We start from the raw sequence: 57,244 nt of genomic DNA, 5'->3' as shown, positions 1-57,244 counted from the left end.
CTTGCCCATCGCCTCAATCCGCGCGAACGCCAGCTGCGCATTGTTGGGCAGCACGAAGGCTTCATCCAGCGTGTGCACTTCTTCCAGCATCTGGCGGATATCGGCACCGGCGACGAACGACGATGATCCCGCCCCGGTGAACACCACCGCGACCACATCGTCCTTGCGCGCCAGATGGTCGACCACGATCACCAGTTCGTCGATCGCGCGTTCGTTCAGCGCGTTGACCGGCGGGTTGGTGACGGTGACCGTGGCCACGCGCTGGCCTGCGCCCACGGTGTTGTACTGGATCAGGAAATAGCGATAGCGTTCGAACAGCGATTGTTCCTCTGACAAGCGCTGCTTGCGCTGCCAGTCATCGATCGCGCGTTTCAGTTCGGTCAGGCTGTCGGGATTGCGCAGCGTGGTCACATCGCCCACGTCGCCGCCTTCGACCAGCGCGCGCACCATGCGGCGCATATATTTGCCGCTGCGGGTTTCGGGGAATTGCGACACCTCGATAAAGTCGGCCGGCACCGCCACCGCGCCCTTTTCGGTGCGCACCAGATCGAACAGCCGCCGCCGGTCTTCATAGGTCAGCTTGCGCCCGGCCACCGGCACCACAAAGGCCAGCGGGGTCAGCCCCTTTTCGCGGTGCGGCGCACCCACCACCAGCACGTTGCCCACCGGCGAATCCGGATAGAGCGTCTTGTCGCGCAGCACTGCGCCCTCGATCTCTTCGGTGCCCATGCGGTGGCCGGATACGTTGATCACGTCATCGCTGCGGCCGTGCAGCGAAAACGACCCATCGTCATGCCGGATGGCGAAATCGCCCTGGGTATAGGCCCAGGTGCCCTGCCACCGTGTCCAGTACCCCGATTCCCAACGTCCCGCATCGCCGTGCCAGGCGGGCGCAACACTGCCATCGGCCACCTGGAAATTCGCCAGATCGCCCCAGATCGTGCGCGCCAGATAAGGATAGGGCGCAGCGATGACGATTTCGCCCTTTTCGCCCAGTTCGGCTGGTCGCCACGGCACGCCGCCGGCGTCGCCACGCGCAAAGGCGGCACCCTGCGCCGGCGCATCGGCATCTTCGACCCACACATCGCCCACGATCCACGGCAATGGATAGGTATGCGCGTCGGGCCGCAGCGGATAGGCGCGGTTGCCGTAAAAATGAGTCCAGGCGATGCCGCCGTGCTCGGTCGCCCAATAGCTGTTGATATAGTGCGGCGTGACATGGTCCATGCCAAACGCCTGCACCGATGGCGAGGTCGGTTCGGCACAGAATGTCGCGACCCGCAAGCACGTCATGTCGTACCGTTCGAGCTCGGCCAGGTTCGACGGGTCGGACATCACCGATTTCAGAAAGGTCACCCCGGCCTTGAAAATCGTCACCCGATGGCGTTCGATCATCGACGCAAAGCGCCCGGCGTGCGGGAACACCGGCGATCCTTCGGCAATCACCGTGGTCACCCGCGTGGTCAGTGCCGCCGAAATCTGATAGCTTTGCCCGGTGATCCAGCCCGGATCGGCCACCACAAAGATCGTATCGCCGGGCCGCGCGTCAAACGCCACCGCCATGGTATGGGCAATGCCCGCGGTATAGCCGCCGTGGACGTGCACGATCCCCTTGGGCTTTCCGGTCGAGCCCGAGGTGTAGATGAAAAACATCGGAAATTCGGCATCAACCGGCAGCGGCCGCGATGTGGCCCAGACCGCACGGACAAATTCGCCATCGGGCAGCGCCAGCAGCGCCGCTTCATCGGCCACCGCAAACCCGGCGGCGCGCGCATTGGCCAGGATCGTCGCCAGCGCCTGGTCAGTCAGTTCGTGGCTCCACCGGTCGCGTTCGGCGCGCCACACGATATCGGGCTGCGCGGTGTGCTGCACCACGATCACGGTATCAACCCGCGGCGGCAGCGTGACCAGCGCCGATGCAATCGCCAACCGGATGCGCGCGGCATCGCTCGTGGCGATGCGGCCCTCTGCCCCCAGCACGATCAGCGCGCGGCCAACCCCGCGCATGACATCGGAGCGTTCGACCGTGACTTCGCCTGCCAATGTTTCGGCAACGGTCGCACGGATCAGCGCGGCATCGGCATCGCCCAGCCCCAGATCGGTCGCATCCAGCACCGCCAGCGCGGTCGCCACCGGAACATAGTTGTCGAGCGCGGGATCGGTATAGGCGGTCTTGAACGCAGCAACTTGTGCGTTGCGATAACTGCCGTCCGACGTCACGATCACCCGCGCGCCGGCGTCGGCAATGCGGTCGGACAGCGTCTTGTCGCTGAACCCGCCGAACACGGCGGTATAGACCACGCCCAGCCGTTTTGCCGCCTCGGTCCAGAAGATCTGCGGCACGATGCTTGGCATATTCAGCGCGATGCGGTCGCCCGCCTTCAGCCCCAGCGCCTGCAATGCCACCGCACACTTCGCGCTTTCCAGCAGCAGCCGTTTGCGCGACACGGTAAAACAATCGACCGGCGCGCCGCGCCCGCCATCGGCCGCCATGTCCCAGCGGTCGCCTTCGAAAACCAGCGCCGCTTCATCGCCGTGGCCGGCCAGCACGTGGCGATCAACCTCGTTGAACGCGGCATTGGTGCGGCCACCGACAAACCAGCGCCAGTGCGGCGGGGTCGAACGGTCAAACGCCTGGGTCCACGGGGCAAAGCTGTCCGGCAGGTCAGCGGTCAGGCCGGCGCCGGTCTGCGCATCCCACCCGGTCCAGCGACCGTCGGCGCCGCGGGTGATCCACGCGCCTTGATCACCAAGGTCGGCCACAAACCAGTGAATCGTGCGCGCGGCAATGTCGCCGTGATAGACGCCGGGGTCGGCAATGACCGACGCGCGCACGGTTTCCCAGTCTTCGCGGGTCAAGACCGGATTGTATTGGGGATCGGCGTCAGAAGCAGACGTCTGCGCTTCAAGCATCACCGAATCACTCCCCCGTTTTATTTTCAAACCATTGAACCCTAACATCAGCCACTTGGCAATATTGCAATGCAGCACGCAGGTCAGCGTCCGGCCCATCGCGAGATGGCTGAGCGCAGGCGCCATATGCCGCTACGGCACGCGGGGTTTTGGCGAAGACCAATCTGTGGAATTGCCCTTTAGGGCAATCAGGGCGTCCGATTCAGCGCAGGGCGCGAATCAGGCGATAGTGGCTGACACCCCATTCGCGGCCGCCGGAATGCCCAAACAATCCCTCGGTGGCGAGGTAGAACAGCCGCCAGCGCCGCGCCCACAGTCTGGCCTTTGTGCCATAGACCTGCACCAGCAGCGCATCGATCTCGGCACGGTTGGCGTCAAACCGCGCCAGCCAGTCGCGCGCGGTGCGGGCATAGTGTTCCCCCGACCAGCGCCATTGCGCCTCAACCGCAAACAAGTCGGGAAATTGCGCGATCAGATCGTGGCTGGGCATGATCCCGCCGGTAAAGAAATGCTGCGCAATCCAGTCGGTCGGGTCGGTGGTGTCAAACCGATAGGGCTGGTTGCGGTGGGTGAACACATGGATGAACAAGCGGCCATCGGGTTCCAGCCAGCCATGCACCCGCGCCAGCAGCGCCCGCCAATTGGCCATGTGTTCAAACATTTCGACCGACACCACGCGGTCGAACCGCGCACCCGGATCAAACGTGTTCATGTCTGCGGTGATCACGGTCAGGTTGGTCAGCCCGCGCGCGCGCGCCGCCGCCATGATATGTGCACGCTGCCCGGTGGAATTGGACACCGCGGTGATCGTCGCACCCGGCAGGCGTTCGGCCATGAACAGGCTGAGCGATCCCCACCCGCAGCCCAGTTCCAGAATGCGCTGTCCATCGGCCAGATCGGCGTGCGCCATGGTTTCGGTCAGTGCCAGCACTTCGGCCTGATCCAGCGATTCGCCACCGGTTGGGTACAGACAGCTGGAATATTTGCGCCGCGCGCCCAGCGTCAGTTCGAAAAAGCGTGGCGGCAGTTCGTAATGCTGATCGTTGGCCGCATCGGTGTGTTGCGCAATGGGATAGCCATCCATCGCGCGCGCAAATGCGGCGGTCTGATCGGGCGCGCCGGCCAGGTCGCGCAACCGCGTGCCAACCAGATACGCAATCCCCGCGCGAATCACCATATCGGGCAAAGGCGTCGCCTCCACCGCGCGGATCGCGGCCGGAACCAACGGGGTGAGCAGGCTCATTTGCGGCGCACCGCCGCCTCTGGCAGCGGGGTCAGGCGCGGGATCGGCCAGAACGCGCGGATGCGCCGCTGGCTGTCGATAAAGGCGGCGCCCCGGCTGCGGCGCATATGCGCCTCCACCATCGGAATGCCCGACACATGTACCAGCAGCCAGTAGATCAACGCCGGGCCTGCCAGCGTGGCCCAGGCCCACAGCGTTGTACCCGCTGGTCCGATCGAGAAGCCGGGCCCGATCGCAATCACCGGCCAGGCCAGCCAGGCCAGCCATTCAAAGAAATAATTGGGGTGGCGCGACACGCTCCACAGCCCGACCTCGCACACTTTGCCGCGGTTTTCGGGGCGGGTGCGAAAGCCTGCCAGTTGCGCATCGGCGATTGCTTCGCCCACCACCGCCACCACCAGCAGCGCAAGCCCGGCCATATCGCTCCACTGGCCAAACGGCGCCGGATTGCGCGCGGCGGTGACCACCACCAGCGCCAGCACCAGCGCGGCCACCGCCTGGATTTCGGCAAACAGGAACAGCTGCCGATCGGCGTCATCACCCCACTTCTTGCGCAACATCAGATAGCGCGGATCATCATGCCCGCCGCGGCTGCGCCACCAGATATGCGTGCCCAGCCGCAGCCCCCAGGCCAGCGCCAGGCCTGCCACCAGCAGCTGCCGCAGCCCGGATGCCCCCGCACATGGCGCCAGCGCACCGGCGGCACCGGCCATTCCGGTGGCATAAGACCAGATCACGTCCATCATCCCCGATGCGCCCGGTCGGCGCGCCACGGCCCATGCCAGCGCCATCGCGGCAAACAGCCCAAAGGACAGGTACGCGGTCAGCACAAGAAATGTCATGGCATGCTCTACGTTGGAATCGGCAAGACGGATGCATCGCGCCGGTGCATCCGGCGGACCGCGCTGCACGTATAGGAATACGCGACACCGGTTGCAAACAGCCGAAAAGCTGATCACATGGGCTGTCGCAAAACTTGGGGAAGCGGACCAGATGCCTTTAGGTTCATCGCCTGCTGCTGTGCCCGATGGGGCCCGGCCACCGGGCTGCGTGCGCCGTATTGCGGTGATCGGCAGCGGCATTTCCGGCCTGTCGGCGGCCTGGCTGCTATGCCAGCAGCACGATGTCCAGGTGTTTGAGGCGGACAGCCGGATCGGCGGGCACAGCAACACCATGGTGGTCGACGGGCAGCCGGTCGACACCGGGTTCATCGTTTACAACCAGGCGACCTATCCCAACCTGACTGCGCTGTTTGCGCATCTGGGGGTGGCGACGCGTGCCACCGACATGGGCTTTGCGGTGTCGCTGGACCACGGCCGGCTGGAATATTCGGGCAGCGATCTGGGCGGGTTGTTCGCGCAGAAACGCAACCTGTTGCGCCCGCGCTTCTGGCGCATGCTGGCCGATCTGGTGCGGTTTTACCGCCGTGCGCCGCGCGATTTGCCCACCTTGGGCACACTGTCGCTGGGCGCCTATCTCGATCGGTTGCGCATGAGCGCGGCGTTTCGCGATGACCATCTCTATCCCATGGCGGCGGCGATCTGGTCGACGCCGGTGGCGCTGATCCCCGATCAGCCGGCCGCCGCGTTCATCCGTTTTTGCCAGAACCACGGGCTGCTGGAACTGGGCGCGCGCCCGGCGTGGCGCACGGTCGAAGGCGGCAGCCGCAGCTATGTCGATCGGCTGGCCGCGCCGCTGGCCGGGCGCATCCACATTGCCACCCCGGTGCGCCGCATCCGGCGGATCGCGGGCGGACATGGCGGGGTGGAGCTGACCACCGATCACGGTGTCACGCGCTTTGACGACGTGGTGATCGCCACGCATGCCGATCATGCGCTGGCGCTGCTGGCCGATGCCGATGCCGATGAAACCCGCGTGCTGTCGGCGTTTTCCTATCGCCGCAACCTGGCCGTGCTGCACAGCGATGCGGCGCTGATGCCGCAGCGGCGGCGGGTGTGGTCAGCGTGGAATTATGCCAGCAACGGGCGGTCAGGGAACCAGACGCTGTCGGTCGCCTACTGGATGAACCAGTTGCAGGGCTGGCTGCCCGAAAGCCTGCCGCTGTTCGTCACGCTGAACCCGCTGCGCGATCCCGATCCGGCGCTGACCCATGCGCGCGTGACCTATGACCACCCGGTGTTCGACCTCGCCGCCGATCGCGCGCAAGGCGAACTGTGGGGCCTGCAAGGCCGGCGCAGCACGTGGTTTTGCGGCGCGCATTTCGGCGCCGGTTTTCACGAAGACGGATTGCAATCCGGGCTGGCCGTGGCTGAGGCATTGGGCGGGGTCAGCCGTCCGTGGCAGGTGGCGGACGCATCGGGCCGCATACGCGTGACGCCAGCGGTTTCGCCGGTGGTTATCGACACAGAGGCCGCATGATGCAACGCGGCGAAACCGTCTCTGCGCTCTATATCGGCACGGTCATGCACCACCGGCTGCGGCCGCGCGTGCACCGGTTGCAATACCGGCTGTTTTCGCTGCTGATCGATCTTGACGACATCGATGCGCTGGCGGTGCGGCTGCGGCTGTTTTCGCGCGGGGCGTTCAACCTGTTCAGCTTTTACGACCGCGACCATGGCGATGGCTCTGCCCGCCCCCTGCGCGCGCAGGCAGAGGCGCTGCTGGCGCAGGCCGGGCTGGCGCATGGCGGGCCGATCCGCATCCTGGCCATGCCGCGCCTGCTGGGGTTCGCGTTCAACCCGCTGTCGGTGTGGTTTTGCCACGACCCCGCCGGCGCGCTGACCGCGATCCGCTATGAAGTGAACAACACCTTTGGCGAACGGCACAGCTATCTGCTGGCGGTCGAACCGGCAGCATCGCCGCAGCACGATGTGCAGCAAAGCGTGACCAAGCGCTTTCACGTGTCGCCGTTCCTGCCGATGGACATGCAGTATGCGTTTCGCGTCAACCCGCCTGGATCGGCGCTGTCGGTGGCGATCACCGCCAGCGATGCCAGTGGCCCGGTGCTGTTTGCGGTTCACCGCGCGACACGCCACGCGCTGACCGATGCCGCGCTGCTGCGCGTCGCGGTTACCCACCCGCTGCTGACCATCAAGGTCGTCGCCGGCATCGTGTGGGAAGCGGCGCTTCTGTGGATCAAACGCGTGCCTGTGCACCACCACCCCGGCACGGCGCCCGCCACGCCGGTAACCTTTTCACCCCCACGACCGGAGGTCCCGTGAGTTCAAGTTCATCCGCATCGTTTCCGACTGCCGCCAAGGCCGCGCGCCCGTGGCGGGCCGGCGCGGTATTGCGCGGCATGCGCCGGTTTCTGGCCGCGCTGCATATCGGCAGTATCAGCGTGGTGCTGCCCGACGGGCAGACCGTGCATCACGCCGGGACGGAGCCGGGCCCGCATGGCCAGATCACGCTGCACAACTGGCGCGCGCTGCGCCGGCTGCTGTGGCGCGGCGATCTGGGCTTTGCCGAGGGATATATTGCCGGCGATTGGTCGAGCAGCGATCTGGTGCGGCTGATTGCGGTCGGCGCGGCCAATCTTGACCGGCTGGACAATCTGATCGACGGTTCGGTGCCGGTGCGGCTGATGCGGCAGCTGGCACATGCCCTGCGCGGCAATTCGCTGCGGGGCAGCCGGCGCAACATCGCCGCGCATTATGACCTGGGCAATGCGTTCTACCGGCCCTGGCTGGACGACAGTATGACCTATTCATCGGCACTGGCGCTGATCCCGGGGCAGACGCTGGAATCCGCGCAGGCGCTGAAACTGGACCGGATTGCCGAACTGCTCGATCTGGCACCCGACCACCGCGTGCTGGAAATCGGCTGTGGCTGGGGCGGGCTGGCGGCACGGCTGGCGCGGGCCTGCACGCACGTCACCGGGGTCACGCTCAGCCACGAACAGCTGGGCTATGGCCAAAGCCACATCGCGCATGCCGGGCTGTCCAATCGCGTTGATCTGCGGTTGCAGGATTACCGGCTGGTCAGCGAAAGTTATGACCGGATCGTATCGATCGAAATGCTGGAAGCGGTGGGAGAGGCGTGGTGGCCAACCTATTTTCGCCAGATCCACGACCGGCTGAACCCCGGCGGCCGCGCCGTAGTGCAGGTGATCACCATCGCCGAACACCGGTTCCCGCACTACCGCGCCGCGCCCGATTTCATTCAGCATTACATTTTTCCGGGCGGTATGCTGCCGACGCGCACGATCCTGGCCGAACAGGCCAGCGCGGCGGGGCTGGTGCTGTCGCATCAGGAACAGTTTGGCCAGGGCTATGCCGCCACACTGGCCGAATGGCGGCGCCGGTTTGAAGCGGCGCACGACCAGATCAGCGCGCTGGGCTTTGACGCCAGCTTTCAACGGCTATGGGCGTACTACTTGTGCTATTGCGAGGCGGCGTTTTCGACCGGGCAGATCGATGTCGGCCTGTATGTGATGGAAAAGCCGCAATAAGCGGTTCCGGCGCGCGCGATCAACGCGCGCCGGTCCGGATCACTTTGCCGGGTGGCTGGCACGCCAGGCCTTGACCGCCGCCAGCGACTTGGTGACATGGCCTTCGGCGCTCAGCGCGCTGTAGACGAACACGATCTTGCCATCGGGCGCGATGACAAAGCTGGTGCGGTCTGACATCGAGATGATCGGCAATTTGACCTTATAGGCATCAATGATCGCGCTGCTGGCGACGCCCACGGCAAATTTGTTGCGGCATTCGGTCACCGAAAAGCGGCTGAGCTTGTCGATCGGATCGTGTGACAGGCCAATCACCGTGGCGCCCAGCGCGCTGAACTGCGCGGTGGCGTCGGAAAAGTCATGCGCCTCGATCGTGCAGCCGCTGGTGAACGCGGCGGGAAAGAAATACAGCACCACCGGGCCTTTTTTCAGCGCATCGGCCAGATGAAACGGGAACTGTTTGCCCGCGATCACCGCCGGCGTGCTGACCGCTGGCGCGGTGGCGCCCACCGCCAGCGCGGCCTGTGCCGGGGTGGCGGCAACGGTGACCGATGCCAGCGCGACCAGCGGCATGAAATGGTTGATGTTCAGACCCATGAAAACTCTCCTTGCGATTGCGCACATCGTCGCGTTTTCGCGATGAATGCAAGCTGTCCACGGGGGCCGATCACCCCGCCTGTTGCAGTTTCCCGGTCAGAATCACCGGGCCGGTGGGCAACCCGGTGGGCGATCCGCCCGCCGGTTCCAGCGACACTGCCAGCACCACGCCCGCTCGCAGGGCCTGCGCCGCCGACCCCGGCGCAACGCGCCAGCCAGGTCGGTCGCGCGCCAGCAGCCCCAGCGAACGCGGGCGACCATCAGCCGGGATCACCCACAATTCCACCGCACGCGCCGGATCGGCAATGCCGGAAACCACCGACGCCAGCCGGCCAGAACCGGGATCATAGGCGACCGAAACCACCCCCGCTGTGCCCGACAGCACCGCCACCAGCGGCGGCGCGGCAGCGGGCGCCACCACGTTTGGCACAGGCGGCGGCGCCGACCGCTGCCACACGGCAAAACCCATCACCAGCGCGGCCAGACTGGCCGCCAATGTTGCCGCCTGCCACACCCCGGCACGGGCCAGCCATCCGGTGGCGGGCGCATCGTCATTGGCGGGCAGTGCATCGGCAATTGCCGCCCACACCTGCGGCGGCGGCGCGGTTTCGGGCACGCTGGCGGTCAGCCCGGCGGCATAGGTCAGCCAGCGGTCATGCGCGCGGGCAAAATCCGGATCGCTGGCCAACCGCGCGGTCGCGCGCGCGGCATCGGCGGGATCGAGCAGACCCAGCGCGAGTTCGGCCGCCAGCAGATCGTCATCATCATGATCGGACCTGGTAGTCGTCATGCCAGGCACTCCCGCAGCCCGATCAGCGCGCGGCGGATACGGCTTTTGATGGTGCCCAGCGGGCGGGCGGTGCGTTCCGCCAGTTCGGCATAGCTGGCGCCGTCGAAAAAGGCCGTGCGGATCAGCCGGGCGTCGCCCGCATCCAGCCGGTCAAGACACTGGCCCAGCCGCCCGGCATCATCGCCGGCAATGGCCAGCGTTTCGGCATCGGGCGCAGGATCAGCCACGGCATCGGCCAGTTCGATCGGGTCGGTCAACCGCCGCCCGGTCCCGCGCAGGCGGTCCACCGCGCGGTTGCGCGCGAGCGTGATCAGCCAGGTCATCGCGCTGCCGCGCGCCGGATCAAACGTCGCGGCGCGGCGCCACACCGACAGATAGATATCCTGCAACACCTCTTCGGCTTCGTGCCGCAGGGGCAGAATGCGCAGGGTGACGCCGAACAGTTTGGCGCTGGTGCGATGATACAGCGCATCAAACGCCGCGCGGTCACCATCGGCCACGCGCATCAGCGCGCGATCAAGGCTGAACCCGGCGTCATCGCCTGCACCAAAACCGGCAGCCTGTGCCATGCGCACCCATCATCGACAGGGATATGTCGGACCGTTTGCTAAGCGCAAATGGCCGCCGGCACAAGCCAGCGCGGCAGTGGCACAACGTGTTGCACAATCGCGATAATATCCACCAGTGCCGGGTGCCGCACCAGCCGCAGCGCCACCAGCCACGCCACCCCGCCCACCACCGCCGCCAGCAACAGCACCGGCGCATCAACCGCATCCGGCGCCCGCCACAGCGCATAGACCAGCGCGAGCGGTGCCAGTGCCGCGATCGAAACACACGCGCTTTTGGCATAGACCATCAACAGCGCGCGGCGGTCAAACCGCACCACATCATCCATCAGCCGCGCATAGAGCAGCACCCATACAGCCGCATAGACCAGCCGCGACGCCGCTGCGCCGTTCAGCCCCCACTGGCACCCCGCCACCAGCAGCCCGACCGAGGCCACGGTGTCGATCACATTGCGCACCACCAGCCGCCCGGCGCGGCCCATCAGCACCGGCAGATCAAGATGCAGCGGCAGCGCGCACAGCACCACCTCCAGCAGGGCAACCATCGTCAGCACCGGCGCCACCCCGGCCCATGCCGGCCCATACAACACCCGCACGATTGGCCGCGCCGCCAGCGCCAGCCCGGCCATGCCCGGCCATAACAACGCGGTATAACCCGCCACCACGCGCAGATAGGCCGGCCCCAACGGTTCACCCCGGTCGCGGATACGCGCAAAGGCGGGAAAGAACACCTGGCCGACCGCGCCTGCGATCAACATGCGGAACTGGTCCGACAGACCGATGCCGCGGCTAAACAGCCCGACCGCGCCCAGCGGCAAAAACCGCCCGACCACCATATCGGGCATGCGCGCGCCCAGTGCGCCAACCACCGTGATCAGGCTGAGCCGCGATCCCGATCCCAGAATCGGCCCCAGCCCGTCAAACCGCAGCGGCCACGGCAACGTGGGGCGCAAGGTTTGCGCGATCACCCCGCGCGCGGCGGCGCCAGCCAGCGTGGCCCAGGCCAGCGACAGCGCGCCCCAGCCATGCCACGCCAGGCCGATCGCCACCCCCGCCTGCACCACCGCGCCGCCCAGATTGACCACGAAATGGCCGTGATAGCCCATGGTGCGGCTCATCACCGCCAGCGGCATCACCGCCAGCGGCGAAAACAGATAGCTGGCCGCGATGATCAGCATGATCGGCGCCAGCCCGGGCAGATGATACAACCGCGCCGCCGGTAGCGCCGCCAGCGCAATCGCGGTCGCCAGCGCCAGCGCGAACAGCAACGACACCGACCCGCAACGCGCCAGATCGGCGCGGTCGAGCGTGGGCAGCGCCGCGATATGCCGCGCCATCCCGAAATCCTGCACCACCGCGATGACCAGCGCAAACGCCAGCGCGATCGAATAGAGCCCGAGATCGGCGGGCCCGAGAAACCAGCGCGAGATGATCACCGAACTCGCAAACTGCACCGCAAAGCCCAGGTATTGCCCGGCCATCGCCCATACCGCCGCACCGCGCACGCTCATAGCTGCGGGTTCGGCCACCGCGCTGCCAGACCTGCTGTTGTCGGCGCTGCTGTCGCTGGTCATCGCAGGGCCATCACTGCGCCGATGCCCGCCACCGCAACCGCAGCGCGCGCCAGGCGCCAATTGCGGCGGAACTGGCCGCGCGCGCCGGCGCCGGATGGTGCGGGCGCAACCCTGCCGGGCAGGCCGCCGCCGCCGCATCCAGCGTCAGCGCACCCGCGCGCACGCTGGCATCGGCCATGCGCCACCACAGCCGGGCATATTCATCCATGATCAGCGCGCAGTCGGCCGCGCTGACACTGCGTGTGGCCATGAACCGGTCGTGCAACGTGCCCAGCACCTGGTTAAGCCGCAACAGCGTGGGCTGATCGGGCACCGGCACCCCGGCGGTGAAATGGATCAGCACCAGCCGTGCCGCGTCGTGCGCCGCCGGCCCGAACAGGGCGCCGTGTGCCTCGACCAGCACGGCGGTCGCACTGTCCTCCATCATCCGGGTATAGCGCTGCGACGCGCCACCGGGGTGGATGCGATAGGTTACCAGCGGCTGATCGATGCGCGCCAGCGTGCCGTGCGCGGCAAGGCGGTGATACAAATCGAAATCTTCGGCATAGCGGCGGTCGGTGCGTTCAAACACGTCAAGGCTGCGCGCCGCTTCGGCGCGCAGCATCACCGATGACCACACCAGCGGATTGCCCAATTGCAACCGCCAGTCGATCAGTGCGGGGGCGGTGTGCAGCGGCGCGCGCGGGGGGCGCACGGTGCCGGCCTCGATCAGGTCAACCGCGCTGGCCACCAGCACCGTGTCGGGATGGGTCTCAAGATAGGCCAGCTGCGTTGCAAACCGGTGCGGGTGGCACAGGTCATCCTGGTCCAGCCCGACAATGTAACGGCCGCGCGCCTGGGCAAACGCCAGGTTGCGCGCCACCACCGGCCCGCCGTTGACGGGCGCCGCAATCACCACCAGCCGCGGATCGGCCATCGCGCGCAGCCGTTGCAGCGTGTCGTCGGTCGATGCATCGTCGCACACGATCACTTCAAAATCGGCGCAAGTCTGGGCCAGCACGCTGGCAATGGTATCCTCGATCAGCCCCGCACCATTGTACGCGGCCATCACCACGCTGATGGCAGGGGCCGTGTGGGTGGTCATGCCGCCGCCTGTCGCCCCGGCGGCGCGGCATCCACTGCCGCCTCATCCACTAACGCGGCGCCGCTGATCTGGTCGACAATCATCTGCCCGACCGCGTTCTGCCACAACCACAGCCCGTTGGCATTGCCGCGAAAGCTGGCTTCGCCACCCAATGGCCCCCACGGCACAAACCCGGCGGCCAGCCCGATGCCGAACGCGCCATCCACCACCCCGCCGGCGGCGTCGCGCACGCGGCAATGGCGATCGACCATCGGCCCCGGTTTTGCCGCGTTGCAGGCCAGCGCGATCGGCGCGCCGGCAGCATCGAACAGCGGCAGCGCGTGCGGGCGGTATCCCGTCGCGCTGATCACCAGATCGGCCCGTGCCAGGCACGCGCGCGTGGCGGCGTGGTCATGCTGGTCCAGCCGGAACAGCGCCAGCCGCGGATCGGGCTCCCGCCCGCCAATCGCCAGCGCGCGCATCACCAGATCGCGCGATTCCAGCCGGAACCCGGCCAGGCGATAGACAAACCCGCTGACCGGGCAGATGTCATCATCGGTAAAATCGGTAAAGCCATCGGCCAGCGCCGCCGCACGCGACGGATAGAACGGGCGCAACGGGCGGCGGTGCAGCAGCGTGATCGCCCCTGCCCCCAATGGCAGCGCGGGCGATGCCTTTAGCAAGTGGACGACCGTGGCCATGGCGCTGGTCGATCCGCCGATGACCGCAATGCGCGGCGCGCGCACGTCAGCCAGTCGTGCCTGCACAGAATCCATCCCGCCGCTGCGCATCACCGCGTCGGCGGTAATCAGCCGGTCCCCCGCGAGATCACCCAGCGTCGCGCCGGCAATCGCCGCCTGCCGCACGGTTTCGGCACACATATGCCCGCCAGTGGCGATTACGATATGGCGCGACAGCAGATCGCGTTGTGATCCATCACTGGCAACCACCGTGGTCGCCCACAGGCCATCGGCGGTTTGCCGTGCCGACAGCGTTTCGTGGCCGCGCAGCACGGTGCCGCCGTGTTCGCCCACGATCGCGCCCAGCCGTTCGCCGGTAACCGCCAGCAATTCACCCGCTTCGATCAGCGGGGCGCCGGGCGCGCCGATATGCCGCGCCACGCCCAGCGCGGCGGGATGATCGACCAGCGCCGCCAGTTCTGCGGCGGGATTGTCGCGGATCGCGCTCAAAAAGGTTTCTGCCGTGGTATCCGACCGGATGGCATAGTTGCCCAGATTGCCCCGGCCCAGTGCGCGGTCACGCTCCACCATCACCAGCCCCGATCCGGCCAGCGCCGCCAGCGTGCCCTGCTTGGCCGCCGCGGTCAGCAGTGCGGTGCCGGCCGGGCCGCCACCGATGATCACTGCCGCATGCACGGTCTGGGCAGGCTTTGGCGTGGCAGCCGGGTTGCGCACAAGCGACTGACCGGCAACGGCCGCGCGCAGTTGCGCGGCGACATGACGGACATCTGCGTCGGTCATGGCATCGGTGATTGGCAGCGACAGGATGCGCGCGGTGACCGCATCGGCCACCGGGGTCGGTTCGATCAGCGCGGTGGCGCGAAAATACGGTTGCTGGCCCAGATGCGGGCTGAAATAATGCCCGGCGCCGATCCCGGCAGCGCCCAGCGCGGCGATCACGCCGGCGCGCTGCGAAGCAACCGCGGCGGGCAACAGCGCCGACCAGAACTGAAAACACTGCCGCCCGTCATCCACGGCCTGGCCCACAAATTCGGGCAGTTCGGCGCGGTAACACGCCGCCAGGTGCGCGCGGTGGCTGGCGATGCGGTCGATATCGGCCAGCTTGGCCCCCGCCAGCAGCCCGGCGACTTCGGACATCTTGGCATTCAGCCCCGGCATTTCGGCGCTGCGCGCATCGTCAAAACCGAAATTGGCCATGCGTCGCAACGCGGCGATCAGCGCCACGTCGCCGCTGTGCACCAGCCCGCCTTCGCCCGTGGCAAAGGTCTTGGTCGCATGCATGGAATAGACCACCGCCAGCCCCGCGCCTGCACCAAAATTCAGGCCATCGGCGGTTTGCGACCCCAACGACGCGGCGGCATCGACCACCACCGTGACATCGTGCCGCCGGGCCAGCCATTGGTAACGGTCAAGATCGATGCTGCGCCCGAACGTGGCATAGGGCACCAGCGCGGCGATCTGCCCACCGTGGCGGCGCAGCAGCGCCTCTTCAACCTGCGGGTCAGAAACCCAGGTTTCGGGATCGACATCGTGGATCAGCGGCACCAGCCCGGCCCACACTGCGGCCTGCGCAGTGGCGGCAAAGGTCAGCGCGGGCACCAGCGCATAATGCCCGCGACCGGCACGCGCACCGATGCCGTGGCGCAGCGCCAGCATCAGGCCGAGCGTGGCGTTCGACACCGCCAACGATGCGCCGCGCCCGCCAAACAGCCGATCCGTCGCGTCGCGTTCAAACGCGGTGACCACCGGGCCACCATTGCTGTAGATCGCGCGTTCCTCAATCCCGCGCAGGTCATCGCCCATCGTGCTCAGGCGCGGCGGGTTCGGCTGGATCAGGGGCAAAGGTCGCATCGGGGGATCACCGTCGGTTTGGATAGCAGGCGCAAGCTCTATCACGCCAACAGCCAAGGCCGCCGGGTGAACACGAACCCTTCAACACCCAAAACCGTTAGTATTTGGTGATTTTCGGGAAACAAACCGGTCGCTGTCCGGTTATGGCACAAACGACGTGCCAAGCGTTTACCCCGCCTCAAACAATCCCGGCTGGCGCACCGTCCCGCCGGCCCAGCGATCAGCGGTGCGATCCACCGCCAGTTCGCCGCCATAGGTCTGGCACAAGGCAAACGCGGCATCGGATTCGCCGTGCAGCCAGGTCGCCCAGGCCTCGCGCGCCACGATCACCGGCATGCGATCGTGGACATCGGCCATCTGCGGCGATGCCGCGACCATGACCATGGCATAGACATCGCCCCAGGTATCGCTGGGCCGCCACAGCCCGGCGACCGCGAACGGCGCATCGCCGGGCAGCGCATACCAGGTGCGCGTCATCGCCCGCGCTGTGCCTTCGGCCTCTGCCCAGGCGCTGACCGGGATCAGGCAGCGGCGAGTGGCAAAACTGGCGCGCCAGAACGCGCTGTGCAGCTTGTCTTCGCGCGCATTGGTGACCGATTTGGGCTTTAGCGGCTGACCCTGCCGGCCCTTCAGCACCAGCGGAAAGCCCCAGGTCATCGTGCGCGCAACCCCATCGGCCACCACCAGACCGGGATAGCCGGGATAGACCTCATCCCCGCGATTGCCGTCGATGCCGGCCACGACATCAAACAGCTGCGCAATGACCGCGGGGCCAGCGTGAAGGCGATAGAGATTGCACATCCTGAGTGACAGTATGCCATATCCTCGCCGGAAATCGAGCGAGCGTAGCTTGTTCATGTGAACACCAGGCCCATTGCTATCCGTGCTGACCAGGATGGTCGGAAACGCGCCTTTTCATTCAACAAAATCGCCATGCATTCCGTGCAAAGCGCAAGGCTGCCCACCCGTAACAGCCCAACAACAACCCATAAGGGCGGGGCTATTCCTGGCATCACAGGGTAGCCCGTAACGGCGAATGCACGCAACGACGCCTTACACAGTTGGCTGACTGGTTTGCGGTGCCACATTTTTCGAAACAGACTATACTTATACACCGGTTGTGTATGCCAATGTCGTTCGGTTGACTTTGACGCGCGGTGAACGTTAAGCATATCGCGCAGTGTTACGAATCGTGGAACAGACAGAAATGTGGGGGCGATTTTTCCGGGCACTTTGGGTGTGGTTCTGGTTGTTTGTGCTGACAGAGATCAGCATTTACCCGGCATTGGCCGATGCCTCACCGCAAGCCAGTCGTCACGCGCTGATCATTGCAAATTCCAATTATGATAACGTCACATGGTCACGATTGCCCAACACTTTGAACGACGCGAAACTTGTGAAAGCAGCTTTGTCTTCATCAGGTTTTGGAGATGTGGAACTTGATGTTGATTTGCCAGCAGTCGGAATGCGACGCGTCGTTCAGCGCTTTTACGAAAAGGCAAAACTTTCGAGCAATAATGAGATTTACCTCATTTATTACGCCGGTCACGGAATCCAGATAAATGGCGTGAATTACCTAGTGCCGATTGGCGCGGGCGACCCCAGAAATTTGGGAAAGACAATAACCGAAGAGGTGGAACGCACACTCGCCCGGGATATGGTTGTCGCCAACGATCTGCTGTTTGACCGTCCACAAATCGCCACGGATGAGCCTAACCCAACCGGGGGTGAGCGCGGCCTTGAACGATCCCGGGTTCTTCGCATCGCCAATATCATCGTGCTGGATGCGTGCCGCGAAAATCCATTTCAGCGATCACGCGGCTCTGTTACCCGCGGTCTTGCGGAAATTCAGGGTGGCCGCAACAGCCTGATTGCGTTTTCCGCTGCGGCTGGCGCCGTTGCCGATGACGGCCCCCCGTCCGAATCATCGCCCTATGCCAAAGTATTCGCGCACAATGTGCAGCAAAGCGGAATTCCCCTTGAGCTTCTGTTCAGCGCGATCAAATACGATTTGCTGGCTGCCACGCATGGCTCACAACGCGCGGAATATCGAAACAATCTGGATGAGCAGTACTGCTTGAGCACGTGCAAGGAAACTGCGTTACTGACACCTGCAAGATCACGAATTGCCCCTGCGCAAGTGAATTGTCGATTTTGCCTTCATATGATTCCCGTGGATACGCCTACCGGAAAATTCTGGGCGTCAGCCAATCCGATATCCATAGGCTTGTGGAAAAAATGTGTCGAAAATTTGCGATGCAATGCGATCAAATCTGATCTGGATTCGTATTCCGACAATGCACCTGCGATTTTTGTAAGCTGGAAAGATTCCATGACATTTGTTGAATGGCTGACTGATTCAACAGGCCACGAATACCTGCTTCCGACCAGCGCCCAATGGGATCGGCTTCACACCAAAGAGGAGCCACCACATTCCTACTCGCACAAAGATTTGGTGGGCGGCATGGCGCTGCCGGGCGATGGCGAACATATCGCAGCATTGGGTCTGATCGCGGAATGGACATCGACTTGCGACGGCTCTTCAGAAAACCAGGTATGCAATTCTTACGTTGTACGAGGAAAATCCTGGAGAAATGATCCAGGCGCGGCAGCTGATCGCGATGTATTTCCATTGAATGCAAAAGGTGATGCGATAGGCTTCAGAGTAATTACCGAAAAGGAACCCGCGAATGAATAAATACCTGCCGAAGCACCAACTATGCGCAGCCGTCGCCATGTTTCCACTGTTTTTGTGCGGGCTGAATGAAGCGAGAGCCGATGACATCGATTCTATCGCAACGTGGATGTGCAAAAATCTGAACGCCAAATTCAATCCGGTAGCAACGATACAACAATTCCCACTTGAGAAAATGCCTGAACCAATAGTCAAGCGCAAGGTGAGCGAAAAAATGACCAGCTTTGATTTGTCTGCAAAAGGTGATCGATACTCGGTAGAATATCACTATCAGTACTCTAACGAAAACGTATCAGAACACTATGGTTTTAATCTGAAAGTTTATGACCAAGGTGCGGATTCGAGCATTGATCGCGAAAAAGTTGCCAAGAGATGGCTGCGCCGATTTGGAAAAGTACAGCCAGGCGTTATCGGCTATTCGGTAGGGTCATCCAAAAAGATGCTGTATGGCGGTGAATCCGTGGCAAACTTTGGCGCGTGGACGAGCGGTTGGCCAACCTATTTGGCCGATTGGTTCAATGCCAAAGACATCAATGACTTTCATGACCTTTGCAAGGGCGCAGGCCTGGCGAACGAATGATCGGGCTGAGCCGCAAGAGGCCACGATGACTGCGGCCGGGTTGTTCAAGCCCGCCTTGCAGTGTAGTGCCGCATCATGGCCAAAATTGATCGAATGGAACGGCTCGATGCCCGCCGCATCGATATGGAGGCGGAATATACCGCCGCGCTGATCGAAGCGCTAAAGGTGACCGCAGCGGGCAAATGGGGCCTGTTCGACCACAAGCCCGACCGCGTTGCGAGGCTGGCGATCGCGCCGGTAATCGACCAACTGACTGACCTTGGCGATGCGATCGACGCCGCGCGCGCGCAACTGGATATGGAACCATTCGCGCTGCAACAGGAATTCCTGGCCGCGCGCGGCCCGGTCAGCCCGCAGGCGGTGGGCGAACCGAAACAGGCGCAGGCATGGCTGGCGCGGCTAACCGCCTAGCAGCAACCTCCCCTTTTTTCATCGCCCCGGGCTTGACCCGGGGCGACGATAAATCACGGATGCGCCCGCCCCGTCAGATCGCGATGCAGGCCAGTTTGATCTCCAGGTAGTCGTCCAGCCCCAGGTGCGATCCTTCGCGGCCCAGGCCGGATTCCTTGACCCCGCCAAACGGTGCGGCCTCAGTCGAAATCAGCCCGGTGTTGATGCCGACCATGCCGTATTCCAGCGATTCCATCAGCCGCCACTGGCGCGGCGCGCTGGCGGTATAGACATATGAGGCAAGGCCCGCGCGGGTGTCATTGGCCAGCCGCACGGCCTCCGCCTCGTCATGAAAGCGGATCAGGCCGGCCAGCGGCCCAAAGGTTTCTTCGCGCGCCAGCAACGCATCGGGCGCGACATCGACCAGCACGGTCGGCTGATAGAACCGGTCACCCGCCGGGTGCGGCGCGCCGCCGGTCAGCACGCGTGCGCCATGCGCCACGGCATCGGCCACGTGCGCGGCAATCTTCACCACCGCGCGGCCATCGATCAGCGGGCCCTGTTCGGTCGGACCGTCCAGCCCCGGCCCGACGCGATAGGTGGCCACCCGCGCCGCCAGTTTTTGCGCAAACGCGTCATAGACCGCATCGTGCACATAGATGCGGTTGGCGCAGACGCAGGTCTGCCCGGTGTTGCGGAATTTCGACACCAGCGCGCCTTCGACCGCGGCATCGACATCGGCGTCGTCAAACACGATGAACGGCGCGTTGCCGCCCAGTTCCAGGCTGACGCGTTTGACCGTGCCGGCGCATTGCGCTGCCAGCAGTTTGCCCACCGGGGTGGACCCGGTAAAGGTGAACTTGGACACGCGCGGATCGCCCGTCAGCACGCCGCCGATCGCCTTGGCATCGCCGGTTACCACGCTGAACACGCCGGCGGGCACGCCCGCCTCCGCCGCCAGCACCGCCAGCGCCAGCGCGGAAAATGGCGTCAGTTCCGACGGTTTGACCACGAACGTGCAGCCCACCGCCAGCGCCGGACCGGCCTTGCGCGTGATCATCGCCAGCGGGAAATTCCACGGCGTGATCGCGCCCACCACGCCCACCGGCTGGCGCGTGACCACCAGGCGGCGGTCGGCCATATGCGGGGTCAGCACTTCGCCGCGCACGCGCCGCGCCTCTTCGGCAAACCATTCGAGAAACGCGGCGGCATAGGCCACTTCGCCCTTGGCCTCGGCCAGCGGTTTGCCCTGTTCGGCGGTCATGATCAGCGCCAGATCATCGGCATGGGCATGCATCAGTTCGGACCAGCGGCGCAGGATCACCCCGCGTTCCTTGCCCGTCTTTGCGCGCCAGCCGGCAAAGGCGGCGTGGGCGGCGGTCACCGCGGCATCCGCCTCGGCCGCGCCCAGATCGGGCACATGGCCGATGACCGCACCGGTTGCCGGGTTATCCACCGCGATCGTGCGGGTGCCGGTCGCCCAGGTGCCACCGACAAACGCCGCTTCGCGCCACAGATCGGCACGGGCCAGTTCGGGGCGGGAGGGCTTTGTTACGCCAGCAATCGCATTCATGCGTCAACCTTTCGGGTCATCGGAATCGGCGTGGGGTCTCTACCATCGCCGCGCTTGCGTCAATATTCGCGCGGATTGCGCAAACAGATGTATGGAGTTTAGCGCGCGGCGGTTCGCCCCGACAGGGGCAACCCGCTCCATGGGTGGTGCATGGGATGCACCATCTGCGGGATCAATTGCCTCTTTCGCCGCGCGCGTTCCCGCTGCATGATCACATCAGAACGCCACGCCCCACGAAAGATCCCGACATGGCCACCATCGCCAAACTCGCCATTCGCTCATCCGACGAACTGATCGCCGCCGCCGGCGATGTCGACATGGCGCATTTCTGGATGCCGTTTACCAACAACCGCCATTTCAAGGCCAATCCGCGCATGTTCGCATCTGCGCGCGACATGCATTATGTCACCACCGATGGACAACGGCTGCTGGATGGCACCGCCGGGCTGTGGTGTGTGAACGCCGGGCATGGCCGCGCGCCGATCGCGGCGGCGATTGCAGAGGCGGCACAGACGCTCGATTTCGCGCCGACCTTTCAGCTGGCGCATCCGCTGGCGTTTCAGGCCGCCAGCGCGGTGGCCCGGCTGATGCCGGAAGGGCTGGACCGCGTATTTTTCACCAATTCCGGGTCGGAAAGCGCCGATACTGCGCTGAAAATCGCGCTCGCCTATCATCTGGCGCGCGGCGAAGGCACGCGGTTCCGGCTGATCGGGCGCCAGCGCGGCTATCACGGCACCAATTTCGGCGGGATGTCGGTCGGCGGGATCGGCGGCAACCGCCGCCGCCATGTCAGCCAGGTGTGGGGGGTCGATCATCTGGCCCATACCCATGGCGATGCCGTGCGGTTTCAGCGCGGGCAGCAGCCGTCGAACGGCAATCTGGCCGACGAGCTGGAAGAACTGGTGGCGCTGCACGGCCCCGAAACGATCGCGGCGGTGATTGTTGAACCGGTGGCCGGGTCAACCGGGGTGCTGGTGCCGCCGCAGGGCTATTTGCAGCGGTTGCGTGACATCACCCACAAATACGGCATCCTGCTGATCTTTGACGAGGTCATCACCGGGTTTGGCCGGCTGGGCACCGCCACCGCGGCGGAATATTTTGGCGTGACGCCCGATCTGATCACCATGGCCAAGGGCCTCACCAATGGCGCGGTGCCGATGGGCGCGGTCGCCGCCAGCCGTCACGTGCACGATACGGTGATCAACCAGTCGCCGGCGGGCATCGAATTCTTTCACGGCTATACCTATTCGGGCCATCCGCTGGCGGCAGCGGCGGCGATCGCCACGCTGAAGCTGTACCAGGATGAGGGCACTTTTGCCCATACCGCCAGCCTGGCGCAGACCTGGGAAGACGCGGCGCATGCCTTGCGCGATTGCCCCAATGTGATCGACGTGCGCAATCTGGGGCTGGTCGCCGGGATCGAACTGGCCCCGCGCGCCGGCGCGCCAGGTGCGCGCGCGATGGAGGTGTTTCACCGCGCGTTCGACGCCGGTCTGCTGGTCCGCGTGACCGGCGACATCATCGCGCTGTCGCCGCCGCTGATCATTTCCGCCGCGCAGATCCATGAACTGTTTGCCCTGCTGGGCGAAGTCCTGCGCCAGACCGCCTGATCAGCCGGCTGCGCGTGCGCGCAGAAACGTGCGCAACCTGGCAATGCCCGCGCTGGACCAACGGTCGGCGCGCGCCACGAACCAGTAACTGCCAATGGTGACCGGGCGCGTGCCCGGCACCACGAGTTCGACCAGCGCACCGCTGGCCAGATCGGCCCCGACCAGATAGCGGTTGGCCAGCGCCAGCCCGCGCCCCTGCCGCGCCGCCGCGATGGCCAGATGCGCGTGCCACAACAGCGGCCCGGACAGCGTGCCGGCATCGACCGTAACGCCGTTCGCGGCCAACCACGCGCGCCACTGTTCGTGATGTTCCTCGTGCAGCAACGGCGCCTGACACAAGTCGGCAGCGCCATGCAGCGCCAGTGTCGCGGCCAGCGCCGGGCTGGCGACGATCATCATTGGCGGGCGTGCCAATTCCAGCGCCTGCAGCCCCGGCCCGCCCGGGCGCGGTGGCCAGTCATCGCCGTAAAAGCGGATATCGGCATCGGCGTCGAACTGCGCGAGATTGGCGCACTGATCGGTCGGGCGCAGTTCGACCGCAAAGCCGGGATCGCTGCGTTCAAAATCGGCCAGTTGATCCGACAGCCATTGCGTGGATAGCCCGGGCACCGCCCAAATCCGCACGCCGGTTTCGCCGGCGCTGGCCATGGCATCGCGCGTGGCCGCCACCAGATCGTGCACCGCCGCCGAAATCCGCGCATGATACGCCCGCCCCGCCTCGGTCAGCGTGAGCCGACCACCACTGCGATCGACCAGCGGCACACCCAACCATTGTTCCAGCGCGCGCACATGCCGGCTGACCACGGTGTGATCGACCCCCAGCAATTGGCCGGCCCGGCGAATGCCGCCGACGCGCCCCGCCACCTCAAACGCGCGCAGCGCCGCAAACGGTGGCAGCGCGCGGTGTTCGGGCACAGTGCTGTCGGTGCTGGCGCTGACCGATGCGGCAAATCTGGCGTTGGCGGAGGCGGGTTTCGGGTTGGTTTTGGGCATCGCATGATCAGCATACACCGGGTCACCGCGATGCGCCAAACCGGCGCAGCAAAGTTGTGGCCAAACGCGGCGGCAATGATAGGTTTGGTCATCCTGACGGAGAGCCCCGATGACCGACCACCAGCCCCATGACGATGGCGTGACCCGCCGCGATTTTGTGCAAGGCGCCGCCGCCGGTTCGGCCGCAGCGGCGCTGGTGGGCGCGCTGGCCGGGCTGCCCGCCGCCGCGGCCAACGCTGAAACCGCCGCCAGCACCCCCGACGCCGCCTATCCGCCACTGCGCACCGGCCTGCGCGGGTCGCACCCCGGATCGTTTGAAATGGCACATGCCTTGCGCGACGGGCAGGCGATCGGCCAGGCCATGGCCGGGGCGCCTGCGGAAAGCTATGACCTGGTGGTGGTCGGTGGCGGGATCAGCGGGCTGTCGGCCGCGCTGTTTTACCGCGACCGCAACCCCGACGCGAAAATCCTGATCCTGGAAAACCACGACGATTTTGGCGGCCATGCCAAACGCAACGAATTCCACCTGCGCGGCCACACGCTGATCATGAACGGCGGCACGCTGGGAATCGACAGCCCCTATCCTTACAGCCCGGTGGCCGATGGCGTGTTGCGCCGGGTGGGCATCGATGTGCCACGGCTGGCCGCGCAATACGATGACCAGCGCGGTGCGGTGTTCAAACGGCTGAACATGGGCCAGGCCATGTTTCTGGATGCCGAAACCTTTGGCCGCGACAGCCTTCATCCGGTGCCACGCGGCACCCCGCTGGCCACGGCACTGGCCGGGGGAGCCCTGTCGCCGCGCGCGCTGGCGCAGATCGACGCGCTCGATCAGGGGCGGTTTGATCCGCTGGGCGCCATGCCGGTTGCCGACCGCAAGGATTACCTGAGCCGCATCAGCTATCGCGATTATCTGATGAAGCACGGCCGGCTGGGGCCCGACGCAGTCAAATTGTACCAGAACCGACCGCTGGGCTGGTGGTGCGTCGGCGCCGATGCGATCACCGCACTCGATGCCTGGGGCGCACGGTTGCCGGGGTTTGCCGCGGCGCAATTGCCGCCAGGCGGGACCATGGCGATGGGCTTTACCCCGCGCGGGTTTGCCCAGACCGGGGGCAGTTATGCGTTCCATTTTCCCGATGGCAATGCGACCATCGCGCGGCTGCTGGTGGCCAGTCTGGTGCCCGGCTTTGCCAGGGACGACCTGACGGCAGAGGAATCGATCCTGGCCAAGGTGGATTATGCCGCGCTGGACCGCGAGGCGAATTCGGTGCGGATACGCCTGTCGAGCACCGTCCTGCGCGCGGCCAACCGTGCGGGCGCCGGCGCCGACGTGGTCTATACCCGCGACGGCGCGGTGGCCAAAGTGGCGGCGCGGCATGTGGTCATGGCCTGCTGGAACATGATCATCCCCTATCTGGTGCCCGACCTGCCCGCGCCACAACAGGCCGCGCTGCACGAACTGGTGAAGGAACCGCTGGTCTATGTCAGCGTGGCGCTCAACAACTGGCGCGCGTTTGCCAAGGCCGGGATATCATCGATCCAGTGCCCCGGCGGGTTCTATACCGGCGCATCGCTCGACCGCACTGCGCCGATCGGCGGGCTGGAAGTCGCGCAATCCCCCGATGATCCGATTGTGCTGCACGCCACGCACGTGCCGCACCAGCCGGGCCTGCCCGAACACGACCAGTCGCGCGCCGGGCGGCTGGCGCTACAGAGCACCGATTTTGCGACATTTGAAAAACAGCTGGTCGATCTGTTGACCCGCACGCTGGGCAAGCACGGCTTTGATGCAAAGGCCGATATTGCCGCAATCACTGTCAACCGCTGGCCGCATGGCTATGCTGCGGAATACAATGCGCTGTGGGATGCCCGCTGCGACAACCAGCCCGATGCTCCGCACCTAGTGGGGCGTGCACGGTTCGGCGCGATCACTATTGCCAATTCGGATTCAGGCCGCGCCGCCTATACCAGTTCGGCAATCGATCAGGCGTTCCGCGCGGTGAATGAGCTGTTTGTTTAGGACGGTTTACCACTGCATCATTCCTTGGGCCGCGTAGACAAGTTCGCCGCACGGTTGAAAGGCAGAGAGTGGAGGAAAGCGGACTCTCGGCAGCTCACTCCTCGTCATTCCTCCGAACGCAGGAATGACAATTGTAAGGCCGCAATTGAGGCGATTCCAGTAGCTTAAGCCCCTCCCCTCAGGGGAGGGGTTGGGGAAGGGTGTCCGACGCGGCGAATTGTCGCGCTTCACATCAGCCTTGGACACCCCCACCCAACCCTCCCCCTGAGGGGGAGGGCTTTCTTTTCAGGGCGTTGCGCTAAGCGTCAGGTTTTCCCGAGACGTGAAATCATTTCAGCGAAGCGAGATAGGCGATCACGTTTTCGCGCTGGGTGTCGTTGGTGACGGCGATCACCATGCGCGTGCCCGGGACCAGCTTTTGCGGGGCCTTCAGGAACGTGTTCAGCGTGGCCTTGTCCCAGGTCAGCTTTGAAGCCTTCAGCGCGCTGGAATAGGCAAAGCCGGTTGATGCGGCCTTGCGCCCGACCACGCCATAGAGGTTGGGCGCGGCCACGCCGACGGCGCCCGGCTTGGCGACATGGCAGGCCATGCATTGGCCAAACACCGCTTTGCCAGCGGCCACATCCTCGGCATGCGCGGCAACCGGGGCAACAAGGGCAAGCGCGGCAACAACAAACATTTTCATCACGGGTCTCCAGACCAAAAAGTTACAGCAAATTCAGATAGGTATCATATTCAAAACGGTCGATGTGCGACAGGAACGCGGCGCGGTCCTGGCGTTTGCAGGCCACCACCACATCGCGCAGTCGCACCCCAAAAATATCCGCCGCCACGTCCGATGCGGCAAAACGGTCGATCGCCGCGCCCCATTCGCGCGGCAGCGGTTCGCCCGCGCCCGGATCGCGCGGGTCTTGCGGCGGGGGCGGCATCACGCCGGCCTCGATACCCTGCAACATCGCCCCAAGCATGGCGCCCATGGCCAGATAGGCATTGGCATCGGCGCCCGAGATGCGGTGTTCGATCCGCGTTGCTTTCGCGCCGCCGCCAGCCTTGCTGCCATCGATCACGCGGATCGCGGCAGAGCGGTCATCGTGGCCCCACCCGGCCGAGACCGGGGCATGGCTGTCCGGACGGAACCGCCGGAACGAATTGGCATTGGGGGCAAAGGCAAGCATCGTTTCAGGCATGGCAGACACCAGCCCCGCGACCGCGTGGAACAAGGTCGGCGCGGGGGCACCACTGTCCCTATCGGCCAGCACATTAACGCCCGATGCATCGTTGACGCTGGCATGGATATGCAGCCCGCTGCCCGATGCCTCTCCATACGGTTTGGCCATGAATGTGGCGCCAAAGCCATGATGGGCCGCCAGCCCGCGCACGATCCGCCGCATCAGCATGGCATCATCGGCCATTGCCAGCGCATCGGCGCGGTGCAGAATGTTCAATTCAAACTGCCCCGGCCCCGCCTCACTGGTCACGCCGTCGGCGGGAATGCCGATGGCGTGGGCACAGCGCAGGATATCATCGATCAGCCGCTGGTGCGCCGCCATCGTGCTGATCGACAGCGTTTCGTTGCGCCGCCAGCTGGCCGCGCCCGACCCGTCGGGCGGCACCGGCAGGCCATTTTCCAGCCGGTAGAGATAAAATTCCAGCTCGACCGCCACCACCGGGGTCAGCCCGCGCGCGGCATAGCGCTGCAGGATCGTTTCCAGCCCGCCGCGCGGATCGGCCTCGGCCGGATTGCCGCGATTGTCGCGCATTTCCAGGAACGCCTGCGCCACGCGACCTTCGCGCCAGGGCACCAGGGCAAAGCGGCCGGCGATCGGCGTGCCGATGCCATCAGGGTCGCCGGTGCCGAACGCCAGGCCGGCCTCTGCCACATCGCAGCCCCAGGCATCCTGCGCATAGACCGACAGCGGCATCGGCAGGCCCTTGGCCGCCACCGCCAATGCCTTGTCGCGCGTCAGCCACTTGCCCTTGACCGCGCCGGCGACGTCGAACACGAATGCCTCCACCCCGTCGATATCAGGGTGCGCGGCCAGAAATGCCGCCAGCGATGCTTGTTCGTCGTGGGCCATGACGGGTGTCCATATGCCATCACCGCGCGGCCTGTCCAGCCGCGCACCGCCGCCTTTGTCATGGTTTTGCGGCTGGAGTGCGGCCACAAAAGGCGCGTACCGCCGATTGACCACCCGCCCCCCCGATTCTAGGTGTCACCGCATGAAAACAACGGACCACTTTGCGGCAAAGGGCCCGGCGCGCGCATGACCGGGCGGGCCAGCGGAATCACCGGCGGCAGCCGCGCAGCGTTCTGGGCGGTGTTGGCCGCGCCGGCGCTGTGGATGGTGCTGTTCTTTGTGGTGCCGCTGGCGGTGATCTGGGGGTACAGTTTCGGGCATACCCAGGGGCTGACACAGGTGGTGGTGACCGGCACCCTGGCCAATTACGCCCGCGTGTTCGACCCGGTCTATCTGATGATTTTCGGCAAATCGCTGGTCTATGCCGCGCTGACCACGGCGATCTGCCTGATCATCGGGTTTCCTTATGCGCTGGTGATCACTTTTGCCGGGCCGCGCGCAAAGATCGCGCTGCTGCTGGCGATCATGCTGCCGTTCTGGACCAACCTGCTGGTGCGGACCTATGCGCTGATGGCGGTGATGCGCACAGAAGGATGGATCAACGACGGGTTTGCGATGGTCGGGCTGGGTCCGTTCGAAATGTTGCACACCAATTTCGCGGTGATTGTCGGGCTGGTATATGTGCATTTGCCGTTCATCGTGTTGCCGCTGTTTTCGACGCTCGACCGGCTGGATCGGTCGCTGATAGAGGCCAGCCTGGATCTGGGCGCAGGGCATCTGCGCACGATGTTTCAGGTGGTGATCCCGGTGGTCTGGCCAGGGATCGTATCAGCGGTGCTGTTGTGCTTCATCCCCGCGCTGGGGTCATACCTGACGCCCGATCTGCTGGGCGGGCCCGACAGCCAGATGATCGCCAGCGTGATCGAGCGCCAGTTCAAACGCGCCAATGACTGGCCATTTGGCGCCGCATTGTCGTTCATGCTGATGTACCTGACGCTGGCGGCGATGGCGTGGCGCGCGCTGGCCGAACGCCGCAGCACTGCGCGGGCAGCGGCGTGATGGCAGCGGGACGCAAACATCGCGAAGTCGCCCCGCTCGATTATGCCGGACGCTGGTCACTGCGGGCCTGGGTCGCAGGCGTGGTGGTGTTCCTCTATCTGCCGCTGGCCAGCCTGGTACTGTTCAGTTTCAACGATTCGCGCCGCACCATCCGCTGGGAAGGGTTCACCACCGACTGGTATGGCCGGCTGGCCCATGACGATGCGCTGATCAGCGCGTTTGCCAATTCGCTGACCATCGCGGCGGTTTCGACGCTGGTCAGCGTGGTGCTGGGGGCGATGGCCGCGATCGCGCTGTGGCGGTACCGCTTCATCGGCAAAGGCGTGTTCGATGGCATGGTGACATTGCCGATCGTGGTGCCGGAAATCTGCATGGGGGTGGCCATGCTGGTGTTTTTCGGCACGATCATGCCGTGGCCGCGCGACCTGGTGTGGCCGTTCGATCTGGGCGCGATCATCATCGCGCACATCACCTTCAGCTTTCCGTTTGTGACCGTGGTGGTGCGTGCGCGGCTGGCATCGTTCAACCGTGAAATGGAAGAGGCGGCGCGCGATCTGGGCGCCAGCGAATTGCGCGCGTTTTTCGATGTGCTGTTGCCGCATGTGCGCCCGGCGCTGGTATCGGGCGCGCTGCTGGCGTTTACGCTCAGCCTCGATGATTTCGTCATCACCTTTTTCACCGCCGGGCCGAACACGGTGACCTTTCCGGTCAAGATCTATTCGATGGTGCGGTTTTCGGTCACGCCAGAGGTCAACGCCGCGTCCACCGTGTTGATGGCGATTACCGTGCTGCTGACGCTGATTGGAATGAAATTGCAGGGAAAAGACATCGCCAATACGGAACCCCGCTGATGTTGATCCAATGTGAAAACGTTACCAAGCGCTTTGGCAGCTTTACCGCGGTCGATGATGTCAGCCTGGAAATTGCTGCGGGCGAATTCTTTTCGCTGCTGGGGCCATCGGGCTGTGGCAAGACCACGCTGCTGCGCATGCTGGCCGGGCTGGAAACGCCCAGTTCTGGCCGCATCGTGATCGACGGAGTGGATATGGCGGGCGTCCCGCCCAACCGCCGCCCGGTCAACATGGTGTTCCAGTCCTATGCGGTATTCCCGCATATGACAGTGGCCGACAATGTCGCCTATGGCCTGAAGATCGACCGCGTACCGGCGCCGGAGCGTGAGGCGCGCGTGGCCGAGGCGCTGGCGCTGGTCAAACTGGCCGACTTTGCCCGCCGCCGTCCTGATCAGCTGTCGGGCGGGCAGCGGCAGCGGGTGGCGCTGGCGCGCGCGCTGGTCAAACGGCCCAAAGTGTTGCTGCTGGACGAACCGCTGTCGGCGCTCGATGCCAAGCTGCGCGATGCCATGCGTGGTGAACTGGCCGCGATCCAGCGCGAGGTTGGCGTGACTTTCGTGATGGTGACGCATGATCAGGATGAGGCGCTGGCGCTGGCCAGCCGGTGCGCGCTGATGATCAATGGCACGCTGCAACAAGTGGCCAGCCCGGGTGACTTGTACGAATTTCCCGCCAACCGGTTCGTCGCCGACTTTATTGGAACCATCAACCTGTTCGAAGGCACGTTGGCCGGTAGTCTGTTCACCAGCCCCGCGCTCGATACGCCGATCCGGCTGGAACCGGGCGCAACCGGCACCATCGCGGGCCCGGTATGGGTGGGCATCCGCCCTGAAAAGATTGCGATGACCCAGGCCAAGCAGCCGGGCACGGTTGACAGTTTGCAAGCCAATGGGGCGCACGGCACGATTGTTACCAGCGCCTATCTGGGCGCGGTCACGCTGTACGATGTGCAGGCCGGCAATGGCACGATGTTCAAGGTATCATCTGCCAATGCCGAACGCAGCGCCAGCCAGGCTCTGCCCGCCGGCACCCCGGTGTGGCTGCACTGGTCACCTTCGGCGCCGATGGTCCTGCCCGGCTAGGCCGCGTCAGTTCACCGGTTTGGGCGCGACCACCAGCACCACAAACGAGCCTGGCGCCGGGCGCGGCCGGTCGGTGCCGTTGGCGGCGGGAACCATGGTGGCGGTGGGCAGATAGAGGATACCGGTGCGCGGATCGACCGCGCCGGTGCGTGCGCCTTTTTGCGTGGGTATCGTGGCGACCACGCGCAGGTGTGCCGGATCGGCAATGGAAATGGCCGACAGTGTACCGGCCTGGCCGCTGGGCACGAACGCCAGCCCGCGCGGCCCATCGACGATCACCGCATCGGGCCCGGCCCCCACCGCCAAAGTCTGCACCAGTTTGCCACTGGCGGTATCGACCACCGTGACCACCCCGTTTGAACAGGCCGACAGCACGCGCGTGGCGCCGCCGATCAGCGCCAGCCCGGTAGGGCCATCGCACCCATCAAGCGCCACGGTGCGCACCAGCGTGCCGGCCTTCAGATCGATTTCCGCCAGCGCGTTGGCCTCTTCCAGATTGACCCAGGCGTGGCCGTGGCCATCGCCCTCACCGGCTTCCAACCCGCCGGGCACCGCGATCGCGCGCACCAGCGCATGGGTTTTGGGATCGATCAGCGCCACGCTGTTGCTGCCCGGGTTCATCACCACCACCAGCCCGGTGGCATGATCGACAAATGCCGCATCGGGCTTTTTGCCGGTGGCGACCTCGGCCAGGGTCTTGCCGCTGTCGGCATCGATGAACCGCGTCAGGCCGGATGTGCCGTCGGTTTCCAGCAAGGTGCGGCCCTGGTCGATCGGCAGCGCAGCATGCGCGCGGGTGGCCGGGGCAAAGTGGTCGGTAACTTTGCCGCTGGCCAGATCGACCGCCATCACCGCATCCGTCCGTGCAACGTACAGCCGCCCGCGCACCGGATCGACCGCGGCATAATCCCACCCGCCATCGGCGCCGGGGATGCGCGCGACCACCGCATAGACCGGCGCGCCAGAGACAGGAGCAGCAGGGGCAGTGTCGGCCATGACCGGGGCAGCCAGTGTTATAGCAATGGCGGAACACAGCAATTTCAGGGCGATGCGCATGGGCCTATCCTTTTCACGAAACAGTCGTGCGCGTGGCCTATGCGGGAATGCACGCGCCGTCAAAGCATCCGAAGGGTATGTCAAATTTGCAATTTTCCATCGCGCCGGCGCAGCCTACGCGCTAATCCCTGTGCCCGTTCAGCCTCCGGAATGCCATCATGACCGACACCATCACCACCCCGATCACCGACCCGCGCTTTGCCGCGATTGCCGATCTGATCACCCGTTTTGGCGATGTGCATTATGGCGAAACGGTCAACCAGCTGGGCCATTGCCTGCAATGCGCGCAACTGGCAGTTGAGGCCGGCGAAGACGATGCGATGGTCACAACCGCGCTGTTGCACGACATCGGCCAGTTTATCGACGATGCCGGCAATGCGGCGGAACTGCGCGGGATCGATGCGCGCCACGAAGCGACCGGCGCCGATTATCTGGCGCGCTGGTTCGGGCCCGAAGTGACCGAGCCGGTGCGGTTGCATGTGGCGGCCAAACGCTATCTGTGCGCGGTGCAGCCCGGCTATGCCGATGCGCTGTCGGCGGCATCGCAATTAAGCCTGGCGCTGCAGGGCGGCACGATGGCGCCCGACGAGATCGCCGCGTTTCAGGCCAATCCATGGTTTGCGCCAGCGGTGCGCCTGCGCCAGTATGACGACATGGCCAAACGCGCCGATTGGCCGGTGCCCGATCTGGCCAGCCATCATGCCCGCGTCATCCGCGTGATGCGCTGAAGCGAAGGCAAACCGTGGTCAGGGCCAGGCCGGCACATCGAGCGGAGCCTTGCGATAGGGGATGCGATCCGACAGCAGATTGAACACATCGCCGTGCCGCTTTTCGATCACCACGCTTTCACCCAGCGTCTGTTCTGGCGGGACGCATTCGGTGCTTTCAAACTCGCCGGTGACCGCGTTGACCGATTTCAGATAATGGAAACAGGCCGTTGGCCGTCCATTGCGATCGCGCACGCCCCATATGCCGCGGATCACGCCGGTATTGCCGGGAAACCACATCCGGTCCTGACCATCGGCAGCGGTATATTCGACAAACACGCCATACCCTTTTTGAAAGATGATTTTGGTCACATCTGAAAGGTTTTCGCGCAAGGCATCGGCAATCTGCGCGCTGGACAGCGTTTTGAGGCGCTCCTTGGTGGCGCGTTGTTTCGCCCCTGCGGCGTCATGCAGGGCTTGCGTTTCCTGATCGGTCAAGGTCGCCGCCTGAACCGGTTGTAGCAGCACCAGACCAGCCGCAGTTGCCATGATCAAACGCCTCATATGTATCCCCCTTGCGATCGCGCCAGCCACCCGGGCCGCTTGTCCATACTGCACCCTGCGCCTCAGGCTGATGCAGCCATTTTGCCGGGCGCGGCGGCGATCGTGGCCAGCATCAGTCCCGCTGCCGCCACGCCCAGTACCCCGGCGATCACGAACGCCGGATCGTAGCGCCCAACGTGCTGCCGCACCAGCCCGGCGCCAAACGCCGCTGTGGCCGCGCCCAGCTGGTGCCCGACATTGATCCAGCCGAACACCACCGCGGCATCGCGCACCCCGAACGTGCGGATGGCCAGCGCCAGCGTCGGCGGCACGGTGGCGATCCAGTCCAGGCCAAAGAACACCGCGAACACCGCCAGGCTGGCCGTGCCGAAATCACACCACGGCAGCACGATCAGCGACACCCCGCGCAAGGCATAATAGGCCACCAGCAGGCGCCGCGGATCATAGCGGTCGGTAAGCCAGCCCGACGCCGTGGTGCCGATCAGGTCGAACAGGCCCATCGTCGACAACAAGCCGGCGGCGGCCACCGGGGCGATGCCATGGTCCCCGCAAAATGAAATCAGGTGCGTGCCGACCAGCCCGTTGGTGGTCAGCCCGCAGATGAAAAAGGTGCCGAACAACAGCCAGAACATCGGCACCTGGGCGGCCCGCGCCAAAGTGCCCAGCGCCAGCCCGATGGCGTCGCGCGCCCGCGCCCGTGGCGGCGGGGGCACGGCGGCATCGGCGCCTTCACCAAACCTCTGCACACCCGCATCGGCGGGATATTCGGGCACCAGCCAGTACACCAGCGGCACCAGCAGCAGGCAGGCCGTGCCAACCACCTGGACCACTGGCAACCACGCGCCGGCGCGCGTCAGCCACGCCAGCACGGGCAGGAAAATCAACGATCCGGTGGCGGTGCTGGCCGACAGCACGCCCATCGCCAGTCCCTGATTGCGTGCAAACCAGCGGGCAACGATCGCCGCACCCAAAACGCTGGCGACTGCGCCGCTGCCCAGCCCCGAAAACACCCCCCAGGTCAGCAGGTAATGCCAGCTTTGGCTCATTCCCTGGCTGGCCAGCGTGGCCAGCCCCATCACCACCAGCCCGCCCATCATCGTGCGGCGGATACCCAGCGACATCATCAGCGCGGCGGCAAACGGCCCGACCAGTCCGTACAGCAGGATGCCCAGCGCCGACGTGGTCGAAATGGTGGCGATCGGCCAGCCGAAATGCAGGTGCAGCGGGGTCATCATCACACTGGGTGCAGAACGCACCCCCGCGCTGACCAGCAACGCCACAAACGTCACCCCCAGCACGACTATCGCACGGTGCCGCAATACTGCCCGCGTGGCGTTCATCATACCGGTTTGCAACCCTTCCGTTTCGCGCATGCGCCCAGGCCCGCGCATTTTGGTCGCGCGATGCGGCAAACACAAGCCCGAACGCAATCCCGCAAAAGGCTATTGCAACGCATTCGCAATACGCCTAGTCCGCTAATGCGAATCTATCGCAATAAGAAATTGGATAGCCGTTCATGCCGAAAAACCAGTTTGCCTGCCTGTTTGCATCATCGCTGTTGGGCATGATCGGCGCCAGCCCGCCTGCCTGCGCAGACGACGATGCAGAACGGTCGGGCGCGATCGTCGTCACCGGCAAAGTGGCAGCGGCGCAAGTGTCGCTGGCCAAACTGCCGCCTGATCTGCACGACAGCCCGCAATCGATCACCGTGCTCGACAAAGCGCTGCTGCAATCGCAGGGCGCCACATCGCTGGCGGATGCGCTGCGCAATGTGCCGGGTATCACGCTGGGCGCTGCCGAAGGTGGCCAGATCGGCAACAACATCAACCTTAACGGTTTTACCGCGCGCACCGACATCTATCTGGATGGAATGCGCGACCGTGGCCAATATTATCGCGACACATTTGCGCTGGACAACGTTGAGGTGCTGATGGGGCCATCATCGATGCTGTTTGGCCGGGGATCGACCGGGGGTGTAATCAACCAGGTGTCAAACCGTCCGCGACTGAGCCCCCGCGCCGAAGCATCGGCATCGGTCAACAGCAACGGCATGACGCGGGCCACGGCGGGCGTGAACCAGCCGATCGCGGCTACCGTGGCGCTGCGCATCGATGCGATGGCGCAGGCAGGCGCGCCCGGCACGCGCCGTGCAACCGCTGTGCATGATTACGGCGTGGCGCCGGCGCTGGCGATCGGACTGGGGACACCCACGGTCATCACGCTGAACGGCCTGGTTCAGCACAACAATGACCGCCCCGATTATGGCGTGTCGCCGTTGAATGGCGCGCCGGTCGCGGTCGGCCGCAACACCGTGTTCGGCTATGCCGATGACCGCACCATCCAGAATGTCCGCGCCGCCAGCGTCGCGCTGCGGCACAACCTGTCTGACGCCGTGACCCTGCGCGACAAAGTGCAGTACAACGCGGTCGATACCGATGCGGTGGAAACCGCGGCAAACACCATCGGCAGCGTCGATGCGACGGGATTTCACGCGCTGGCCGCATCGGCGATGGTCACCCCGACCAGTGCGGCGCCGCTGAACACACTGTGGGTGCGGCTGCAAAGCCATGACCGCGTGATCCATGATACATCGCTGTTCAACCAGGCCGAACTTGCCGCCAAGTTCGCCACCGGCGCGCTGCGCCACGACCTGATCGCGGGGGTGGAGATCGGGCGGGACACCTATCGCAACCAGAATTTCTACCGCAACGGTACTTGCAATGGTGTGGCGCTCAATCCCGCGAACGGGCTGGCGGGCTATACCGGGTGCACCCGGTTGGTGAACCCCGACTATACCGCATCGCCCGCCAATGCGGTGTCGCGCATCGGCAATCTGGCAACCGGGCGCGCCGATACGCTGGCGGTCTATGCCAGTGACACCATGGCGATCGGCGCTCATGTCAAACTGGTCGGGGGGCTGCGTTATGATCGCTTTGCCGCGACCGTCGCCAATTCGATCAACGCTACCAACACCGCGGGCAATACCACGCTGGCATCGGCCAGCCAGACCGTCCATTTCCTGTCGGTGCGGACCGGGGCGATCTGGCAACCCGCCACCAACCAATCGTATTACGCATCATACAGCACATCGTTCAACCCGTCGCTGGAACAGCTGACGTCGACCACCGGAATAACCCAACCGCTGCCGCCCGAACGCAACCGTGCGTATGAAGCCGGCGGAAAATGGGACATCGCGCAGGGGCGCCTGGCGCTCAACGCCGCGCTGTTCCAGATTACCAAGACCAATGCCCGGTCGCAAAATGCCGACAGCACCTATAGTGCCGATGGCACCGTGCGCGTGCGCGGCGTGCGGCTGGGGGCATCGGGGCGCATCAACACCCGCTGGCAGGTCTATGCCGGGTACGCCCATCTCGATGCGCGGATTGTGCAGGGCATTGCGGTCAACACCGAAGGCAAAGTGCCGGTCAACACCCCGCGCGATGCGGCCACGCTGTGGACCACGCACAGCCTGGGCCGGGACTGGGAACTGGGCGGCGGCGCTACGTATCAATCGCGGCGCTTTGCCAACAACACCAATCTGGTCAGCGTGGGCAGCACTCTGCGCAGCGATGCAACGCTGGCGTGGCACCAGTCGCGGTTCGATGTGCGGCTGAATATTTTCAACGCGTTCAACGTCCACTATGCCGATGCGCTGATCCAGTCCGATGGCGGTCGCAGCGTGCCGGGCACCGGTCGCACCGCGCTGGTGTCGTTCAACGGGCGGTTCTGACCATGATGATCACCATCCCGCAGGTGCTGACCCAGGATCAGGTCGCAGCCCTGCGCGCCCTGATCAACCACGCCGATGCGCCGTGGGTCGATGGCCGGGTCACCGCCGGGCACCAGGGCGCCAGCGTCAAACACAACCAGCAGTTCGACGAATTGTCAGATGCCGCGGCGCAGGCACAGGCCATGGTGTTGCACGCGCTGGAATGTCATCCCGGGTTTATCAGCGCTGCATTGCCGCACCGGGTCTATCCCCCGCTGTTCAACCGCTATGGCCCGGGCATGGCGTTTGGCGCACACGTCGATGGCGCCATTCGCCTGCACCCGCACACCGGCGAAAAGCTGCGCACCGATATATCGGCCACGCTGTTTCTGAACGCGCCGGAGGACTATGATGGCGGCACCCTGCAAATCATCGACACTTATGGCACCCACGCGGTCAAACTGCCCGCGGGTGACCTGGTGCTGTACCCCGCAACCAGCCTGCACCAGGTCACCCCGGTAACGCGGGGTGAACGGCTGGCGTGCTTTTTCTGGATCGAAAGCCTGGTCCGCGACGATACCCGGCGCAGCATTGCCTATGATCTGGATACCGCAATCCAGCGGCTGAACCAGACCGGCGCCGACCGCGCCGGCATCGATACGCTGGTCGGGTGTTACCACAACCTGCTGCGCCAATGGGTGACGACCTGATCCATGCGCACCCCCGTGGCGATTGGCCGGTTGACACTGCCGGGGGGCACCCATAGCCTGCCTGCGACGACGGCTTTGATGCAGTGGGGAAATTTGTGACAATCAGGTCTGCGCTGCGCGCCATCGCCTTGGCCATTGTGTTTGCCAGTGGCGCCATGGCGCATGCCGGCACCATCAACATGCGGGTGTTTCGCATCAACGACCACCTGTTGTGTTTTTACGATGGCCGCCCGGCACAGGACACTGTGAAAGCGGGGGACAACAACTGGGCCGATTTTGGCGCCAACAACGTCGGCGTGGCGACGTATGTAATCCATCGCGGTGATCGCGCGCTGGTTTATGACACCTTTCCCAGCGTGGCCCAGGCGCAATGGGTGCGCGATTATCTGGCCAGGGCCGGCATTCGCCATTTTACCGTGGTCAACAGCCACTGGCATCTCGACCACGTAGGCGGCAATGCGGTCTATGCCGACAGCGACGAAATCGCCACCGAAACGACGCGCCAGAACCTGATCGCCAACCGCACCGCGATCGAGGCGGGCACGCTGGAAGGCCCGCCGACGATCGCCCCCTTGCGCATTCCTGCCATTGGCATCACCGCCGACACGACGTTTACGGTTGGCGACGTGACCGTGCAGTTGCGGCCGGTCAACATTCATTCGCGCGACGGGCTGGTGATCTATCTGCCCGGTGATCAGCTGCTGCTGGCGGGTGACACGCTGGAAGATACGGTCACGTTCATTTCCGAACCGGCGCAGATCCCCGATCAGGTGCGCAATCTGGCGGCAATGCGGCAATGGGGGTTCACCCATATTCTGCCCAACCACGGTGACCCCGCGGTGATCGCGCGCGGCGGATATACGCTGGCGCTGATCGATGCCACGCGCGCCTATCTGCTGCGGATGGTCGAACATGCGCATGACGCCGATTTTCTGCGCCAGCCGATCGACAGCTATATCGCCGGGCCGGTGAAAGACGGCACGATCAGCCTGTGGTGGGCCTATCGCGATGCGCACCAGAACAATCTGGAAAAAGTGGCAAAGGCCTGGGGCGATCGCCCGACCCCCGATTTTGGCGCACGGCCATGAACGCCATCCAACACGTCGCGCACATCATCGATGAAACCGAACAGTCGCTGTTGCACGAAATGCGCGCCCTGAGCCGCGCCGAACGCCTGCGCCGTGCCCGCGCGAGCGACCCCGCGCCATCACAACTGACCACCGGGCAGAAAATTGCCGACGCGGTTGCCGCGACCATGGGATCGTGGCGGTTCATCATCATCCAGTCGGGCATTCTGGTATGCTGGATCGTGCTGAACGTGACTGCGGTGGTCGAAAAGTGGGACCCCTATCCGTTCATCCTGCTCAATCTCGCGCTGTCGTTTCAGGCGGCCTATGCCGCGCCGTTCATCATGATGAGCCAGAACCGGCAACAGGACATCGACCGCAAGGCCGCCGAATGCGATTACCAGATCAACATCAAGGCCGAACTGGAAATCGAACTGCTGCACCAGAAAATTGACGAGCTGCGGCAAAGCGAAGTGCTGAAACTGTCCACCGCCGTCGCCGAACTGACCCACCTGCTGCATGAAACCAAGGACGAACTGACCACGCTGCGACAAGCGCGCGGGGCCTGACGCCTGCCGCCCGTTCAGTCCGAAGCTTTGTCCTGCGCCAAGGTATAGGCGACGATCGCATTGGCATGGCCATGGCCCATGCCATGCTGGTTTTTCAACAGCGCAACCAGTTCCATGTGTTTGGCGGGACAGGCCGCGCGCACCACCGCCTGCCAGACGGCGATCGGCTGCCCATAGGCCTTTTCGATCGACGGGAAGTACGCTGCCGGGCCGGTGATCTTTTCGACTGCCATGGGCCAGATTACCGTCGCCAGCCGCGGCCCGTCAAACGCAATTGGCCAGCGCCGGAGCGGGATGAAATCTGGTCGAATCGCTCTGAGCCCCGCCCCTCGGGTGAAGGGTGTCCAAGGCCCGAAATGTCGCGCTTCACTTCAGCGTTGGCCCCACCCAACCCTGCCCCTGAGCGGGAGGGCTGTTTATTCCGTCCGCGGCGATAACAATCAAGGCTTTAACAAGACGATCATACCAAATCCCCGCTGCCTCCAGAGCGTGTTGTGGCAATAGTCGACGATCCGCTGCGGTCACCATATTGTCACATAAACCCGCGGATCCGGTCATTTTGACAATTGTTGCGCTTTCCCGCCGACAAGAATCGGGGTATTCAAGTATACACCCAGCAAAGATCGTTAAAAATCGTAAGCATATTCATCGAAGGGGACAGTGGATGTCGTTCATGATCAGCTTGCGCCGACCGGACAATCGCCCGGGTGTCGGCACCCCGAAATTTCTGGTGATCGATGATGACAGCCATGCCGTGACCGAGATTGCCCGGCCGGGAAAATGGGCCGACGCCGTATTGGCGCAGTTTGCCGGGGCTGGAAAACCCCGGCATGGTGATATCCTGTTTCTGGTCCACGGCTTTAATGTCGACCACGACGCGGCGCTGGCGTTCCATGCCAAATGCCGATCCCGGTTGCGCGAACTCGGCTGGATGGGAGAGGTCGTCAGCTATGACTGGCCATCCGACGGGCTGGTCTTTGCCTATTTGCCCGACCGGGCCAATGCGCGCGCCTCTGCCAGCCAGCTGGTCCAGTCCGGGATCCGCCTGTTGCAGGCACGGCAGCGACCGGATTGCACGATCACCGTTCATGTGATGGCCCATTCGATGGGTGCATTCGTCACGCAGCAGGCATTTAACTGGGCCTATCAGGATGTCCCGCCAGACTGGGCACTGGGGCAGGTGCTGCTGGTGGCGGGGGATGTCGATCACACGGTGTTTTCGGCCACCAACCCCAGCGCGGCAAAGTTTGACCAGCATGCCGGCCGCCTGACCGCCTATCGCAACCGCTATGACAAGGCGCTGCTGGTATCGAATGTGAAAAAAGTTGGCCTGGCGCCCAGAGTGGGCCGCGTCGGTCTGCCCGATGACAGCCCGGCCATGATGGTCGAGGTCGATTGCAGCGATCTGTTCGACACGGTCGATCCCGGCCTGGTCGACGAGCTGAGCCCGGTCACCACGCACTGCTTTTATTTCGATCAACCCGAATTCTGGCGCGATGTCGTGCTGAACCTGGCCGGCGGGATAGACCGTGCGGTATTCCCGACGCGCGAACCGGCACCCGGCGCCGCCGTCGCCAACCGGTTTGCGCTGAAACCCGCAGGCCCCAGCGACGCGGACTATGACAAGGCGCTCCAACGCGCGCGATAAATAAAACCAATCAATGCTTTGACCAAAACTGATCGATGCTGGCGGCAATCCACAGCCTGATCAGCACGCAGATCAAACGATAGACCGTGATTGCCCTGACCCGTCTGGGCAGACCAGCGTCGCGACCCGTTGCACCGCAGCAACAAGTGCCAACAATGTCGCAGGGGTTGTTTGGGAAACCTTGTTCCCGGCGCAATCGGGGAGCATGGTCCGACTGCGCGCAGGGCTGGTGGCAGCCCGTGGCCTTTGCCGCGCGACACCCCCGACCCAACATAGCGAAACACCCCGACCGGCGCGCAGGCGCCGGTCAGGTCGCGTGCGGGTCGCAACCGAAAGGGAAACCCATGACCACCGATTTGGCCCTGATCCTGAACGCCGCGGCGTTTGCCGCCGATCGCCACCGCGACCTGCGGCGCAAGGATGCCGATGCATCGCCCTATATCAACCACCCGCTGGCGCTGGCCGCGATCCTGGCCGGTGAAGGCGGGGTAACCGATGCCACCGTCATCGCCGCCGCGCTTCTGCACGACACGGTCGAAGATACCGCCACGACGCGCGAAGAACTGGTCGCCCGGTTCGGCCCGGCGGTTGCCGGAATTGTTGCCGAAGTGACCGATAACAAAAAGCTGCCAAAGCCAGAGCGCAAGCAGTTGCAGATCGTCCATGCCGGCACTGCCAGCGACGGGGCAAAACTGGTCAAGCTGGCCGACAAGATCGCCAATCTGCGCGATATCAGCGCCAGCCCGCCTGCCGACTGGGATACCGCGCGCAAGGCCGACTATTTTGACTGGGCCGCCAAAGTCATCGACCGCGTGCGCGGGGTGCATCCGCGGCTGGAGGCGCTGTTCGATGCCGAATATGCCAAACGCCCCTGACCAGCACTGTCCGCCGATAAAATCGGCCACTCCTTAGGGCGCGTCACCCAGCAAACCCTGTTCCACCAGCACCGGCGGGTGGCGGTGGTGGGTGCCCTGTTCATAGGCATAGGCATAGCCCAGCAGATCGCCATCATGGTACGGCCGCGCGGCGATTTCCAGCCCGAACGGCAGTCCGCTGGCGTAAAAACCGCCGGGCACGACCACCGCCGGCACGCCCAGCATGTTGACCCAGCTGGTCAGCGAATGCGGCCCTTCACTTACGGCGCCGTCCTGCGGCATGGTTTCATCCACCGGCGGCATCTGGATCGCCGGGTAGACATAGCCATCCAGCTGCAGCCGGTCGAGCGTCGCCAGATATTGCTGCAGCACTTGCCGGCGCGGGGCGAACAGGTTCTTTTCCGCATCGGGATCGGTTGCCACCTGCCGCTGCCGGATCTGGATATCGCCGTTCAGAAACTGCGACGCGCCCGGATCGGTGCCGATCACCGGCGCGCCAATCGGGGTACCCATGACACGTTCGTATTCGGCGCTGGAATGGTATTGCGCCGGGCCAAAGGTCGCGAGGAAAGTGTCGGTGCCTTCGCGTACATAGGGATAAGTGGCGATGCGCGCGGCAGCATGGGCAAAGCTGGCGGGCAGAATGCTGTCATCGATCACCACGGTCGCGCCCAGGCTGCGCAGATCATCGATCGCACGCATGAATGCCGCGCGCGTGCGCGGATCGAGCGGGATGCCGGCATTGGCCATTGCCCTGGCCGCCGCGCCATCCGGCACCACGGCGGGCACGCCGTGAAACGGCATGCCCAGCCCCTGCAGGATGAACGCCGGCACGCCGAACCGTTTGCCCTTCAACGCGTCTGCCTTCAGATAGGCGGTATAGGGCGCCTTTTGCGCTTTTTGCGCAGAGCCTACGGTGGCGGGATCGAGCGGATCTTCACCCGCCATCACCCCCAGCGTGATCGCCGCATCGGTTACATTGCGCGCGATCGGCCCGGTGTTGTCCAACAGCCAATCAAGCGGCGCGATCCCGGCGATGCTGACCAGCCCACGCGTGGGAAACACACCGACCAATGCGCTGGTCGCGGCGGGCATGCGGATCGAATTGCCGGTGTCGGTGCCATTGCCCAGCATCGCCAGGTTGGCGCTGACCGCGGTGACCGTACCGCCAGACGAACCGCCCGGCGAAAAACGCACGTCATAGGCATTGCCGGTGCGCCCGAAACTGCTGGACCGGTTGGTGTCGGAATTGGCGAAATCGGGCATGTTGGTGTGGCCGATCACGATCGCGCCCGCCGCGCGCAGCCGTGCGACCACGGTCGCATCGCGCGGCGCCACCAGTTCGCGCCCGGGCTCGGTATAGCCCGCCCAGCCATCGGTGGTCACTTTGCCGGCAATGCTGGTGTTGGCCTTGATCACGATCGGCACGCCCCACAGCGGGCCATGGCTGGCGCTGGGGCCGCCCGCCGCATCCTGCTGGTCGGCCAGCGCGCGTGCCTCATCCGCGAACACCTGTTCGACCGGGCGATAGACCGGGTTGTAGCGCGCGATCCGCGCCAGGTACCAATCGACCACCTGGCGAATGGTGTAGCGGTGGCCGTCATACAACGCATGCAATTGCGGCACGCTGGTATCGGTCAGGTCGCTATCGATCGTGATGCGGGCCAATTCGGCATGCGCGCCTGTGGCGCTGGCCAGCAGACCGGCGGCCAGCAGTCGCACCATCCCCTTGCTTATGTTCATGCCCGCTTGCCCCACGTCAGCCCCCCATTGCCGGTGGTCACGCGCCGCTATCCCAGCGTCACGGCAAAGGCACCCCGCGCGATCCGTCGTTGCACCGTACGCAGCCGATCTTCGCGCGCAAGCCCTGTCAGCAGCAAAGCCTTGTCCCATTGTACCAGCGCCAGACCGGGCTGATCCGGCACCAGCCGCGCGCGCAAATGATCACGCCATTGCCGCACCAGATCGCGGTCCAGCATCACCACTTGCGCATCAATGCCTGCAAAGCGCGCGTGCCATGCCGCCGCCGCTGGCAGCGCCGGATCGATCAGCACCAAACCGGAGCGCGCCAGCGCCAACTCAGCACGCGGCAGCGCCATCAGCCGCGCCGGCAGCAGCGCCGACCCCAGCCCGGCCGCACCCGATTTCAGCACCATGCGCCGCGCGATCATGGCGCGACCTTTGCCAGATAGCCGGCGATCACCCGCAGCTGCGCATCGCTGACTTCGCCGCGCTGGATGCGCGGCATGTTGCCGATCCCGCCGCGCGCGGCCGCGGTCACATAGTCAACGGTCAGATCGTGGCGCAGTTCCAGCATGGCCAGCGCCGGGTCCATCCGCCGCGCCAGGATCACCGTGCCCATGCCCATCTGGCGGTGGCACATCCCGCATTTTTCCACAAACAGCGCCTCTGCCGGCGAATGCGATGAACGGTCCTGCATTCCGCCGCGCGTGGCGTTGCTGATCCGCGTTCCCGCCGGCGCCTGTGCGAGCGCGGCACCTCCCGCCAGCATCAGCGCCAGCACCATCACACCGCGCCCGATCATGCCTGTTTCTCCCGCCAGCGCCCCGGCCAGATCCCGCTCTTGCCAGGCGCGATGATGCCGTTGGGATCAAGCGCATCCTTTACCCGCTGGTTCAGGTGGCGCAGCGCCTGCCCGTTGAAATCATACGTCGCGGCGACCAGGTCCATATATTCGATATGGGTGCGGTATTCGCCATAACCATGCGCATGGGCATCGGCCACCAGATCGCGGAAAAAACGGTCGACGCGGGTCATCATTTCGGGGTTGTCGCGGTCAAACAGCAGCTGGTTGACATTGGTCAGGCTGCGTTCGCCCATCGCAAAGCTGGCGTGGTAATCCATGCCGTATTTTTCATACAGCGCGTGGGTGCGGCGGAACTGGTCCATCGCCAGATCACCCCGGGGCGGCAACACCGGGGAATAGCCGATGTGCCCGCCGCGCCCGCCATGCCAGTTGGCATTGGCCAGCGGAAAACTGACCGGCACCCCGCTGAACGGCGATCCTTCGGGCGGATCACCCTGTTGCCAATGCGTCTCTTTCATCGCCAGCACCGGTTGTTTGTCAAACGCGCGGCGCAGCACCGCCATCGATGCCGCGGCAATCTCGGCCGGGCCGTAAAAGCGCACCTGCACGCTCCACCAGCCGATGTTGAACCGTTTGCGGATCGCACTGATCACCGTATCGTTCAGCGGCGCGGGGTCTTTGGTCCATTCTTCACGCCGGGTCATCACCGCGGCCGATCGCAACCAGTTGCCCATCGATGGCGCCTGCTGGATGATCCCGGCGCGGCGCAGCGGCATCAGCGTATCGACCGCCCAGCCCAGATCATCGGGCGCATCGAATTCAAAATCGATCCCCGCCATGGTTTCGGGTTCGGGCATCAGCCACAGCCCCAGTTTGGTCACCACGCCAAAGTTGGACTGGCAGAACATCGCATCCCAGCCCGGGCCAAACCCGTTGCGATACAATTGCCAGTTGGGCGATCCCGCCATCGCGCCCATGCCGGTGCGCACCAGCCCGCCATCGGGCAGCACCACTTCAAGCCCGCAGATGCGCGCGGCATGGTCGCCATAGGTGGTATAGCCCACCCCGCGATCCAGCGCATTGCCCGCGACCGAGCCCCAGCTGTTGCCCGGCACCGACAGCCACAGCGGAATTTTGCGTGCGCGCAGGTAATCATACAGGTCAAAGAACCCCACGCCCGGTTCCACCAGCACGGTGCCGTTGTGTTCATCGACCGTGATCGCCTTCATCCGGCTGAGATCGAGCACCACCGATCCCCTGACCACCGGCGCCGCCCCGCCATAGCCGAAATTCTTGCCCCGGCTGATCGGCCACAGCGGTACACCGTGGCGGTTGGCAATGCGCACGATCGCCTGCACCTGTTCCGCATTGGCGGGCGCCACCGCCGCGCCGGGCTGGTGGCGGGTTTCATCGGGCGAAAAATGATCAGAATAGGCGGTGCGGTCCTGATCGCTGTCAAACACGTTATCGGCACCGATTGCGCTGCGAAAATCGCGCAACGCGGCCGCCAGTTTTGCCGGATCGATCATGCCACCGTCTCCTTCAACGCCATGTCCCGCAAACCAACCACCCGGGCGCCGATCAGCAGCGCCACCCCCGCCAGCACGGTGCCGGCATAATAAGGCCAATCCGGCCCCACGCCGGCATAGATCGCGCCGAACAGCGGCGGTACTGCGATGCGCCCCAGCGCATTGCTGGCCATCAGCAGCCCGTTCACGCTGCCCTGCACATTGGCCGCGGTCGATCGCGAAATCAGCGCGCCGGCGCTGGGAAAGGCGATGCTGTGCCCGGCCATCAGCGTCGACATCAGCACCACCGCCGCGACCGGATTGCGCAACACCGGCTGCAACAGCATGCTCAGTGCCAGCACGACCAGCCCGCCCATAACCACCCGCGCTTCGCCCCAGCGCCGCGTGGCGCGGCCGATCAGCATGATCTGCGCGGTAAACCCGGTCAGCCCGACCGCCACGAAAGTCAGCCCGACATCGTGCGCCGACCAGCCGAAATTGTGCGCGGTCCACAGCCCGAACACCGCCTCCATCGATGCAAATGCGCCGATGCCGATAAACGCGATGGCAAACAGCCGCGCCAGCAGCGGATCCCCGGCAACATGGTGCAAGGCCTCTCCCCATTTGGGCAGCGCCCGCGCCACGCCCGGTGGATGGCTTTCCACCAGCACCAGCAGGCTCCACGCCGATGCCCCCGCCGCCACCAGGGCAGAGCCGAGAATGGGCAGGCGAAACCCGGCCAGGCCCAGTTCCGGCGTGGCCAGCAATCCGCCGATCGCCGGGCCAATTGCAAAGCCCAGATTGAGCGCCGCACCCAGCAGGCCGATGCTGCGCGCGCGGTCCTCTGGCCGGGTGACATCGGCAATCACGCTTTGGCACACGCCGACGGTGCCGCTGAAAAACCCGGTCGCCACGCGCACCACCAGCGCCAGCGCCAGATTGGGGACAAACGCAAAGGCCACATAGCTTAGCGCGGTGGCCGCGGTCGCGCCGATCAACACCGGGCGACGGCCGATACGGTCGGACAGCCGCCCCCACCACAGTTCGCCAAAAATCCCGCCGAACGAATAGGCCGCAAACAGCAAAGTCACCGCCACCGGGCTGGCGTGCAGCGCGTGGCCATAAAATGGCAGCAGCGGAATGATCAGGCTGAACCCGGCGAAATTGATGAACACGATCACCAGGATCAGCCACAGCGCTGGCGGCAGCCTGGCAGGCGTGGTGGCATTATCCGGCATAGCGCGATTCCGGCAGACCCCGTGACCCCAGCCCGGTGATCACAAAGGTCGCCCCGCCGCCATCGCTGGCGCGCGCCATCAACGCGGGATCGATCGAGGTAACGTACAGCTCATCCAGGTTGGCCCCGCCGAACATCACGCTGGCGGTCAGCGAAACCGGCATTGCAATGATGCGTTCCACTTTGCCATCGGGGCGAAACGCCACCACCTTGGCACCTTCGCAGATCGCCATCCAGATCAGGCCATCGGCATCGACCGTGGCGCCATCGGGAATCCCGCCCAGATCGCGTGTATCGGCAAACAGCCGGCGGTTGGCCACCGCGCCGGTTTCGATATCATAATCATAGGCATAGACATGGTATGGCAGGCTGTCGGAAAAATACAGCGTGGCATTGTCGGGCGACCAGCACGGGCCATTGGCGATGGCGATATGGTGGTCAAGTTCGTGCAAGCTGTGATCGGCATCCAGCCGGTACAGCGTGCCATAGGGCTGGCATTGGCTGATATCCGAATCCCCCGACCCGACGATAAACCGCCCGCGTCGGTCGACTTTGCCGTCGTTCATCTGCGCCCGCGGGTGCAGGTGGCGTGCAGGGGCGACCAGTTCGGTCGCGCCGCTGTCAAAATCGAGCGAAAAGATCCCGTCCTTCAGCGCGATGATCGCCCCACCCGTTTCGCGCAGGGCCAGCGACCCGACCACTGCACCGGTATCCCAGCTGCGCGTGGCGCCGGTGGCCGGATCGAACCGGTGCACCGCCTTGCCGACGATATCGATGAAATACAGGGCCTGTTCGGCAACATCCCAGACCGGGCCTTCGCCGACCAGGCAATGCCGGGTATCGACACGGGTGATGTTCATGCCCATTCCTCTCCACCGGCTTGTCGCGGCTTCCTTAGCAGTGATAAGGAAGCCGCGACGGGAGTCAAGGAGAACGTCATGACCGCCACGCCACGCACCACCCCCGAACCGCTCGACCAGGGCCGGATTGTGCGCGCGGCGTGGGATCTGGTCGATACCGGCGGGGTGGCGGCGCTGTCCACGCGCACGCTGGCGGCCGCGCTCCATGTCAAAGGTCCGGCGCTGTACTGGCACGTGCGCAACAAGCAGGACCTGCTGAGCCTGATGCTGGAACATGTGCTGGTGGACAGCATCGCCGCGCCCCCGCCCGGGCTCGACTGGGCCGACTGGTTGCGCTTTGTCGGGCAGCGGCAGCGCGCGGCGCTGCTGGCGCATCGCGACAGCGGGATGATCGCATCGACTGCGCCGCCGACGCTTCGCCTGCGGACAGAGGTGTTTCCGCTGATCATCGCGCCTTTGCGCGCTGCCGGGATCAGCGCCGCCCATGCCAGCAGCGCGGCTGGCGCGCTGACCAGCCTGATCCTGGGCTGGGTGATCTATGAACAGCGCCCGGAAACCCGCGATTTCATTATGGCCTTTCACGACCCCGAGGCGGGCTTTGCCTATGCGCTGGACGCGCTGGTGTGCGGGATTGTGGTGAAGGAAGGGCGGTTTCCCCCCGCGTAGCGCGCGATACTGGCCTATACGCAAAAACCGGGGGTGTCTTAGCGACCTGTTTACCATTTTTGCGCCATGCCTTGGCCGGACTTTCGGGCGGAGGGCAGTGTGGCATCGTCGACAATGATCACCGGCCCGGACGGCGCAAAGGGCCTGGCCGCATGGCGCTGGCGCGCAGAATCGCTGCCGCGCTGGTGGCCCTATGCGGTGATCGTGCTGGGCTGTTTCCTGATCCGCCTGCCGACATTCGGCCACCCGATGCTGGAATTCGATGAACAGCTCTATCTGCTGGTCGGCGATCGTATGGTGCAGGGGCAGCTGCCCTATGTCGATCTGTGGGATCGCAAACCGATCGGGCTGTTTCTGTCCTATGCCGGCATCCGGCTGCTGGGCGGCAGCGGCATTGTCCAGTACCAGATCGTCGCCACCGCGTGCGTGGCGATCACCGGCTGTTTCATCTGGACCATTGCCCGGCGCGCCGCGGGGGTAATCCCGTCATTCGGCGCGGCGCTGGCCTATGTGCTGTTCCTGAATGTGTTGAGCGGCACCGGCGGGCAGGCGTCGTGCATCTACAACGTGTTTACCGCCTGCGCCGCGTGGGCCGCGTTCCGGTCGAATGATACGCACAGCCCTGTGCGGATCGTCGGGCTGGCCATGTTGTCGATGGCGATGATCGGCATTGCCATCCAGTTCAAATATACCCCTGCGGTCGAAGGCGCGTTCCTGGGCTGCTGGTTCCTGTGGCGGCTGTGGCAGGTGCGCATGCCCCTGTGGCAGATTACCGGGGTGGCAGCGGCGATGATCGCGCTGGCGCTGCTGCCGACGGCGGCGGCAATCGGCTATTACGCGGCGATCGGGCATCTTGACGCGTTTGTGCAGGCCAATTTCATCTCGGTGTTTCACCGCCACCCGTTCCCCGCCGAAACCCGCTGGAAACAGCTGAAATTCGTGGTGATCAAACCGATCTGCCTGATCGTGGTGACGCCCTATGCGCTGGTGGTGCGCTATCTGCAGCGCAATGCACGCAATACCCAGGATTTTGCGCTGCTGGCGGGATGGACGCTGTTCGCGGTGATCGCCTTTCTGATGCTGGGCGATTTTTACGATTTCTATTTCATCACCGTGGTGCTGCCGCTGTGCATCGTGGTGGCGCCGCTGATCGACATGAGCCGCATTGGCTTTTCCATCAGCTGCATGCTGGCGCTGTGGCCGCTGCTGCTGACCCCGCATTACTATTTCACCACGCGGTTTCATCAGCACGCAGCGCGCGACCTGACAAACGCGGTGGCGCCCTATGTCGCGCACCATTGCCTGTATATCTATGACGGCCCGGCGGTGATCTATCTGCTGACCAACGCTTGCGCGCCCAGCCGCTATATCTATCCCGACCACCTCAACAACCCGACCGAGGCGCCGGCGCTGGGGGTGGACCCGGTCGCAGAAATGACGCGCGTGCTGGCCAGCCGCCCCGGTGCGATCCTGACCGCCGACCGCCCGGTCATCCCCCGCGTCAACCCTGCCACGCAAGTCTTGGTACGCGATGCGCTGGCGCGCGACTATGTGCTGGTAGCGCGTGTCCCCGCCAACGACCGCGTGATCTATGCCTGGGCGCGCAAGGACCTGCACCCCGCGCCATCGGTCATCAATGACCCGCGTTCGGCCATGCCGGAATAGGGATTGGGCAGCCAGAGCCGCCGCCCCACCACGCCCGCTCATCCTGTCGAAGGACACGCGCATGCGCATGCCCATTGACTAAAACGGCCTATAATTCAAACGTTTCGCGCATCCTTCGACAGGCTCAGGATGAGCGGAGTTAGGATGGGCTGGCGAATATGGGGGGAGACGGAATTCCCGGTACAGAGAATCCAAGCAGACTACATCAGGCCGCCTTGGCCACGCCGATCGCAAAGGTATAGGGCAACCGCGACAGCTTGTTGCGCACATGCATTTCGACATCGGGAAACGCCTGTTCCAGCAAGTGGCGGTATTCGTCCGCGCGGCGCACGTGCAGCCCGCGATCGTTGTCCAGCAGCCATTTTTCCAGACGGCCCTGCCCCGGCGCATAACAGCCATCCAGCGTGAACAGCACCCCGCCCGGTTTCAGCGCATTGCGCACATGCCCCAGCGTCGCCACCAGATCATCATCGCCGATATGGTGCATCACCCCGTTCATCATCACCACATCCGCCGGGCCCAGCTCGCGCGCAGCATCTGCGTCGAAAAAGCGGGATTCAAACCGCGCGCGGGCAAAGGCAATGCTGGGCTCATCGATATCCAGCCCGACATAGTCGATCGTTGCGGGCAGATGGCGCAGGATATAGCCGGGGCCACAGCCGATATCGATCACCCGCGCGTTCGGCCGCAATTCCAGATAATCGCGGATCGCGGTCACCCGCGCGCCGAAAAATCCGCCCAGTTCCTGGTAGAACTGATAGAGCGCAGGCAATTCCAGAACATGTTTCATGGTGTGATGCCCCCCGGCACGCTGGTCTGTCGGCGAAAGACCCAAAGATTGAGACAGGCAAAATTGGCCAGCGGCACCAGCGTGACCGCCCCGACCATGCCCCAGACATAGGACACGCCCAGCCACGCGGTCGCGCCGTGCATGGCGCCGGCGGTGACCGCAATGTTCATCGCCTGCGTCGCGCAAAAGCGCAGCGCCTCTGCCGTCCATGCCCCGCGCGACCGGAACGAAAAGCGGCGATGGCCGACAAACCCCAGCGGCACCGACGCGCAATAGCCGGCAATGCTGGCCGGCACCGGCGCAATGCCGCCCATCCTGACCAGCGCCATGGTGACCACGGCATAGACCAGCCCGCTGGCCACGCCGACAATCCCGAACCGCCCCGCCCGCGCGGCGATATGATCGCCATTGATCAGCGCGCGCATGGTGGTCACGCCGGTGTCACCGTGCCGCGCGCGATATATTGCGCGCCCAGCGACAGATGCCCCAGCGCCAGATCGATCGCCCGCGTGACCGGGCCGATCGGCGGGATCGACAGGATCGCGCGCGATTGCACATTCACCAGCCCCGCCCCCGCCAGCAGCGCGCGCGTCCGCCGCTGGCCCAGCAGCACCGCGTCTTCATCAAACGCGCAAGTCGAAACCGCGCGCCGCGTCAGCGGGTTGAGCGGGTTGTGTTCAATCACCAGCACCAGCCCGCCCGGCCGCACCACGCGCGCCATTTCGGCGGCAAACGACGCCCATTGCGCCGGCGGCACATGGTGCATCACACAGGTCGTCATCGCCGCATCAAACTGCGCATCGGCCCACGGCAGTCGCGTGCCATCATAGGGCAAATACGTATTGTCGGGGTGGGCTGTGGCTGCCTGGTCCAGGCATGGCGCCGACACATCGGTCCCGGTCAGCGATTCCACCCGGGGGGCCAGCAACGCATGGCTCTGCCCCACCCCGCATCCCACATCCAGCAGGTTGACGGTACCGGCATCGCCGAACTGCGCAGTCAGGAAATCGACCACGTAATCGACTTTGACGCGCGTGAAATAATCAACCTTTACACCCAGAAAGCCGATCGAGCGGTTGACCGCGTCGGCATATGTCCCGGCATAAGCATCGAATTGCGCAGGGGCTGGCGGACCGTTCACGATGACTAAAATCCTCTGTCAGTGTCTGAACCGAAACTATCGTTTCGGGAAGTCGGCACCGGCCCGCTCCCCCACCCGGCCACCCAATAACATACACTTACGTGGGTGGCCGGGTGGGGGAGCGGGCCGGTGCCGACTTCGAAACTCGCTTTTTCGCGAGTTTCGAGTCAAACTCTCACACCGCCGTGGCATGCACTATCGTCGATACAAACATTACGGTAAAGATTTTCTGAACAAAGTGCGCGATTGAAGGGATTGTTAACCATTCTTTCTTAAGCCGCTGATAACGGATTTTGCAAAGGGGCGCGGGGTGTACGAACAGCCATTCTGGAAGGCGCCTGCCGCGACCGACGCCGCGCCGCGGCCCCGCCCCAGGCTGTCGATCGTCGCGCCCTGTTACAACGAAGAAGCCTGTCTTGACGCGTTTTACCACCGCGCGGTGGCCGCCGCCAGCACAGTGGCGGGCGATGATTTTGAAATCGTGCTGGTCGATGACGGTTCGCGCGATGCCACCTGGCACATCATCAGCAACCTGGCCGAATATGACCCGCGCGTGCTGGCGCTGCGGCTGTCGCGCAACCACGGGCACCAACTGGCGCTGTCGGCCGGGCTGGACCTGTGCCACGGCGAACTGATCCTGATCATCGATGCCGATCTGCAGGACCCGCCCGAATTGCTGGGGTCGATGATCGATACGATGATGCGCGAACAGGCCGATGTGGTCTATGCCACCCGCGCCGAACGCCAGGGTGAAACCTGGCTGAAACGCGCCACCGCCAAGGGGTTTTACCGGCTGCTGGCGCTGGCATCGGATGGCACCGATATTCCGCTCGACACCGGCGATTTTCGGCTGATGACGCGGCGCGCGCTGGATGTGTTGAACGCCATGCCTGAATCGTCGCGCTTTATTCGCGGGATGGTGGCGTGGATCGGGTTTACGCAAGTGCCATTCCGCTATCAGCGCGATGAACGTTATGCCGGCACGACCAAATATCCGCTGGTGAAAATGGTGCGGCTGGCGCTGGACGCGCTGACCGGATTTTCATCGGCGCCCTTGCGGCTGGCCGGGTATATGGGGCTGGTGTTTACGCTGCTGGCCACCGCGATGATCGCGTTTGCCATTGCCGAATGGGCCGCAGGGCAAACCATCCCCGGCTGGACATCGCTGATCGTGGTGGTGCTGGTGATCGCATCGGCGCAGATGTTTGTGCTGGGGCTGATGGGCGAATATATCGGGCGGATTTACAACCAGTCGAAAAACCGGCCGCTGTATATCGTGCGCGATGTCGTCGGCGGATTGCGCGAAACGCCCGCGCTGGGCGTGGTCGCGGCCGAACCCGCCGCTGAAACGCCCTGCCCGGTCGAAATCCCGCAGCAGGCCGACGTCTGACCATGGCATCCACGGCGACGCGTGGCGGGGCCGTCTGGCCGCGCCTGATTGCGCTGGCGGGGTTTGTCGTGGCGATTGTCGCGGGCCTGTTGCTGCCGGTCTATACCGATGAAATCGGCTGGCGTTTTCAGGAACGCGCCGCGGTCGATCATGGCGTGGATATCGCCTTCAGCGATCTGTGCGGCCCCAACTCGCTGGGCCATGCGCCGTGGTTCATGATGCCCGCGCGGTGGTATTCGGCCATGGCCAACCAGGCCTTTGCCGACCCGTGGTTCGTACGGGTCGAAGGCGTGCTGTGCGCCGGCCTGTGGGCCATGTTGTTGTGGTGGCTGATCGTGCGGCTGACCGGCACCCGCGCACAGGCGCGGCCGTTGCACGCGCTGGCGTTTGCACTGCTGGGCCTGGGCCTGCTGCCATTCCTGCTGGTGATGAGCCGGCCCGAACAGCCGGTGATGCTGGCGATGACCATGGCCATCATCACCGCGTTTGCCCCCCTGCCCCGGCTGGGTGAACGCACGGCGGCCTGGGTGAAATCGGTCGTGATCGTGCTGTTGGTGACAATCGCCGCCAGCTATCATCTGAAAGGCGTGCTCTATGCGCCGGTCGCGCTGGCCGCCATCGCGGTGGGTGCCAGCGGGCGCCGCACGTGGCTGCCACGCGGGGTGGGCATCGGCCTGGTAGTGACGATCACGCTGGCGGCGGCGCATTACTGGGTGGACCGGTTTCGCTGTACCGCGGGCGATCCGCTGCTGGCGGCGCATTACGCGCACGAAAATGTCGCATCGCTGCTGACCGGGTCGCACCCCGCGTCCGGGCTGTTGCTGCAACTGGCCAGCGGGCTGAACCCGCTCAACTATGTCGCGCTGGCGATGGCCGACAACCGGCCGATGTCGCACTGGGTGCCCGATGGGCTGTTTCCCCCGGCGCTGCTGATTGCGGTGAACCTGCTGGTGCTGATCAGCTGGATCGTGGTGGTCGGGTTGGCCCTGCGCGCGCTGGTGCGGTTTGTGGCGGATACCGGGCTGCGTGCCCTGGCGCAGCCGCGCGTGCTGATCGCGCTGGCGATTGCGGCGTGCGTCATGGTGTGGGGCGCCAGCCAGCTGCGCCGCAATGTGTATGAGGCGGCGCATGTCCTGCCGATGCTGGTGCTGTTTGCCGTGCTGTGCCTGACCCTGCCGCGGCGCGATCCAGACGGCACGGCGGCGTTTCCGCGCTGGCTGGCAGGCGCGGCGGCACTGTTTGCGGTGATCAGCCAGGCCGCCCTGGCGTTTGTGCTACTGCCCCCGCTGATCGCGGCGGCGCGGGTGCCGGGCTATCTGGATGGTCAGCCATTTTCGGTGTCGGTGGGCGGATATGCCCAAATCCGGCGCGATATTGCCCGCGCCATGGACCAGGCCGGGATGCCGCGCGACCGGCGGCTCAACCGGTTGCTGGTCGATGATGTGACCTATCTGGCGTTGCAGACCGACACACTGCCGCTGCACCGGCTGGGCGTGCTGGAGGTGTGGAACGGCAGCATCACCGACCCGGTCGATTACCTGCGCCGCCACAATTCCGACGGGGTGGTGGTCGGCTGCCGCTATCTGCCGCCCGCCATGCGCGCCGGTGCGGCGCGCGCGGGCGAAATCTGCGCCATTTCGCGCGACGGGCTGGCCCGCCTGGATGATGATTTTTAGAACGGCCGGGATTTTCAGAACGACAGGGGCCTGCGCATGTCCAGCACTTTCAATCTTTCGCGCCGCAGCCTGCTGGCAGGCACGATGGCCCTTGGCGCATCAGGAACAGTGCCCGCGCTGGCTGCACCGGGCGCGGCACCAGCCCCATTCGTGCTGGGCAATGTGCTGCTGGAAACCGGGTACGACTGGCAGGGTGATGAGGTCGTTGGCACCCGCACCGCGCGGGCGTCGCTGCTGATCGAACAGGGCCGCATCGCCCGGATCATCGCCACAGGTGATGCACTGCCGCCGGGCGTGCCCGTGCGCGATGGCGGCGGTCTGTTGCTGCTGCCGTCATTCCGCGACATGCACATTCACCTGGACAAGACTTTTTACGGCGGGCCCTGGGTGGCGCCACGCGCGCGCAAAAACGGCATCGCCGGGCAGATCGCGCGCGAACGCACGCTGCTGCCGCAAATGCTGCCCACGCTGCAGGATCGCGCAGGGCTTCTGGTGGCCCTGCTGCAGCGCAACGGCACCACTTTTGCGCGCAGCCAGTGCAATGTTGATCCGGTGGTGGGCACGCAGCATGTGGAATTGCTGCGCCAGACGCTGGATGGCTGTGCCGCTACGTTCGGCCACGAAATCGTCGCATTCCCGCAGCACGGGTTTTTATCCGCGCATCTGGAACCGATCATGCGCCAGGCGATGGCCGCCGGCGCCACCCATGTCGGCGGGATCGACCCCACCACCATCGATGGCGGCATGGAACGATCGATCGACACCATGCTGCAGATCGCGGTGGATACGCACAAATCGGTCGATATCCACCTGCACGAACCCGGCGCCACCGGCATCGCCGCGATCCGCCGGATTGCCGACGCGGTCGACCACACGCCCACGTTGCGCGACCGGGTAACGATCAGCCACGCCTTTTCGCTGATGTCGCTGGCCGATGCCGATGTGGCCAATCTGGCGGACCGCATGGCAAACCTTGGCATGGCGATCGCATCGGCCGTGCCATTCGGGGGGCAGATCATGCCGATCCCGACGCTGCTGCGCCATGGCGTGCGGGTCTATACCGGCACCGACAGCGTCATCGACCACTGGTCAGTCTTCGGCAGCGGCGATGTGCTGGAAAAGGCCAAACTGGCCTGCCAGATCTATGGCTGGGGCGATGAACTGGCCATTTCGCAATCGCTGAAACTGGCCACCGGCGGCCCCACCCCGCTCAATGCCAAGGGCGCGCAAGTATGGCCCATGCCCGGCGACCCGGCCGACATGGTGCTGATCCCCGCCAGCTGTTCGGCAGAGGCGGTCGCCCGCACGCCCGCTCGCCGCGCGGTGTTCTACCGCGGCACGCTGGTCGCCGGATCGCTGGCGGGGTAGCGGCCCAGCCGTGTTACCAGCCGCCGCGCCAGCGCCGCCCGCCCGCCGCAGTGCTGATCCACCCGTCGATATCATCATAACGCCCGGCAATGCGGTTGATCGCACGCCAGTCGCCTTCATCGCATTCATGCCGCTGTTTGTCTTCCAGCCGGTCGATCGACCGGTGGATGTCGCGCGCGGTGCCATAATCGATGTCGCCTTCATCCACCTCACGCCGCAAACGCCATTCCAGCGCCTGGGCCCGCCGGCCCGAACACACCGCATCGCCCGCCTGCCGCCAGCGCCAGTCCTGCCCATCGCCCCACGCCGGGCGGCCATAAGCCGGCCCGACGCCGAACTGCACGCCCCACCCATGCGCCTGCGCACCACCGCCAGCCAGCAACCCCGCCGCCGCAATCACCACACCCACAATCCTTCGCATGCCAACCTCCATCACCAGCCTGCACCATGATGGACGCACGATACCAAACCCCGCTGGGCCGTGGCTGAACACGCGGTTGCGCAAAATTCAGATTGTGCAGGATGGCGCGGCGGCGGTGGGCGGGATGGTACTGCGGGTCGAGAAAAAGCAGCAGATATTCCTCCGCCAGTTTGCGGGGCTGCTGCGTTGGCACAAACCCTTGTTGCGTTAAATTTTAATCGCAACAAGCCTTAGACACGCCCCCGCAGCACCATGCTTTCTTCGGCTGGGGACAGGTTGAAAAGCAAGGCGGTCAGTTCGTGCAACTGACGTTCGTCATCCTGTATGGCTTTGCTCAATTCATGGAGCTTGCCACCGATGGCAATGATCTGTTCGTGATGGCGTCCCTGGACGTGGTGTAGGTTCCGAGGGTAGCGCTGCTGGCCGGAC

General features: G+C 64.8%; 52 protein-coding genes (1 of these 52 cut by a window edge). 23 read left to right on the top strand and 29 right to left on the bottom strand.

The features are described from left to right. The 3 genes from ABWP89_RS04415 to ABWP89_RS04405 all read right to left on the bottom strand — a co-directional run. Positions 1-2,913 carry the 5' portion of an AMP-binding protein gene (locus tag ABWP89_RS04415; protein WP_353227513.1) on the bottom strand. It extends 2,574 nt beyond the left edge of the window, so the window shows 2,913 of its 5,487 coding nt (coding positions 1-2,913); its start codon is at positions 2,911-2,913; its stop codon lies beyond the left edge, outside the window. Positions 2,914-3,115: 202 nt separating this feature from the next. After that, on the bottom strand, positions 3,116-4,156 hold the full coding sequence (locus ABWP89_RS04410) for an SAM-dependent methyltransferase (protein WP_353227511.1): 1,041 nt from the start codon (positions 4,154-4,156) through the stop codon (positions 3,116-3,118). Further along, positions 4,153-4,998 carry a DUF1295 domain-containing protein gene (locus ABWP89_RS04405; protein WP_353227510.1) on the bottom strand — a complete coding sequence of 282 codons (846 nt, stop codon included), beginning with the start codon at positions 4,996-4,998 and terminating at the stop codon, positions 4,153-4,155. Before ABWP89_RS04405 ends, ABWP89_RS04410 begins: the two co-directional genes overlap by 4 nt. A gap of 208 nt (positions 4,999-5,206) precedes the next feature. Between ABWP89_RS04405 and ABWP89_RS04400 the strand changes: the two genes are divergently transcribed. From ABWP89_RS04400 to ABWP89_RS04390, 3 genes are read left to right on the top strand one after another with little or no spacing between them, the layout of a single operon-like run. Continuing rightward, positions 5,207-6,535 carry an NAD(P)/FAD-dependent oxidoreductase gene (locus ABWP89_RS04400; RefSeq protein ID WP_353227508.1) on the top strand — a complete coding sequence of 443 codons (1,329 nt, stop codon included), beginning with the start codon at positions 5,207-5,209 and terminating at the stop codon, positions 6,533-6,535. After that, positions 6,532-7,338 (top strand): DUF1365 domain-containing protein, encoded by an 807-nt coding sequence (locus tag ABWP89_RS04395; RefSeq protein ID WP_353227507.1) that lies wholly within the window; start codon positions 6,532-6,534, stop codon positions 7,336-7,338. The genes ABWP89_RS04400 and ABWP89_RS04395 overlap by 4 nt, the downstream gene beginning before the upstream one ends. After that, on the top strand, positions 7,335-8,567 hold the full coding sequence (locus ABWP89_RS04390) for a class I SAM-dependent methyltransferase (protein ID WP_353227505.1): 1,233 nt from the start codon (positions 7,335-7,337) through the stop codon (positions 8,565-8,567). The genes ABWP89_RS04395 and ABWP89_RS04390 overlap by 4 nt, the downstream gene beginning before the upstream one ends. A gap of 39 nt (positions 8,568-8,606) precedes the next feature. Here ABWP89_RS04390 and ABWP89_RS04385 read toward each other — a convergent pair whose 3' ends face one another. The 7 genes from ABWP89_RS04385 to ABWP89_RS04355 all read right to left on the bottom strand — a co-directional run bounded on the left by ABWP89_RS04385 (position 8,607) and on the right by ABWP89_RS04355 (position 16,507). Next, positions 8,607-9,161 (bottom strand): peroxiredoxin, encoded by a 555-nt coding sequence (locus ABWP89_RS04385; RefSeq protein WP_353227504.1) that lies wholly within the window; start codon positions 9,159-9,161, stop codon positions 8,607-8,609. Positions 9,162-9,231: 70 nt separating this feature from the next. After that, positions 9,232-9,951, bottom strand: a complete 720-nt coding sequence (locus ABWP89_RS04380) for an anti-sigma factor (RefSeq protein ID WP_353227503.1) — start codon at positions 9,949-9,951, stop codon at positions 9,232-9,234. Further along, positions 9,948-10,520 carry a sigma-70 family RNA polymerase sigma factor gene (locus ABWP89_RS04375; protein WP_353227502.1) on the bottom strand — a complete coding sequence of 191 codons (573 nt, stop codon included), beginning with the start codon at positions 10,518-10,520 and terminating at the stop codon, positions 9,948-9,950. The genes ABWP89_RS04380 and ABWP89_RS04375 overlap by 4 nt, the downstream gene beginning before the upstream one ends. A gap of 38 nt (positions 10,521-10,558) precedes the next feature. Beyond that, positions 10,559-12,091 (bottom strand): oligosaccharide flippase family protein, encoded by a 1,533-nt coding sequence (locus ABWP89_RS04370; RefSeq protein WP_353227501.1) that lies wholly within the window; start codon positions 12,089-12,091, stop codon positions 10,559-10,561. 10 nt (positions 12,092-12,101) lie between these two features. Further along, positions 12,102-13,175 (bottom strand): glycosyltransferase family 2 protein, encoded by a 1,074-nt coding sequence (locus tag ABWP89_RS04365; protein ID WP_353227500.1) that lies wholly within the window; start codon positions 13,173-13,175, stop codon positions 12,102-12,104. Then, positions 13,172-15,706 (bottom strand): DegT/DnrJ/EryC1/StrS family aminotransferase, encoded by a 2,535-nt coding sequence (locus tag ABWP89_RS04360; protein WP_353227498.1) that lies wholly within the window; start codon positions 15,704-15,706, stop codon positions 13,172-13,174. Before ABWP89_RS04360 ends, ABWP89_RS04365 begins: the two co-directional genes overlap by 4 nt. 168 nt (positions 15,707-15,874) lie before the next feature. Further along, positions 15,875-16,507, bottom strand: a complete 633-nt coding sequence (locus ABWP89_RS04355) for an SOS response-associated peptidase (protein ID WP_353227625.1) — start codon at positions 16,505-16,507, stop codon at positions 15,875-15,877. Between the two features lie 391 nt (positions 16,508-16,898). On the opposite strand from ABWP89_RS04355, the gene ABWP89_RS04350 reads away from it, so the two are divergent. The 3 genes from ABWP89_RS04350 to ABWP89_RS04340 all read left to right on the top strand — a co-directional run bounded on the left by ABWP89_RS04350 (position 16,899) and on the right by ABWP89_RS04340 (position 19,392). Then, positions 16,899-18,404 (top strand): caspase family protein, encoded by a 1,506-nt coding sequence (locus tag ABWP89_RS04350; protein WP_353227497.1) that lies wholly within the window; start codon positions 16,899-16,901, stop codon positions 18,402-18,404. After that, complete coding sequence (locus ABWP89_RS04345) at positions 18,397-18,981, top strand: hypothetical protein (protein ID WP_353227495.1); 585 nt, start codon at positions 18,397-18,399, stop codon at positions 18,979-18,981. Before ABWP89_RS04350 ends, ABWP89_RS04345 begins: the two co-directional genes overlap by 8 nt. Positions 18,982-19,056: 75 nt before the next feature. Beyond that, complete coding sequence (locus ABWP89_RS04340; RefSeq protein WP_353227494.1) at positions 19,057-19,392, top strand: hypothetical protein; 336 nt, start codon at positions 19,057-19,059, stop codon at positions 19,390-19,392. Positions 19,393-19,465: 73 nt separating this feature from the next. Here ABWP89_RS04340 and ABWP89_RS04335 read toward each other — a convergent pair whose 3' ends face one another. Continuing rightward, positions 19,466-20,944 (bottom strand): NAD-dependent succinate-semialdehyde dehydrogenase, encoded by a 1,479-nt coding sequence (locus tag ABWP89_RS04335; protein ID WP_353227493.1) that lies wholly within the window; start codon positions 20,942-20,944, stop codon positions 19,466-19,468. 248 nt (positions 20,945-21,192) lie between these two features. On the opposite strand from ABWP89_RS04335, the gene aptA reads away from it, so the two are divergent. Continuing rightward, entirely contained in the window at positions 21,193-22,554 is a 1,362-nt protein-coding gene (aptA, locus tag ABWP89_RS04330) for an omega-aminotransferase AptA (protein ID WP_353227491.1), read from the top strand. Here the strand turns inward: aptA and ABWP89_RS04325 are convergent, their stop codons facing one another. Then, positions 22,555-23,547, bottom strand: a complete 993-nt coding sequence (locus ABWP89_RS04325) for a LysR substrate-binding domain-containing protein (protein WP_353227489.1) — start codon at positions 23,545-23,547, stop codon at positions 22,555-22,557. Between the two features lie 109 nt (positions 23,548-23,656). Between ABWP89_RS04325 and ABWP89_RS04320 the strand changes: the two genes are divergently transcribed. Then, positions 23,657-25,570: an NAD(P)-binding protein gene (locus ABWP89_RS04320; protein WP_353227488.1), complete on the top strand. Its 1,914-nt coding sequence runs from the start codon at positions 23,657-23,659 to the stop codon at positions 25,568-25,570. A 328-nt stretch (positions 25,571-25,898) separates the two neighbouring features. Here the strand turns inward: ABWP89_RS04320 and ABWP89_RS04315 are convergent, their stop codons facing one another. After that, complete coding sequence (locus tag ABWP89_RS04315; protein ID WP_353227486.1) at positions 25,899-26,255, bottom strand: c-type cytochrome; 357 nt, start codon at positions 26,253-26,255, stop codon at positions 25,899-25,901. 22 nt (positions 26,256-26,277) lie between these two features. Further along, a complete protein-coding gene (locus ABWP89_RS04310; RefSeq protein WP_353227485.1) occupies positions 26,278-27,648 on the bottom strand; it encodes a glutamine synthetase family protein in 1,371 nt (456 codons plus the stop codon). Positions 27,649-27,834: 186 nt separating this feature from the next. On the opposite strand from ABWP89_RS04310, the gene ABWP89_RS04305 reads away from it, so the two are divergent. The 3 genes from ABWP89_RS04305 to ABWP89_RS04295 are packed head-to-tail and all read left to right on the top strand — an operon-like array spanning position 27,835 to position 30,640. After that, positions 27,835-28,707 carry an ABC transporter permease gene (locus ABWP89_RS04305; protein WP_353227484.1) on the top strand — a complete coding sequence of 291 codons (873 nt, stop codon included), beginning with the start codon at positions 27,835-27,837 and terminating at the stop codon, positions 28,705-28,707. Beyond that, entirely contained in the window at positions 28,707-29,558 is an 852-nt protein-coding gene (locus ABWP89_RS04300; RefSeq protein WP_353227482.1) for an ABC transporter permease, read from the top strand. Before ABWP89_RS04305 ends, ABWP89_RS04300 begins: the two co-directional genes overlap by 1 nt. Beyond that, positions 29,558-30,640 (top strand): ABC transporter ATP-binding protein, encoded by a 1,083-nt coding sequence (locus tag ABWP89_RS04295; RefSeq protein ID WP_353227480.1) that lies wholly within the window; start codon positions 29,558-29,560, stop codon positions 30,638-30,640. The genes ABWP89_RS04300 and ABWP89_RS04295 overlap by 1 nt, the downstream gene beginning before the upstream one ends. 6 nt (positions 30,641-30,646) lie before the next feature. Here ABWP89_RS04295 and ABWP89_RS04290 read toward each other — a convergent pair whose 3' ends face one another. Then, the gene (locus tag ABWP89_RS04290) at positions 30,647-31,696 is read right to left on the bottom strand and encodes a YncE family protein (protein WP_353227478.1); all 1,050 of its coding nucleotides are present in this window, start codon (positions 31,694-31,696) and stop codon (positions 30,647-30,649) included. A 158-nt stretch (positions 31,697-31,854) separates the two neighbouring features. Between ABWP89_RS04290 and ABWP89_RS04285 the strand changes: the two genes are divergently transcribed. Then, a complete protein-coding gene (locus ABWP89_RS04285) occupies positions 31,855-32,424 on the top strand; it encodes an HD domain-containing protein (protein WP_353227477.1) in 570 nt (189 codons plus the stop codon). Positions 32,425-32,442: 18 nt separating this feature from the next. Here ABWP89_RS04285 and ABWP89_RS04280 read toward each other — a convergent pair whose 3' ends face one another. Further along, positions 32,443-32,952, bottom strand: a complete 510-nt coding sequence (locus ABWP89_RS04280; RefSeq protein WP_353227476.1) for a hypothetical protein — start codon at positions 32,950-32,952, stop codon at positions 32,443-32,445. Between the two features lie 77 nt (positions 32,953-33,029). Next, positions 33,030-34,310, bottom strand: coding sequence for an MFS transporter (locus tag ABWP89_RS04275; protein ID WP_353227474.1), 1,281 nt, complete (start codon positions 34,308-34,310; stop codon positions 33,030-33,032). A 173-nt stretch (positions 34,311-34,483) separates the two neighbouring features. Here ABWP89_RS04275 and ABWP89_RS04270 point away from each other — a divergent pair, with 173 nt between their 5' ends. From ABWP89_RS04270 to ABWP89_RS04255, 4 genes are all read left to right on the top strand, one after another. Further along, positions 34,484-36,697: a TonB-dependent receptor gene (locus tag ABWP89_RS04270; RefSeq protein WP_353227473.1), complete on the top strand. Its 2,214-nt coding sequence runs from the start codon at positions 34,484-34,486 to the stop codon at positions 36,695-36,697. A gap of 2 nt (positions 36,698-36,699) precedes the next feature. Next, positions 36,700-37,386, top strand: coding sequence for a Fe2+-dependent dioxygenase (locus tag ABWP89_RS04265; RefSeq protein WP_353227471.1), 687 nt, complete (start codon positions 36,700-36,702; stop codon positions 37,384-37,386). A gap of 95 nt (positions 37,387-37,481) precedes the next feature. Beyond that, the gene (locus ABWP89_RS04260; RefSeq protein ID WP_353227470.1) at positions 37,482-38,474 is read left to right on the top strand and encodes an MBL fold metallo-hydrolase; all 993 of its coding nucleotides are present in this window, start codon (positions 37,482-37,484) and stop codon (positions 38,472-38,474) included. After that, positions 38,471-39,022 carry a DUF1003 domain-containing protein gene (locus ABWP89_RS04255; RefSeq protein ID WP_353227468.1) on the top strand — a complete coding sequence of 184 codons (552 nt, stop codon included), beginning with the start codon at positions 38,471-38,473 and terminating at the stop codon, positions 39,020-39,022. The genes ABWP89_RS04260 and ABWP89_RS04255 overlap by 4 nt, the downstream gene beginning before the upstream one ends. A gap of 14 nt (positions 39,023-39,036) precedes the next feature. Here ABWP89_RS04255 and ABWP89_RS04250 read toward each other — a convergent pair whose 3' ends face one another. Continuing rightward, complete coding sequence (locus ABWP89_RS04250; RefSeq protein ID WP_353227466.1) at positions 39,037-39,255, bottom strand: DUF4287 domain-containing protein; 219 nt, start codon at positions 39,253-39,255, stop codon at positions 39,037-39,039. A 431-nt stretch (positions 39,256-39,686) separates the two neighbouring features. Between ABWP89_RS04250 and ABWP89_RS04245 the strand changes: the two genes are divergently transcribed. Beyond that, on the top strand, positions 39,687-40,670 hold the full coding sequence (locus ABWP89_RS04245) for an alpha/beta hydrolase (protein WP_353227464.1): 984 nt from the start codon (positions 39,687-39,689) through the stop codon (positions 40,668-40,670). Positions 40,671-41,014: 344 nt separating this feature from the next. After that, positions 41,015-41,545: an HD domain-containing protein gene (locus tag ABWP89_RS04240; protein ID WP_353227463.1), complete on the top strand. Its 531-nt coding sequence runs from the start codon at positions 41,015-41,017 to the stop codon at positions 41,543-41,545. A 33-nt stretch (positions 41,546-41,578) separates the two neighbouring features. Here ABWP89_RS04240 and ABWP89_RS04235 read toward each other — a convergent pair whose 3' ends face one another. Genes ABWP89_RS04235 through ABWP89_RS04210 form a run of 6 tightly spaced genes read right to left on the bottom strand, consistent with a single transcriptional unit; the run spans position 41,579 to position 47,698 of the window. Beyond that, on the bottom strand, positions 41,579-43,288 hold the full coding sequence (locus ABWP89_RS04235; protein WP_353227462.1) for an amidase: 1,710 nt from the start codon (positions 43,286-43,288) through the stop codon (positions 41,579-41,581). Between the two features lie 47 nt (positions 43,289-43,335). Continuing rightward, positions 43,336-43,716 (bottom strand): hypothetical protein, encoded by a 381-nt coding sequence (locus ABWP89_RS04230; protein WP_353227460.1) that lies wholly within the window; start codon positions 43,714-43,716, stop codon positions 43,336-43,338. Beyond that, positions 43,713-44,090: a c-type cytochrome gene (locus tag ABWP89_RS04225; protein ID WP_353227459.1), complete on the bottom strand. Its 378-nt coding sequence runs from the start codon at positions 44,088-44,090 to the stop codon at positions 43,713-43,715. Before ABWP89_RS04225 ends, ABWP89_RS04230 begins: the two co-directional genes overlap by 4 nt. After that, complete coding sequence (locus tag ABWP89_RS04220; protein ID WP_353227458.1) at positions 44,087-45,622, bottom strand: FAD-binding oxidoreductase; 1,536 nt, start codon at positions 45,620-45,622, stop codon at positions 44,087-44,089. The genes ABWP89_RS04225 and ABWP89_RS04220 overlap by 4 nt, the downstream gene beginning before the upstream one ends. Continuing rightward, positions 45,619-46,839, bottom strand: a complete 1,221-nt coding sequence (locus tag ABWP89_RS04215) for an MFS transporter (protein ID WP_353227457.1) — start codon at positions 46,837-46,839, stop codon at positions 45,619-45,621. Before ABWP89_RS04215 ends, ABWP89_RS04220 begins: the two co-directional genes overlap by 4 nt. Then, positions 46,829-47,698 (bottom strand): SMP-30/gluconolactonase/LRE family protein, encoded by an 870-nt coding sequence (locus ABWP89_RS04210; protein ID WP_353227455.1) that lies wholly within the window; start codon positions 47,696-47,698, stop codon positions 46,829-46,831. Before ABWP89_RS04210 ends, ABWP89_RS04215 begins: the two co-directional genes overlap by 11 nt. Positions 47,699-47,776: 78 nt before the next feature. Between ABWP89_RS04210 and ABWP89_RS04205 the strand changes: the two genes are divergently transcribed. Together ABWP89_RS04205 and ABWP89_RS04200 are read left to right on the top strand one after the other, a co-directional pair. Next, positions 47,777-48,364 (top strand): TetR family transcriptional regulator, encoded by a 588-nt coding sequence (locus ABWP89_RS04205; protein WP_353227454.1) that lies wholly within the window; start codon positions 47,777-47,779, stop codon positions 48,362-48,364. 99 nt (positions 48,365-48,463) lie between these two features. Then, a complete protein-coding gene (locus ABWP89_RS04200; protein ID WP_353227453.1) occupies positions 48,464-50,029 on the top strand; it encodes a glycosyltransferase family protein in 1,566 nt (521 codons plus the stop codon). 205 nt (positions 50,030-50,234) lie between these two features. Here ABWP89_RS04200 and ABWP89_RS04195 read toward each other — a convergent pair whose 3' ends face one another. From ABWP89_RS04195 to ABWP89_RS04185, 3 genes are read right to left on the bottom strand one after another with little or no spacing between them, the layout of a single operon-like run. Next, positions 50,235-50,819: a class I SAM-dependent methyltransferase gene (locus ABWP89_RS04195; protein ID WP_353227451.1), complete on the bottom strand. Its 585-nt coding sequence runs from the start codon at positions 50,817-50,819 to the stop codon at positions 50,235-50,237. Further along, positions 50,816-51,244: a GtrA family protein gene (locus ABWP89_RS04190; RefSeq protein WP_353227624.1), complete on the bottom strand. Its 429-nt coding sequence runs from the start codon at positions 51,242-51,244 to the stop codon at positions 50,816-50,818. Before ABWP89_RS04190 ends, ABWP89_RS04195 begins: the two co-directional genes overlap by 4 nt. 5 nt (positions 51,245-51,249) lie before the next feature. Continuing rightward, positions 51,250-51,960: a class I SAM-dependent methyltransferase gene (locus ABWP89_RS04185; RefSeq protein ID WP_353227450.1), complete on the bottom strand. Its 711-nt coding sequence runs from the start codon at positions 51,958-51,960 to the stop codon at positions 51,250-51,252. Positions 51,961-52,270: 310 nt separating this feature from the next. Here ABWP89_RS04185 and ABWP89_RS04180 point away from each other — a divergent pair, with 310 nt between their 5' ends. From ABWP89_RS04180 to ABWP89_RS04170, 3 genes are read left to right on the top strand one after another with little or no spacing between them, the layout of a single operon-like run. Beyond that, on the top strand, positions 52,271-53,350 hold the full coding sequence (locus ABWP89_RS04180) for a glycosyltransferase family 2 protein (RefSeq protein WP_353227449.1): 1,080 nt from the start codon (positions 52,271-52,273) through the stop codon (positions 53,348-53,350). Positions 53,351-53,352: 2 nt separating this feature from the next. Further along, complete coding sequence (locus tag ABWP89_RS04175) at positions 53,353-55,026, top strand: hypothetical protein (RefSeq protein ID WP_353227448.1); 1,674 nt, start codon at positions 53,353-53,355, stop codon at positions 55,024-55,026. A gap of 36 nt (positions 55,027-55,062) precedes the next feature. After that, positions 55,063-56,394: an amidohydrolase gene (locus ABWP89_RS04170; protein WP_353227447.1), complete on the top strand. Its 1,332-nt coding sequence runs from the start codon at positions 55,063-55,065 to the stop codon at positions 56,392-56,394. A 13-nt stretch (positions 56,395-56,407) separates the two neighbouring features. Here ABWP89_RS04170 and ABWP89_RS04165 read toward each other — a convergent pair whose 3' ends face one another. Together ABWP89_RS04165 and ABWP89_RS04160 are read right to left on the bottom strand one after the other, a co-directional pair. Beyond that, complete coding sequence (locus ABWP89_RS04165) at positions 56,408-56,815, bottom strand: histidine kinase (RefSeq protein WP_353227446.1); 408 nt, start codon at positions 56,813-56,815, stop codon at positions 56,408-56,410. A gap of 230 nt (positions 56,816-57,045) precedes the next feature. Next, positions 57,046-57,244, bottom strand: a 199-nt coding sequence (locus ABWP89_RS04160; RefSeq protein ID WP_353227445.1) for a hypothetical protein, incomplete at its 5' end; no start/stop codon positions are given.

It is taken from the genome of Novosphingobium sp. (assembly GCF_040398825.1).
In the GTDB taxonomy this organism is placed as follows: Bacteria; Pseudomonadota; Alphaproteobacteria; order Sphingomonadales; family Sphingomonadaceae; genus Novosphingobium.
The sequence above is the reverse complement of the archived record's forward strand: the minus strand, read 5'-3'. Positions and strand labels throughout refer to the sequence as shown.

What these genes read in the sequence shown, in the direction of transcription:
- ABWP89_RS04220 (WP_353227458.1), bottom strand. Translation starts at nt 45,622, where the DNA reads ATGATCGATCCGGCAAAACTGGCGGCCGCGTTGCGCGATTTTCGCAGC.
- ABWP89_RS04365 (WP_353227500.1), bottom strand. Translation starts at nt 13,175, where the DNA reads ATGACCACCCACACGGCCCCTGCCATCAGCGTGGTGATGGCCGCGTAC.
- ABWP89_RS04165 (WP_353227446.1), bottom strand. Translation starts at nt 56,815, where the DNA reads ATGCGAAGGATTGTGGGTGTGGTGATTGCGGCGGCGGGGTTGCTGGCT.
- ABWP89_RS04405 (WP_353227510.1), bottom strand. Translation starts at nt 4,998, where the DNA reads ATGACATTTCTTGTGCTGACCGCGTACCTGTCCTTTGGGCTGTTTGCC.
- ABWP89_RS04210 (WP_353227455.1), bottom strand. Translation starts at nt 47,698, where the DNA reads ATGAACATCACCCGTGTCGATACCCGGCATTGCCTGGTCGGCGAAGGC.
- aptA (WP_353227491.1), top strand. Translation starts at nt 21,193, where the DNA reads ATGGCCACCATCGCCAAACTCGCCATTCGCTCATCCGACGAACTGATC.
- ABWP89_RS04315 (WP_353227486.1), bottom strand. Translation starts at nt 26,255, where the DNA reads ATGAAAATGTTTGTTGTTGCCGCGCTTGCCCTTGTTGCCCCGGTTGCC.
- ABWP89_RS04345 (WP_353227495.1), top strand. Translation starts at nt 18,397, where the DNA reads ATGAATAAATACCTGCCGAAGCACCAACTATGCGCAGCCGTCGCCATG.
- ABWP89_RS04265 (WP_353227471.1), top strand. Translation starts at nt 36,700, where the DNA reads ATGATGATCACCATCCCGCAGGTGCTGACCCAGGATCAGGTCGCAGCC.
- ABWP89_RS04275 (WP_353227474.1), bottom strand. Translation starts at nt 34,310, where the DNA reads ATGATGAACGCCACGCGGGCAGTATTGCGGCACCGTGCGATAGTCGTG.
- ABWP89_RS04340 (WP_353227494.1), top strand. Translation starts at nt 19,057, where the DNA reads ATGGCCAAAATTGATCGAATGGAACGGCTCGATGCCCGCCGCATCGAT.
- ABWP89_RS04325 (WP_353227489.1), bottom strand. Translation starts at nt 23,547, where the DNA reads ATGCCCAAAACCAACCCGAAACCCGCCTCCGCCAACGCCAGATTTGCC.
- ABWP89_RS04355 (WP_353227625.1), bottom strand. Translation starts at nt 16,507, where the DNA reads ATGTGCAATCTCTATCGCCTTCACGCTGGCCCCGCGGTCATTGCGCAG.
- ABWP89_RS04245 (WP_353227464.1), top strand. Translation starts at nt 39,687, where the DNA reads ATGTCGTTCATGATCAGCTTGCGCCGACCGGACAATCGCCCGGGTGTC.
- ABWP89_RS04205 (WP_353227454.1), top strand. Translation starts at nt 47,777, where the DNA reads ATGACCGCCACGCCACGCACCACCCCCGAACCGCTCGACCAGGGCCGG.
- ABWP89_RS04215 (WP_353227457.1), bottom strand. Translation starts at nt 46,839, where the DNA reads ATGCCGGATAATGCCACCACGCCTGCCAGGCTGCCGCCAGCGCTGTGG.
- ABWP89_RS04310 (WP_353227485.1), bottom strand. Translation starts at nt 27,648, where the DNA reads ATGGCCCACGACGAACAAGCATCGCTGGCGGCATTTCTGGCCGCGCAC.
- ABWP89_RS04385 (WP_353227504.1), bottom strand. Translation starts at nt 9,161, where the DNA reads ATGGGTCTGAACATCAACCATTTCATGCCGCTGGTCGCGCTGGCATCG.
- ABWP89_RS04190 (WP_353227624.1), bottom strand. Translation starts at nt 51,244, where the DNA reads ATGCGCGCGCTGATCAATGGCGATCATATCGCCGCGCGGGCGGGGCGG.
- ABWP89_RS04270 (WP_353227473.1), top strand. Translation starts at nt 34,484, where the DNA reads ATGCCGAAAAACCAGTTTGCCTGCCTGTTTGCATCATCGCTGTTGGGC.
- ABWP89_RS04225 (WP_353227459.1), bottom strand. Translation starts at nt 44,090, where the DNA reads ATGATCGGGCGCGGTGTGATGGTGCTGGCGCTGATGCTGGCGGGAGGT.
- ABWP89_RS04380 (WP_353227503.1), bottom strand. Translation starts at nt 9,951, where the DNA reads ATGACGACTACCAGGTCCGATCATGATGATGACGATCTGCTGGCGGCC.
- ABWP89_RS04255 (WP_353227468.1), top strand. Translation starts at nt 38,471, where the DNA reads ATGAACGCCATCCAACACGTCGCGCACATCATCGATGAAACCGAACAG.
- ABWP89_RS04280 (WP_353227476.1), bottom strand. Translation starts at nt 32,952, where the DNA reads ATGGCAACTGCGGCTGGTCTGGTGCTGCTACAACCGGTTCAGGCGGCG.
- ABWP89_RS04305 (WP_353227484.1), top strand. Translation starts at nt 27,835, where the DNA reads ATGACCGGGCGGGCCAGCGGAATCACCGGCGGCAGCCGCGCAGCGTTC.
- ABWP89_RS04370 (WP_353227501.1), bottom strand. Translation starts at nt 12,091, where the DNA reads ATGACCAGCGACAGCAGCGCCGACAACAGCAGGTCTGGCAGCGCGGTG.
- ABWP89_RS04290 (WP_353227478.1), bottom strand. Translation starts at nt 31,696, where the DNA reads ATGCGCATCGCCCTGAAATTGCTGTGTTCCGCCATTGCTATAACACTG.
- ABWP89_RS04410 (WP_353227511.1), bottom strand. Translation starts at nt 4,156, where the DNA reads ATGAGCCTGCTCACCCCGTTGGTTCCGGCCGCGATCCGCGCGGTGGAG.
- ABWP89_RS04230 (WP_353227460.1), bottom strand. Translation starts at nt 43,716, where the DNA reads ATGATCGCGCGGCGCATGGTGCTGAAATCGGGTGCGGCCGGGCTGGGG.
- ABWP89_RS04240 (WP_353227463.1), top strand. Translation starts at nt 41,015, where the DNA reads ATGACCACCGATTTGGCCCTGATCCTGAACGCCGCGGCGTTTGCCGCC.
- ABWP89_RS04395 (WP_353227507.1), top strand. Translation starts at nt 6,532, where the DNA reads ATGATGCAACGCGGCGAAACCGTCTCTGCGCTCTATATCGGCACGGTC.
- ABWP89_RS04300 (WP_353227482.1), top strand. Translation starts at nt 28,707, where the DNA reads ATGGCAGCGGGACGCAAACATCGCGAAGTCGCCCCGCTCGATTATGCC.
- ABWP89_RS04375 (WP_353227502.1), bottom strand. Translation starts at nt 10,520, where the DNA reads ATGGCACAGGCTGCCGGTTTTGGTGCAGGCGATGACGCCGGGTTCAGC.
- ABWP89_RS04335 (WP_353227493.1), bottom strand. Translation starts at nt 20,944, where the DNA reads ATGAATGCGATTGCTGGCGTAACAAAGCCCTCCCGCCCCGAACTGGCC.
- ABWP89_RS04235 (WP_353227462.1), bottom strand. Translation starts at nt 43,288, where the DNA reads ATGAACATAAGCAAGGGGATGGTGCGACTGCTGGCCGCCGGTCTGCTG.
- ABWP89_RS04250 (WP_353227466.1), bottom strand. Translation starts at nt 39,255, where the DNA reads ATGGCAGTCGAAAAGATCACCGGCCCGGCAGCGTACTTCCCGTCGATC.
- ABWP89_RS04360 (WP_353227498.1), bottom strand. Translation starts at nt 15,706, where the DNA reads ATGCGACCTTTGCCCCTGATCCAGCCGAACCCGCCGCGCCTGAGCACG.
- ABWP89_RS04170 (WP_353227447.1), top strand. Translation starts at nt 55,063, where the DNA reads ATGTCCAGCACTTTCAATCTTTCGCGCCGCAGCCTGCTGGCAGGCACG.
- ABWP89_RS04285 (WP_353227477.1), top strand. Translation starts at nt 31,855, where the DNA reads ATGACCGACACCATCACCACCCCGATCACCGACCCGCGCTTTGCCGCG.
- ABWP89_RS04175 (WP_353227448.1), top strand. Translation starts at nt 53,353, where the DNA reads ATGGCATCCACGGCGACGCGTGGCGGGGCCGTCTGGCCGCGCCTGATT.
- ABWP89_RS04320 (WP_353227488.1), top strand. Translation starts at nt 23,657, where the DNA reads ATGACCGACCACCAGCCCCATGACGATGGCGTGACCCGCCGCGATTTT.
- ABWP89_RS04195 (WP_353227451.1), bottom strand. Translation starts at nt 50,819, where the DNA reads ATGAAACATGTTCTGGAATTGCCTGCGCTCTATCAGTTCTACCAGGAA.
- ABWP89_RS04295 (WP_353227480.1), top strand. Translation starts at nt 29,558, where the DNA reads ATGTTGATCCAATGTGAAAACGTTACCAAGCGCTTTGGCAGCTTTACC.